49 protein-coding genes and 1 other annotated feature (1 of these 50 only partly in view) are annotated in these 40,964 nt (G+C 62.6%); of the genes, 30 read left to right on the top strand and 19 right to left on the bottom strand.

All coding sequences use genetic code 11. From position 1 onward, the window contains the following. Positions 1–85: 85 nt before the first annotated feature. Complete coding sequence (locus AAEU42_RS02680; RefSeq protein ID WP_342231981.1) at positions 86–304, bottom strand: hypothetical protein; 219 nt, start codon at positions 302–304, stop codon at positions 86–88. A gap of 72 nt (positions 305–376) precedes the next feature. After that, positions 377–1,291, bottom strand: a complete 915-nt coding sequence (metA, locus tag AAEU42_RS02675; RefSeq protein WP_342231980.1) for a homoserine O-acetyltransferase MetA — start codon at positions 1,289–1,291, stop codon at positions 377–379. A 736-nt stretch (positions 1,292–2,027) separates the two neighbouring features. Here metA and AAEU42_RS02670 point away from each other — a divergent pair. The 7 genes from AAEU42_RS02670 (at position 2,028) to AAEU42_RS02640 (ending at position 8,398) form a co-directional block, all read left to right on the top strand. Further along, on the top strand, positions 2,028–2,366 hold the full coding sequence (locus AAEU42_RS02670; RefSeq protein ID WP_342231979.1) for a DRTGG domain-containing protein: 339 nt from the start codon (positions 2,028–2,030) through the stop codon (positions 2,364–2,366). Beyond that, positions 2,363–3,076 (top strand): PHP domain-containing protein, encoded by a 714-nt coding sequence (locus AAEU42_RS02665; RefSeq protein WP_342231978.1) that lies wholly within the window; start codon positions 2,363–2,365, stop codon positions 3,074–3,076. The genes AAEU42_RS02670 and AAEU42_RS02665 overlap by 4 nt, the downstream gene beginning before the upstream one ends. Before the next feature lie 151 nt (positions 3,077–3,227). Next, on the top strand, positions 3,228–3,722 hold the full coding sequence (nuoE, locus tag AAEU42_RS02660; RefSeq protein WP_342231977.1) for an NADH-quinone oxidoreductase subunit NuoE: 495 nt from the start codon (positions 3,228–3,230) through the stop codon (positions 3,720–3,722). A 32-nt stretch (positions 3,723–3,754) separates the two neighbouring features. Beyond that, entirely contained in the window at positions 3,755–4,303 is a 549-nt protein-coding gene (locus AAEU42_RS02655; RefSeq protein ID WP_342231976.1) for an ATP-binding protein, read from the top strand. A 129-nt stretch (positions 4,304–4,432) separates the two neighbouring features. Further along, positions 4,433–4,801, top strand: a complete 369-nt coding sequence (locus AAEU42_RS02650; RefSeq protein WP_342231975.1) for a (2Fe-2S) ferredoxin domain-containing protein — start codon at positions 4,433–4,435, stop codon at positions 4,799–4,801. Between the two features lie 13 nt (positions 4,802–4,814). Further along, complete coding sequence (locus AAEU42_RS02645; protein WP_342231974.1) at positions 4,815–6,617, top strand: NADH-ubiquinone oxidoreductase-F iron-sulfur binding region domain-containing protein; 1,803 nt, start codon at positions 4,815–4,817, stop codon at positions 6,615–6,617. Positions 6,618–6,631: 14 nt separating this feature from the next. Further along, complete coding sequence (locus AAEU42_RS02640) at positions 6,632–8,398, top strand: NADH-dependent [FeFe] hydrogenase, group A6 (RefSeq protein WP_342231973.1); 1,767 nt, start codon at positions 6,632–6,634, stop codon at positions 8,396–8,398. Between the two features lie 102 nt (positions 8,399–8,500). Here the strand turns inward: AAEU42_RS02640 and AAEU42_RS02635 are convergent, their stop codons facing one another. Together AAEU42_RS02635 and AAEU42_RS02630 are read right to left on the bottom strand one after the other, a co-directional pair. Next, positions 8,501–8,929, bottom strand: a complete 429-nt coding sequence (locus AAEU42_RS02635) for a flavodoxin (protein WP_342231972.1) — start codon at positions 8,927–8,929, stop codon at positions 8,501–8,503. A 55-nt stretch (positions 8,930–8,984) separates the two neighbouring features. Further along, complete coding sequence (locus tag AAEU42_RS02630; protein WP_342231971.1) at positions 8,985–9,569, bottom strand: DUF3793 family protein; 585 nt, start codon at positions 9,567–9,569, stop codon at positions 8,985–8,987. Between the two features lie 352 nt (positions 9,570–9,921). Here AAEU42_RS02630 and fabZ point away from each other — a divergent pair, with 352 nt between their 5' ends. The 8 genes from fabZ to AAEU42_RS02590 all read left to right on the top strand — a co-directional run bounded on the left by fabZ (position 9,922) and on the right by AAEU42_RS02590 (position 16,947). After that, positions 9,922–10,644, top strand: a complete 723-nt coding sequence (gene fabZ / locus AAEU42_RS02625) for a 3-hydroxyacyl-ACP dehydratase FabZ (protein WP_342231970.1) — start codon at positions 9,922–9,924, stop codon at positions 10,642–10,644. Between the two features lie 69 nt (positions 10,645–10,713). Then, a complete protein-coding gene (locus AAEU42_RS02620) occupies positions 10,714–10,950 on the top strand; it encodes an acyl carrier protein (RefSeq protein WP_342231969.1) in 237 nt (78 codons plus the stop codon). A 5-nt stretch (positions 10,951–10,955) separates the two neighbouring features. After that, positions 10,956–11,609, top strand: coding sequence for an MBL fold metallo-hydrolase (locus tag AAEU42_RS02615; RefSeq protein ID WP_342231968.1), 654 nt, complete (start codon positions 10,956–10,958; stop codon positions 11,607–11,609). Next, a complete protein-coding gene (locus AAEU42_RS02610; RefSeq protein WP_342231967.1) occupies positions 11,599–12,669 on the top strand; it encodes a LuxE/PaaK family acyltransferase in 1,071 nt (356 codons plus the stop codon). Before AAEU42_RS02615 ends, AAEU42_RS02610 begins: the two co-directional genes overlap by 11 nt. Beyond that, entirely contained in the window at positions 12,659–13,846 is a 1,188-nt protein-coding gene (locus AAEU42_RS02605; protein WP_342231966.1) for an acyl-CoA reductase, read from the top strand. Before AAEU42_RS02610 ends, AAEU42_RS02605 begins: the two co-directional genes overlap by 11 nt. A 14-nt stretch (positions 13,847–13,860) precedes the next feature. Then, complete coding sequence (locus AAEU42_RS02600) at positions 13,861–15,291, top strand: AMP-binding protein (RefSeq protein ID WP_342231965.1); 1,431 nt, start codon at positions 13,861–13,863, stop codon at positions 15,289–15,291. Between the two features lie 12 nt (positions 15,292–15,303). Further along, positions 15,304–16,431 (top strand): iron-containing alcohol dehydrogenase, encoded by a 1,128-nt coding sequence (locus AAEU42_RS02595; RefSeq protein ID WP_342231964.1) that lies wholly within the window; start codon positions 15,304–15,306, stop codon positions 16,429–16,431. Positions 16,432–16,542: 111 nt separating this feature from the next. Further along, a complete protein-coding gene (locus tag AAEU42_RS02590) occupies positions 16,543–16,947 on the top strand; it encodes a NifB/NifX family molybdenum-iron cluster-binding protein (RefSeq protein ID WP_342231963.1) in 405 nt (134 codons plus the stop codon). A gap of 54 nt (positions 16,948–17,001) precedes the next feature. On the opposite strand, the gene AAEU42_RS02585 is transcribed toward AAEU42_RS02590, so the two are convergent. After that, positions 17,002–17,532, bottom strand: a complete 531-nt coding sequence (locus tag AAEU42_RS02585) for a hypothetical protein (RefSeq protein ID WP_342231962.1) — start codon at positions 17,530–17,532, stop codon at positions 17,002–17,004. Positions 17,533–17,772: 240 nt separating this feature from the next. Here AAEU42_RS02585 and AAEU42_RS02580 point away from each other — a divergent pair, with 240 nt between their 5' ends. From AAEU42_RS02580 to AAEU42_RS02570, 3 genes are read left to right on the top strand one after another with little or no spacing between them, the layout of a single operon-like run. Beyond that, positions 17,773–18,498 carry a LytR/AlgR family response regulator transcription factor gene (locus tag AAEU42_RS02580; RefSeq protein WP_342231961.1) on the top strand — a complete coding sequence of 242 codons (726 nt, stop codon included), beginning with the start codon at positions 17,773–17,775 and terminating at the stop codon, positions 18,496–18,498. Then, the gene (locus AAEU42_RS02575) at positions 18,495–19,367 is read left to right on the top strand and encodes a hypothetical protein (protein ID WP_342231960.1); all 873 of its coding nucleotides are present in this window, start codon (positions 18,495–18,497) and stop codon (positions 19,365–19,367) included. The genes AAEU42_RS02580 and AAEU42_RS02575 overlap by 4 nt, the downstream gene beginning before the upstream one ends. Further along, positions 19,357–20,691 carry an ATP-binding protein gene (locus tag AAEU42_RS02570; RefSeq protein ID WP_342231959.1) on the top strand — a complete coding sequence of 445 codons (1,335 nt, stop codon included), beginning with the start codon at positions 19,357–19,359 and terminating at the stop codon, positions 20,689–20,691. Before AAEU42_RS02575 ends, AAEU42_RS02570 begins: the two co-directional genes overlap by 11 nt. Positions 20,692–20,752: 61 nt before the next feature. Here AAEU42_RS02570 and AAEU42_RS02565 read toward each other — a convergent pair whose 3' ends face one another. From AAEU42_RS02565 to AAEU42_RS02540, 6 genes are all read right to left on the bottom strand, one after another. Continuing rightward, positions 20,753–21,094, bottom strand: a complete 342-nt coding sequence (locus tag AAEU42_RS02565; protein WP_342231958.1) for a DUF134 domain-containing protein — start codon at positions 21,092–21,094, stop codon at positions 20,753–20,755. A gap of 69 nt (positions 21,095–21,163) precedes the next feature. Further along, positions 21,164–21,607 (bottom strand): stage V sporulation protein AC, encoded by a 444-nt coding sequence (gene spoVAC / locus AAEU42_RS02560; RefSeq protein WP_342231957.1) that lies wholly within the window; start codon positions 21,605–21,607, stop codon positions 21,164–21,166. A 50-nt stretch (positions 21,608–21,657) separates the two neighbouring features. After that, complete coding sequence (locus tag AAEU42_RS02555) at positions 21,658–21,993, bottom strand: helix-turn-helix transcriptional regulator (protein WP_425288191.1); 336 nt, start codon at positions 21,991–21,993, stop codon at positions 21,658–21,660. 116 nt (positions 21,994–22,109) lie between these two features. After that, positions 22,110–22,616, bottom strand: coding sequence for a flavodoxin domain-containing protein (locus AAEU42_RS02550; protein WP_342231955.1), 507 nt, complete (start codon positions 22,614–22,616; stop codon positions 22,110–22,112). Next, positions 22,613–23,173, bottom strand: coding sequence for a TetR/AcrR family transcriptional regulator (locus AAEU42_RS02545; protein WP_342231954.1), 561 nt, complete (start codon positions 23,171–23,173; stop codon positions 22,613–22,615). Before AAEU42_RS02545 ends, AAEU42_RS02550 begins: the two co-directional genes overlap by 4 nt. A 117-nt stretch (positions 23,174–23,290) precedes the next feature. After that, positions 23,291–24,670 carry a TrpB-like pyridoxal phosphate-dependent enzyme gene (locus AAEU42_RS02540; protein WP_342231953.1) on the bottom strand — a complete coding sequence of 460 codons (1,380 nt, stop codon included), beginning with the start codon at positions 24,668–24,670 and terminating at the stop codon, positions 23,291–23,293. Between the two features lie 78 nt (positions 24,671–24,748). After that, positions 24,749–25,001: a binding site (T-box leader), on the bottom strand. 291 nt (positions 25,002–25,292) lie between these two features. Between AAEU42_RS02540 and AAEU42_RS02535 the strand changes: the two genes are divergently transcribed. Continuing rightward, positions 25,293–25,523: a DUF1653 domain-containing protein gene (locus AAEU42_RS02535; protein WP_342231952.1), complete on the top strand. Its 231-nt coding sequence runs from the start codon at positions 25,293–25,295 to the stop codon at positions 25,521–25,523. Positions 25,524–25,577: 54 nt separating this feature from the next. Here the strand turns inward: AAEU42_RS02535 and AAEU42_RS02530 are convergent, their stop codons facing one another. Then, positions 25,578–26,363 (bottom strand): hypothetical protein, encoded by a 786-nt coding sequence (locus AAEU42_RS02530; RefSeq protein WP_342231951.1) that lies wholly within the window; start codon positions 26,361–26,363, stop codon positions 25,578–25,580. Between the two features lie 176 nt (positions 26,364–26,539). On the opposite strand from AAEU42_RS02530, the gene AAEU42_RS02525 reads away from it, so the two are divergent. The 6 genes from AAEU42_RS02525 to AAEU42_RS02500 all read left to right on the top strand — a co-directional run bounded on the left by AAEU42_RS02525 (position 26,540) and on the right by AAEU42_RS02500 (position 31,634). Further along, entirely contained in the window at positions 26,540–27,772 is a 1,233-nt protein-coding gene (locus tag AAEU42_RS02525) for a polysaccharide deacetylase family protein (RefSeq protein ID WP_342231950.1), read from the top strand. 20 nt (positions 27,773–27,792) lie between these two features. After that, positions 27,793–28,188, top strand: coding sequence for a cytidine deaminase (gene cdd / locus AAEU42_RS02520; RefSeq protein ID WP_342231949.1), 396 nt, complete (start codon positions 27,793–27,795; stop codon positions 28,186–28,188). Positions 28,189–28,347: 159 nt separating this feature from the next. Then, positions 28,348–28,986, top strand: coding sequence for a TetR/AcrR family transcriptional regulator (locus tag AAEU42_RS02515; protein ID WP_342231948.1), 639 nt, complete (start codon positions 28,348–28,350; stop codon positions 28,984–28,986). 89 nt (positions 28,987–29,075) lie between these two features. After that, positions 29,076–30,311: an MFS transporter gene (locus tag AAEU42_RS02510; RefSeq protein ID WP_342231947.1), complete on the top strand. Its 1,236-nt coding sequence runs from the start codon at positions 29,076–29,078 to the stop codon at positions 30,309–30,311. 131 nt (positions 30,312–30,442) lie between these two features. Next, on the top strand, positions 30,443–30,802 hold the full coding sequence (locus tag AAEU42_RS02505; protein ID WP_342231946.1) for a demethoxyubiquinone hydroxylase family protein: 360 nt from the start codon (positions 30,443–30,445) through the stop codon (positions 30,800–30,802). A gap of 19 nt (positions 30,803–30,821) precedes the next feature. Next, entirely contained in the window at positions 30,822–31,634 is an 813-nt protein-coding gene (locus tag AAEU42_RS02500; protein WP_342231945.1) for a family 1 encapsulin nanocompartment shell protein, read from the top strand. Positions 31,635–31,692: 58 nt separating this feature from the next. Here AAEU42_RS02500 and AAEU42_RS02495 read toward each other — a convergent pair whose 3' ends face one another. Further along, complete coding sequence (locus AAEU42_RS02495; RefSeq protein WP_342231944.1) at positions 31,693–31,914, bottom strand: helix-turn-helix domain-containing protein; 222 nt, start codon at positions 31,912–31,914, stop codon at positions 31,693–31,695. A 103-nt stretch (positions 31,915–32,017) separates the two neighbouring features. Here AAEU42_RS02495 and AAEU42_RS02490 point away from each other — a divergent pair, with 103 nt between their 5' ends. Both AAEU42_RS02490 and AAEU42_RS02485 read left to right on the top strand, forming a co-directional pair. Then, positions 32,018–32,584 (top strand): GGDEF domain-containing protein, encoded by a 567-nt coding sequence (locus AAEU42_RS02490; RefSeq protein ID WP_342231943.1) that lies wholly within the window; start codon positions 32,018–32,020, stop codon positions 32,582–32,584. Positions 32,585–32,680: 96 nt separating this feature from the next. Continuing rightward, entirely contained in the window at positions 32,681–32,893 is a 213-nt protein-coding gene (locus AAEU42_RS02485; RefSeq protein WP_342231942.1) for a DUF378 domain-containing protein, read from the top strand. A 42-nt stretch (positions 32,894–32,935) separates the two neighbouring features. Here the strand turns inward: AAEU42_RS02485 and AAEU42_RS02480 are convergent, their stop codons facing one another. Then, entirely contained in the window at positions 32,936–33,940 is a 1,005-nt protein-coding gene (locus AAEU42_RS02480; RefSeq protein WP_342231941.1) for a YeiH family protein, read from the bottom strand. Positions 33,941–34,004: 64 nt separating this feature from the next. After that, complete coding sequence (locus tag AAEU42_RS02475; protein WP_342231940.1) at positions 34,005–35,390, bottom strand: MATE family efflux transporter; 1,386 nt, start codon at positions 35,388–35,390, stop codon at positions 34,005–34,007. A gap of 218 nt (positions 35,391–35,608) precedes the next feature. Between AAEU42_RS02475 and AAEU42_RS02470 the strand changes: the two genes are divergently transcribed. Further along, positions 35,609–36,454 (top strand): SLATT domain-containing protein, encoded by an 846-nt coding sequence (locus tag AAEU42_RS02470; protein WP_342231939.1) that lies wholly within the window; start codon positions 35,609–35,611, stop codon positions 36,452–36,454. A gap of 76 nt (positions 36,455–36,530) precedes the next feature. Here AAEU42_RS02470 and cysS read toward each other — a convergent pair whose 3' ends face one another. Next, positions 36,531–37,943 (bottom strand): cysteine--tRNA ligase, encoded by a 1,413-nt coding sequence (gene cysS / locus AAEU42_RS02465; RefSeq protein WP_342231990.1) that lies wholly within the window; start codon positions 37,941–37,943, stop codon positions 36,531–36,533. A 5-nt stretch (positions 37,944–37,948) separates the two neighbouring features. Then, positions 37,949–38,605 (bottom strand): serine O-acetyltransferase EpsC, encoded by a 657-nt coding sequence (epsC, locus tag AAEU42_RS02460; RefSeq protein ID WP_342231938.1) that lies wholly within the window; start codon positions 38,603–38,605, stop codon positions 37,949–37,951. 490 nt (positions 38,606–39,095) lie between these two features. Here epsC and AAEU42_RS02455 point away from each other — a divergent pair, with 490 nt between their 5' ends. Together AAEU42_RS02455 and AAEU42_RS02450 are read left to right on the top strand one after the other, a co-directional pair. Then, the gene (locus AAEU42_RS02455) at positions 39,096–39,545 is read left to right on the top strand and encodes a zinc ribbon domain-containing protein (RefSeq protein ID WP_342231937.1); all 450 of its coding nucleotides are present in this window, start codon (positions 39,096–39,098) and stop codon (positions 39,543–39,545) included. Next, positions 39,545–40,120: a hypothetical protein gene (locus tag AAEU42_RS02450; RefSeq protein ID WP_342231936.1), complete on the top strand. Its 576-nt coding sequence runs from the start codon at positions 39,545–39,547 to the stop codon at positions 40,118–40,120. Before AAEU42_RS02455 ends, AAEU42_RS02450 begins: the two co-directional genes overlap by 1 nt. A gap of 52 nt (positions 40,121–40,172) precedes the next feature. On the opposite strand, the gene pgsA is transcribed toward AAEU42_RS02450, so the two are convergent. Further along, positions 40,173–40,700: a CDP-diacylglycerol--glycerol-3-phosphate 3-phosphatidyltransferase gene (gene pgsA / locus AAEU42_RS02445; RefSeq protein WP_342231935.1), complete on the bottom strand. Its 528-nt coding sequence runs from the start codon at positions 40,698–40,700 to the stop codon at positions 40,173–40,175. 7 nt (positions 40,701–40,707) lie between these two features. Then, positions 40,708–40,964, bottom strand: the final stretch of a protein-coding gene (gene rimO / locus AAEU42_RS02440; protein ID WP_342231934.1) for a 30S ribosomal protein S12 methylthiotransferase RimO. 1,063 nt of this gene lie beyond the right edge of the window; 257 of the gene's 1,320 nt are visible here — the last part of the coding sequence; its start codon lies beyond the right edge, outside the window; its stop codon occupies positions 40,708–40,710.

The following is a 40,964-nucleotide window of genomic DNA, read 5'->3' as shown; positions in this document are numbered from 1 at the left end:
GCTCGTTTGCTTGCTGCGAACTTTTATATGTTACCATATCTCGCAGCCCTTGTCAAGAACTTTTTTCGTCTTTCTGAAATTTCTTTCAGAAACTCGAAGCTTTATTCTTTGACTTGCCAGACGCAACTTTGATAGGATACCATAGCCGGTCGACCTTGTCAAGAACTTTTTTCAAGTTTCTGAATTCTTTTTCAGGGTTCTTCGAGCAAATTCTGACTTGCTCAACAAGCGCTCGATTAATATACCAAACCCAGTCAGAAAAGTCAACACCTTTTTTCAAATTATCTGCCTTTTCCCATGCCATCCGGCGCCTGACCAAGAAAACCGTTCTTTCCTTATTTATAATGTATAGGGCCGCGGGTTTCCGGCACCTGCTTTATATCTGCTTCAAATCATAGGGGGTGGTCTGGTACACGTAGTAATTGAGGAAATTGGTGTAGAGCAGCTGCCCGGCGCTCCGCCAGCGGACCACAGGGGGCCGGGAGGGGTCGTCTCCGGGGAAATAGTGGGCGGGGACCGCGATCTCCAGCCCCTTGTCCACGTCCCGGCGGTATTCCCGGGCCAGGGTATCCGCGTCATATTCCGGATGTCCCATGATAAAGAACTGCCGGGAGTCCTCCGTCTTGACGGCGAATACCCCCGCCTCCTCCGAGTCGGCAACCAGCTCCAGCCCCGGCGCCGCCAGGACATCCTCCCGGCTGACCTCGGTATACCGGGAATGGGGGGCGTAGAATTTGTCGTCAAAGCCCCGGAACAGGGGCGAGGAGGGCTTGAGCACCCGGTGCTCAAAGACGCCGAAGAGCTTTTTCTCCAGCTTCCGCTTTTGGATGCCATGGTGGAAATAGAGCCCCGCCTGGGCCCCCCAGCAGATATGGAGGGTGGAATGGACGTGGCGGGTGGACCAGGCCATGATCTCCTGCAGTTCGTCCCAGTAGTCCACCTGGTCAAAATCCAGATCCTCCACCGGGGCCCCGGTGATGATGAGGCCGTCAAAGTTGCGGTCTTTGACCTGGTCGAAGGTGGTGTAGAAGGACTCCAAATGGTCCTCATCGGTGTGCTGGGACTGATAGCTGGCCGTCCGCAGAAGCTCCACCTGGATCTGGAGGGGGGTGTTGGACAGCTTGCGCAGCAGTTGGGTCTCGGTGACGATCTTGGTGGGCATCAGGTTGAGGATCAGCACATTCAGCGGGCGGATATCCTGGTGCATGGCCCGGTATTCGGTCATGACGAAGATGTTCTCCCCCTCCAAAACGGAGCGGGCGGGCAGGGAATCGGGAATACGGATCGGCATGGATCATACCTCCAGGCGTTTTTCGGTTCATTCAATGGATATCATTATAAAGGTTTTCCGGCCCCCGCGCAACCGCCAGGTCTTGTTTGAAGCCGGAGAAATCGCCGGATTATTTATATATAGAGGAAAGATCCGCCCCGACAGAACCGAAAAAGCCCACACAAACACCAACCCCCCGGCCATCCAACGTGACCGGGGGGTTACTGCTGAGTGGGTTCTACCAAATTGTTTTACCTTCACTTTCTACGGGATGTTTGCATCGCTGAAATCGGAGAACTGGGTCAAAATCCTCGCTTTGCAGTTACCTTGGAACTTACTTGAGCACTTCGGGTTTCCTTCGTCGACGATCCTTCGCTTCAGATGGGTTTGCCGGTGCTTGGCCTCACACTTGTGAGAAAGTTCGGACTCTGCTCTTGCCTGGAATTTGCCGGTTCTGATTTCGCTTTGCCGGGATACCTCTTGATTCCTAGGGATGGGTTTTGGACCTTCGCTGGGATATCACTTCGGTTTCCCTTTCCAGAAAGGGTTCTTTTGCTCAGGCTTCCTAGCCCATTGGATTCACCTCTTTCTTTCTGTCTGTATTGTACAATATGCTCCCGGTTTTGTCAATACCTTTTTATAACTTTCTTCTAAAAATTTTCTGCTTAGTGCCCCTCTTCCCTTTCGCCGAACCCCATGGTATAATGAGTCAATTCTTTGTTTTTTACCCTTTCCAAAGGAGAAAAGGAGGTCCCTTATGACCGTACAGGCGCTGATCGACACCCTCTCCCTCACCGTCTTTCACCTGGCCGACGGGGAGACCCCCGTCACCGGGGGCTATTGCGGGGACCTGCTGAGCTGGGTCATGGGCCGGGCGGGGGAAGGCTGCGTGTGGTTCACCATCATGTCCAACGCCAACGTGGCCGCGGTGGCCTCCCTGGCCGGCGTGGCCTGCGTCCTTCTGACCGAGGGGGTGGCGCCGGATGAGGATCTTTTGAAGAAGGCCCGGGCCCGGGGGGTCAATCTGCTGGGCTGCGGCATGGGGACCTATGAGGCCGCCGTTCTGGCCGCCAAGGCCCTGGAGGCCGGGGTATGAGGCTGGCCTTCGATCTCCACATGCACTCCTGCCTCTCCCCCTGCGGCGGGGCGGAGAATACCCCCGCCGACCTGGCGGCCATGTGCGCCCTGGCGGGGCTGGACGTGGTTGCCCTCACCGACCACAACACCGTGGGCAACTGCGCCTCCTTCTGCTCCGCCGCCGCCCGCCACGGCCTGCTGGCCCTCCCCGGCATGGAGCTGACCTGCCGGGAGGAGGTGCATGTGATCTGCCTCTTCCCCAACCTGGACCGAGCCGGAGCCTTCGGGGAATACGTGAGGAGGAAGCTGCCGCCCATCCCCAATGACGAGGCCCAGTTCGGCCCCCAGCTTCTCATGGACGACGGCGACACCGTCCTGGGGGAGGAGACCGCCTTCCTGGCCGGGGCCGCCGACATCGGGATTTATGACGCCGCCGCCCTTACCGCCTCTTACGGCGGGGTGGCCTATCCCGCCCACATCGACCGCCCCGCCTTCTCCCTGCTGGGGGGCCTGGGCCTCTGGGATCCCGCCATGAGGTTCCCACTGGCGGAGGTCACCCCCCGCTGTCCCCCGGAGCTGGCCCACCGGCCAGACCTGGCCGGGGTGAAGCTCATCGTGGACTGCGACGCCCACTACTTACACCAGATCCCCGACGCCCATCAATATATGGACCTCCCTGTGCGCACCCCCCAGGCCGTGTTGGACTGGCTCCGCCGGGGCGGAATTTGACGCCACTTCCCGTATCTTGGGAGGTGACGTCATTTTTTACGATGTTTGCCTTGGCTAACCTGTGTATGATAGGTTACTATGTACATATCTTTGCAACCCTTTTCCGGGTACCCGGCGGTGCCCACCACCAATAAGGAGGGAGACCCTACATATGCCCAATGTGAAAACCGCAGTCCCCTACCGGGGAACACCAGAGCAGGAAGAAAAGCTCCGGCAGGTCATCGACTCCCATAAGGGCCAGCCCGGCGCAACCATGCCCGTGCTCCAGGCCGCCCAGGAGATTTTCGGCTATCTCCCCGAGGAGGTCCAGATCATGATCGCCGAAGGGCTGGATATCCCGCTGAGCGAAGTCTACGGCGTGGTGTCCTTTTACACCCAGTTCAACCTGAATCCCAAGGGCCGCTATCAGATCTCCGTATGCCTGGGCACCGCCTGCTACGTCAAGGGCGCGGGGGACATCCTGGAGGCGGTGCAGCAAAAGCTGGGCATCGGCCCCGGAGGCATTACGAAGGACGGAAAATTCTCCCTGGACGCCTGCCGCTGTATCGGCGCCTGCGGCCTGGCCCCCGTCATGATGATCAACGAGGATGTCTACGGCCGCCTCACCCCCGCCCAGGTGGGCCCCATCCTTGATATGTATAAGTAATGAAAGAGCTGGCCCTCTATTTCCTGGACATCGTGAAAAATTCCACCGCCGCCGGCGCCGCCCGGGTGGGCATCACCCTCACCGAGGATGAGGGGCGCGTCCTCACCGCAGTCATCACCGACGACGGCCGGGGGATGTCCCCGGAATTTCTCGCCGCGGTGGCGGACCCCTTCACCACCACCCGGACCACCCGGAGCGTGGGGATGGGCATCCCCCTCTACCGCATGGCAGCGGAACTCACGGGCGGGTCCCTCTCCCTGGCCAGCGCCCTGGGCCGGGGCACCACGGTGACGGCGGTGTTCCATCTGGAGCACCTGGACTGCCCCCCCATGGGGGATCTGCCCGGGGCGGTGGCCCTCATGGTCCAGGGGAGTCCCGGCGTGGACTTCACCCTGACCCACACCACCCCCGCAGGGAGCTATACCTTTGATACCGCAGAGGTCCGGGAGCTGCTGGGGCCGGAGGTCCCTCTGGATTCCCCCGAGGTCTTTCTCTGGATCGGGGAATATCTGGCCGAGCAGGAAAAGAGCCTTTTGCCTTCTCCAAAGGCTTCCCCCGGGGGAAGCTGTCAGCAAAGCTGACCGATGAGGGAGAGCCCCTTCTGTCTCCGGGTTTCCGCCCGCCCCGCCGCTCCCCTCATCCGCCCCTTCGGGGCACCTTCCCCCAGGGGAAGGCTTTTATACCTCATATCTAGTAAGGAGTGAACCAATTTGAAGAGCCTGGAAGAACTGAAAGCCATCCGGGAAAAGATGAAGCAGCAGATGGACATCCGGGACCAGTCCAGCGACAACATCCGGGTGGTGGTCGGCATGGCCACCTGCGGCATCGCCGCCGGCGCCAAGCCCGTGCTGGCCGCTTTTCTCGAGGAGATCGACCACCGGGGCCTCCACAACGTCACCGTGGCCCAGACCGGCTGCATCGGCGTGTGCCGCTTGGAGCCCATCGTGGAGGTCTACGTCCCCGGCGAGGAAAAGGTCACCTACGTGAAAATGAAGCCCGATATGGTCCCCATCGTGGTGGGCGAGCACCTGGTCAATCACCGGGTGGTCACCGAGTACACCATCGGGGCCGCGGAATAAGGGGGGCAGGCGTATGAGCAGGATTCGTTCCCACATCATGGTGTGCTGCGGCACCGGCTGCACCTCCTCCGACAGCCCCAAGATCATCGACGCCTTTGAGGAGCAGCTCCAGAAGGCCAAGCTGGATAAGGAGGTCAAGGTGGTCCGCACCGGCTGCTTCGGCCTGTGCGCCATCGGCCCCATCGTCATGATCTTCCCCGAGGGTGCCTGTTACAGCCGGGTCACCCCCGAGGACGTGCCCGAAATCGTCCATGAGCATCTGGTGAAGGGGCGCATCGTCAAGCGCCTCCTCCACATGGAGGGGGACGGCGGCGACGCGGTCACCTCCCTGGCCGACACCCAGTTCTACCAGCACCAGCAGCGCATCGCGCTCCGGAACTGCGGCGTCATCGACCCCGAGTCCATCGACGAGTACATCGGCGCCGACGGCTATCTGGCCCTGGGCAATATCCTGGAGAACAAGGTGGACCCCCAGGCTGTGGTGGACGCCATCAAGGCCAGCGGCCTGCGGGGCCGGGGCGGCGCTGGCTTCCCCACGGGCACCAAGTGGCAGTTCACCAAGGACGCCATCAGTCCCGACGGCATCAAGTACGTCTGCTGCAACGCCGACGAGGGTGACCCCGGCGCCTTCATGGACCGCTCCGTGCTGGAGGGCGACCCCTTCTCCGTGCTGGAGGCCATGACCATCGCCGCCTACGCCGTGGGCGGCACCGACGGTTACATCTACGTCCGGGCCGAGTACCCCATCGCCGTCAAGCGGCTCCAAAAGGCCATCGAGGAGGCCCGGGACTACGGCCTGCTGGGCAAGAACATCCTGGGCTCCGACTTCTCCTTCGACATCGAGCTGCGGCTGGGGGCCGGCGCCTTCGTCTGCGGCGAGGAGACCGCCCTCATGACCTCCATCGAGGGCCACCGGGGTGAGCCCCGGCCCCGCCCCCCCTTCCCGGCGGTGAAGGGCCTCTTCCAGCGGCCCACCCTCCTCAATAACGTGGAGACCTACGCCAACATCACCTGGATCCTGAACCACGGCGCGGCGGAGTTCGCCGCCATCGGCACCGAGAAGTCCAAGGGCACCAAGGTCTTTGCCCTGGGCGGCAAGATCACCAACACCGGCCTCGTCGAGGTCCCCATGGGCACCACCCTGCGGACCATCGTGGAGGACATCGGCGGCGGCGTGCCCGGCGGCAAGAAGTTCAAGGCCGCCCAGACCGGCGGCCCCTCCGGCGGCTGCATCCCCGCCCAGCTCATCGACACCCCCATCGACTACGACTCCCTCACCGCCATCGGCTCCATGATGGGCTCCGGCGGCCTCATCGTCATGGACGAGGACAACTGCATGGTGGACATCGCCAAGTTCTTCCTCTCCTTTATCGTAGACGAGTCCTGCGGCAAGTGCGCCCCCTGCCGCATCGGCACCAAGCGGCTGTACGACCTCCTCTGCAAGATCACCGACGGCAACGGCACCATGGAGGATCTGGACACCATCGAGGAGCTGTGCTACCACCTCAAGGAGTCCGCCCTGTGCGCCCTGGGCCAGTCGGCCCCCAATCCGGTGCTGTCCACCCTCCAGTACTTCCGGGAGGAGTACATCTCCCACGTGGTGGACAAGAAATGCCCCGCCGGGGTGTGTAAGAACCTCATCCGCTACTACATCCAGCCCGATAAGTGCCGGGGCTGCTCCCTGTGCGCCCGCAACTGTCCGGCCAGCGCCATCACCGGCGCCCTCAAGGCTACCTATACCATCGATATGACCAAGTGCATCAAGTGCGGCGTGTGTATGTCCAACTGCCGCTTTGACGCCATCGTGAAAATGTAAGGGGGATGGAAGAAATGGAACAGAAAATGGTAAGCCTGACCATCGACCGCATCCCCGTCACCGTCCCCGAGGGGACCACCGTCCTGGAGGCGGCCCGGTCCGCCGGCATCAAGATCCCCACCCTGTGCTTCCTGAAGGACGTCAACGAGATCGGCGCCTGCCGGGTGTGCGTGGTGGAGGTGAAGGGGGCCCGGAGCCTGATGGCCTCCTGCGTCTACCCCGTCAGCGAGGGGATGGAGGTGCTGACCAACACCGCCAAGGTGCGCCACTCCCGTCAGCTCACCCTGGAGCTCATCTTGTCCAACCACCGCATGGACTGCCTCACCTGCGCCCGGAACGCCCATTGTGAGCTGCGGCAACTGGCCGCCGACCTGGGCATCGACGCCGTACGCTACGCCAACGACCAGCTGCCCCCCCAGGTGGAGGCCACCGCCCTGCACCTGGTGCGGGACAACTCCAAGTGCATCCTCTGCCGCCGCTGCACCGCCATGTGCCGGAAGGTCCAGGAGGTGGGGGTCATCGGGTGCAACGACCGGGGCTTCGCCACCCACGTGGGCTGCGCCTTCGACCGGGACCTGGCCGAGGTGGACTGCGTCTCCTGCGGCCAGTGCATCGTGGCCTGTCCCACCGGGGCCCTGGCCGAGCAGGACAGCACCGCTCAGGTGATGGCGGCCCTCCACGACCCCAACAAGCACGTGGTGGTGGGCCCCGCCCCCTCCGTCCGGGTCACCCTGGGCGAGTGCTTCGGCCTGCCCGTGGGCACCAACGTGGAGGGCAAGATGGTCACCGCCCTCAAGCGGCTGGGCTTCGACAAGGTCTTCGACGTGGACGCCGCCGCCGACTTTACCATCATGGAGGAGGGTACCGAATTCCTCCACCGGCTGGAGACGGGCGGCCCCCTCCCCCTCATCACTTCCTGCTCCCCCGGCTGGATTCGGTACTGTGAGCAGCACGCCCCCGACATGCTGGAGAACCTCTCCTCCTGCAAGTCCCCCCAGCAGATGTTCGGCTCCCTGGTGAAGAGCTATTATGCCCAGGAGGCAGGCATTGACCCCAAGGACATCTTCGTGGTGTCCGTCATGCCCTGCACCGCCAAAAAGTACGAGGTCAACCGGCCCGAGCAGCGGCTGGCCAACGGCTGCATGCCGGTAGACGTGTCCCTCACCACCCGGGAGCTGGCCCGGCTCATCACCCAGGCGGGCATGATGTTCGACCACCTGCCCGACGGGGAGTTCGATCCCCTGCTGGGGGTGTCCACCGGCGCCAGCGTCATCTTCGGCGCCACCGGCGGCGTAATGGAGGCCGCCCTGCGCACCGTGGTGGAGAAATTCACCGGCGGCGAGATGGCCCCCCTGGAGTTCACCGAGATCCGGGGCATGGAGGGGGTCAAGGAGGCCAGCTACCACCTGCCCGGCCGTGTGGTCCGGGTGTGCGCCGCCTCCGGGCTCTCCAACATCAAAAAGGTGCTGGACGGCATCCGGGACGGCTCCCTGCGCTACGACTTCGTGGAGTTCATGGCCTGCCCCGGCGGGTGCATCAACGGCGGCGGCCAGCCCCTCCACTCCTCCGACGTGCGCTCCTTCACCGATCTGGCCTCCCTCCGGGCCAAGGCCCTCTATGACCAGGACAAGGCCATGTCCCTGCGCAAGAGCCACGAAAACCCGGTGGTCAAGGAGATCTACACCTGCTTCCTGGGTGAGCCGGGAGGCCCCCGGGCCCACGACCTGCTCCACTGCACTTACGTGCCCCAGACCCGTTACCGTACGGACAATCAACTCTAAGAAACAGGAAGGGACAGACACTTTTCAGTGTCCGTCCCTTCCTGTTTTTGAAGCGCATCGTGATGTAGGATGATGAACGGTGAGTAACTGGGTGAATGGACCTTACTTGGCCAGCTCGGCCCCCAGGGCTTTGCAGGCGGCCAAGCCGTCAGCGTCTGGGGCCTCATAGCAGGCCAGGCCCTCGTCTCCGACCAGGTTTGCTCCATCGCTTTGGGCGCGCTCGTACCAGTCCCGCATCCACTGGCCGTCGGCCCAGGAGTAGGAGCCGAACAGAGCCACCTTCTTCCCGGAGAGCCTGCTCTCCAACGCGGTAAAAAAGGGATCGAACTCCCCCTCCTCCAGCTGTTCGGCGCCCATGGCGGGACAGCCCAGGGCCAGCGCGCCATATTCGGCGGCGGCATCGGGGGTAATCTCGGAGACCTGGAACAGGTCCACCTCGGCACCCGCTCCCCTGGCTCCCTCCGCCACCGCAGCGGCCATCTCCTCCGTATTGCCGGTGCCGGACCAGTAGATCACAGCGATCTTGCTCATGTGTTGTTTCTCCTTTCAGAATGTAATAACAGGTCGGAATATGCCGTTCTCAAATTCAGGCCGTTCTGGCCCGGGCCCCGCCGAAGAGCTGGCTCAGGGTAAAGCCCCGCTCCAGCCGGGCCCAGAGCTGGTCCCGGCACCGGCGGAACTGGGCGAACCGCCGTTTGGCCCCCTCCACGTCGTGGTACACTTTCCAGTCCCCCCTCAGCTTGCAGCGGGTACCGTCCACATCGGTGAGGAACCCCTCCACATCCTCCGGGGGATAGCCCAAAAACAGGCCGATCTCATGGGGAAAGCCCTCAGACTCCTCCAGACGGCGGATCAGGCACCGCAGCATCATGGGCAGCGATGCCCCCACCGGGTAGCCCGTGACCTTCAGGATCGCCCGGGCCCCGGGCTGGTCCAGGGCCCGGCGCAAAAGCGCCTCCCGGTAGACCAGCAGCAGCGCCCCGCGGGGGCAGCGGCACAGCACCAGGAACCTGGGCCCGTCCTCGCCCATCCGGGCGTTATACTGCCCGGCCAGGCGGGGCAGCTCCGGGAACTCTTCCGCCGAAAGGGACATCAAACAGGCGGGTTTCAGCCCCGCCAGCGCGGGAGCACAGTGCCACACCACCGTCTGCTCAAATCTCCGGGAATCCATTGGCCACCTCCAAATAGTTAGCTAAAGCTAACCTTTTTGTAAAAAGGAACGGGGCTTTGACAGTTCATAGTCTGCTTTCTCCCCGGTCCAATGGTTAGTTGTTGCTAACTTCAGTATAAAAGTACCACATCTCACCAAAGCTGTCAAGCTATTTTCTCGTCTTTTTTCTTCCGCGCCCCGGGATGGGCCTCCGAAAAACACCCCCGGAAAGGGCTGGACATCTGGCGGAGGGCATGATAAAATAGCCGCATAGCGGCTATTTTGCCTGATTTCAGATCTCCATCCAAGCGGCGCTTCGCATGGTTATTTGGAACAGGTATAAACTCTTTTAAGTATGGCAGGTGTTCAGAGAATGAGCGACAAGCCCCAGGTCGGTGTGCGCTACTGCGGCGGCTGCAATCCCCGGTATGACCGGGTCAAGCTGGTAAAACGGCTGGAGGCGGCCCTGCCGGAGATGGAATTTGTCCCCGCCGAGGACGGAGTGCCCTACGCCGCCGCCCTCATCGCCAACGGCTGCACCAACCGGTGCACCAACGTCTCCGGCCTGGCGGTCCCCGAGGCCCGGCAGGTGCCCCTGGCTGGGGACCTGGACTTCATCCCCGCCCAGGAAAAGCTCAAGGAACTGGTTTTCGGCGGGGAGGCCAAGAGCCTGACCCACGAGGAGGTGCTGACCGTCCTCCCCCACCGCTCCCCCATGCTCCTCATCGACACGGTCAGCCGCCTGGTCCCCGGCAGCGAGGCGGTGGCCTCCCTCTACATAGATCCCAAATGGGATATCTTTCAGGGCCACTTCCCCGGCCGGCCCGTGCTGCCCGGTGTCTATTCCCTGGAGGCCATGGCCCAGTGTGCCGACCTGATCGTTCTCTCCCTGGACCGCTACGCCGGGAAGGCCCCCCTCTTCGCCGGGGCGGAGAAGGTCTTTTTCCGCCGCCCCATCTCCCCTGGGGACACCGTGGAGCTCCACGCCAGTCTTTTGAGTGAACGCGCCGAATTCGGCATGGCCGTCTGCAAGGGCCGGGCCTTTGTGGAGGGCAGTTTGTGCGCCGAGGCCGAGGTCACCCTGGCCATGCGCTGATCCCGACCCATCCGGGAGGTTTTCCCTCCCTTTGGTATATTTAGAACAGAACTGAGGAGGAACACCCCAATGACCAATCTGGAGAAATACGACAAGCTCTTTATGGAAAGCTTCCGGGTGAAGGCCGAGGACCTGCCCACCATCACCTACCGGGGCATCCCCGCCTGGGACAGCGTGGGCCATATGGAATTCATGAGCGCCCTGGAGGAGATGTTCAAGATCAGCCTGTCCACCCTGGACGTGCTGGACTTTTCTTCCTACGAGAAGGGCAAGACCATCCTGGCCAAGTACGGCGTGGAGCTCTGATCCCCATGGACATCCTGCGCTGGACCGATCCCCTGGCCGAGGGCAACTGCTACGTCTGCGCCGAGGGGGACAGAGCGGTGGTCATCGACCCCTGTCATCCCCAAGGCCCCGCTTCTCTTCTGGAGGAGCGGGGTCTTGTCCCAGAGTGGATCCTGCTCACCCACGAGCACTGTGACCACATGCTGGGCCTGGAGACCCTGCGCCGCAAGTATCCCGACGCCCCCGTGCTCTGCTCCGGGGCCTGCGACGCCGGACTGCGGAACAAGCACCTCAACATGTCCGCCATGATGGAGGTCTACCTCACCTTCAAGGGCAAGCCCGGGGCCCACTATCCCCCCTTCGTCTGCGCCCCGGCGGACCAGACCTTTGAGGACGAATACACCATGACCTGGCAGGGGCACACCCTCCGGCTCACCCCCCTGCCCGGCCATACGCCGGGCAGTATTTGTATCCGCTGGGACGGGGACATCCTCTTCTCCGGCGACTACCTCATCCCCGGGGAGGCGGTCATCACCCGGCTCCCCGGCGGGGACACCGAGGCCTACGAGCGTCTGGCCAAGCCCTGGCTGGCCGCGCTGGAGCCCGGCCTTTGGATCTATCCCGGCCACAAGGACCCCTACATCCTGACCCAGGAGGTGAAAGATTTTTATGGACTATGACGCCCTGCTGGCCAAGGACCCCTTTGGCCTGGCCCGCTCGGAAAAACGGGCCCTTTTCTCCGAGGGGCTCACCGAACTCACTGCCCACCACCGCGCCCACTGCCCCCCCTACGCCGCCCTGCTGGACGTGCTGGGGACGCCGGAGGGGCCCCTCTCCCCCGAGGAGGTACCCTTCCTCCCCGTGTCCGCTTTCAAGGATCTGGAGCTGCGGAGCATCCCGGAGAAACAGATCTTCAAGACCGTCACCTCCTCCGGCACCACGGGGCAGCGGGTGTCCAAAATCTACCTGGACGCCGGCACCTCGGCCAACCAGCAGAAAACCCTGTTCCGCATCGTCTCCCAGCTGGTGGGCCCGGAGCGGCTCCCCCTGCTCATCATCGACTCCAAAAAGGTCCTCCGGGACCGGGCCATGTTCTCCGCCCGGGGGGCGGGCATCCTGGGCTTCTCCATCTTCGGCTCCCCCATGCGCTACGCCCTGAACGACGATATGGAGCTGGACGTGGAGGCGGTAGAGTCCTTCCTGGAGGAGTACAAGGGCCGGAAGATCCTCCTCTTCGGCTTTACCTTCATGATCTGGAAGCACTTCTGCCAAGCCCTGCGGGAAAAGGGCCTGCGTTTGGACTTTGGGGACAGCGTCCTGGTCCACGGCGGCGGCTGGAAAAAGCTCAGCAATGAGGCAGTCTCCCCCGCCGAGTTCAAGCAGGTCCTCCGGGACGTGGCGGGCATCTGGCGGGTGGTGGACTACTACGGTATGGCAGAGCAGACCGGCTGCGTCTATCTGGAGTGCCCCGAGGGCCACCTCCACGCCAGCTCCTACTCCGACATCCTCATCCGCCGCCCCGCCGACCACGGCGTCTGCGCCGTAGGGGAGCCGGGAGTCATCGAGGTTTTGTCCCTCCTTCCAAAGTCCTACCCCGGCCACGCCCTTCTCACCGAGGACATGGGCGTCCTGCTGGGGGAGGACGACTGCCCCTGCGGCTGGAAGGGCAAGTATTTCACCATCACGGGCCGGATCCCGAAAGCGGAAGTAAGGGGGTGCAGCGATACCTATGGCGGCTGATACGATTACGGTGCTGGCCGGAACGGCTTGCCCCAAAGCCGAGGCCTGGGGAGTCTTTGATCCCCGGGTCCTGGACTTTTTCGACCACTTCTCTTCCGCCTTCCGCTCCTCCCCCCTGGCTGGGGACACGGAGGCGGCCTCCTTTGCCTTTTGGTGCCGCCGCTCCCGGATGGAGGAGCTGAAAAAGCGGCACGAGGGGGCCCTTCGGGTGGGCCGGGGGCTTCTCTTCCACGTGCCCCCCGCCAACGTGCCCCTCCTCTTCGCCTACTCCCTGGCCGTGGGCATGCTCTCCGGCTGCGCCAACCTCCTGCGCATGTCCTCCCGGCTGGAGGAGCGGGGACGGCTGTTCTGCGCCCTTCTGGACCAGGTCCTCTCCCGCCCGGAGCACGCCGGGCTGAGGGCCCGCACCGGCCTTGTCTCCTATCCCCGGAAGGAGGAGGACCGCACCGCCGCCTACCTCATGGAGGCGGACGGCAAGGTGGTCTGGGGCGGGGACGCCACGGTGGAGGCCATGCGGAGGTTTCCCATGAAGCCCGGGGCGGTGGAGCTGGTCTTTCCCGACCGGTGGTCCCTGTGCCTCATGAGCGAGGCCCATGTGACCAACCTGTCCCAGGCCGATCTGGACCTGCTGGCCCACCGCTTCTATAACGACACCTACCTCATGGACCAGAACGCCTGCTCCAGCCCAAAGCTGGTGCTGTGGCGCAAGGACCTGCCCGACGGGGCCGCCGCCAGGGAGCGTTTCTGGGCGGCCCTGGAGCGGAAGGCGGCCCAGGCCTACGACCTCACCCCCTACAAGGCGGCCCGGAAGTACGAGGCCCTCTGCGAGCTGGCCATGACCCAGCCCGGCCTGGGCCCGGTCCGCCGGGCGGGGAACCTCCTCTACCGCCTGCCCCTGCAGTCGGACGGGGTGGACCTGGGCCGGTGCCATCTGGCCTTCGGCGCCTTCCTGGAGCGTGAGATCGACGCCCTGGAGGACATGGCCCCCTTCGTCACCCAGCGGACCCAGACCCTAACGGTGGCCGGCATCCCGCCCCGGGAGGCCGCCGGGGTCATCGCCCGCCTGGCCCTTCCCGGCGTGGACCGGGTGGTAAACGTGGGCCAGGCCATGGAATTTGACCTCACCTGGGACGGGAAGGACCTGATCACAGCCCTGTCCCGGGTCATCAACTGTTAACAGGAGGGATCCTTATGGCGCTCTTTACCGCCGAACCCGGCTGGGCCGGGCGTACCCTGTGCGTTTCCGACACCGGCCTCACCCTCACCTACGGCGACCTGGACGCCTTCGCCGGCCGCTTTGCCGCCGGGGCGGAGGGCCGGAGCCTGGGCTTCCTCCTGTGCGAGAACACCCCCGGCGTCCTGCTGGCCTACCTCTCCTGCCTCCGGCTGGGGGCGGTGCCCGTCCTCCTGGACGCCCACATTGACCCCGCCCTGCTGGCTGAACTGACGGCGGCTTACTCCCCCGCCTGGGTCTTTCTGCCCGGCGACGTTCCCCAGGAGAGCCGAGACAGCCTGGGCCCCACGGAGGGCGTGCTGGCCGAGTACGGCTGTGCCCTCCTGCGGCGGACCGGGGCGGTCTCCCCCGCTCTTCACCCTGATCTGGCTGTCCTCCTCACCACCTCCGGCTCCACCGGGAGCCCCAAACTGGTACGGCAGAGCCGGGCCAATATCGAGGCCAACGCCCGCTCCATCGCCGAATACCTGGAGCTCACCGACACCGAGCGGCCCATCACCACCCTGCCCATGAACTACACCTACGGCCTGTCCATCGTCCAGAGCCACGCCCTGGTGGGGGCCGCCATCCTCCTCACCACCCACGGCGTGCTGGAGGGGGACTTCTGGCGGTTCTTCCTGAAGGAGAGGGCCACCTCCCTGGCCGGGGTGCCCTACACCTATAAAATGTTCCACCGGCTGCGCCTCACCGGCATGGACCTGCCCTCCCTGCGGTACATGACCCAGGCCGGGGGCAAGCTCCCCGAGGAACTCCATCAGGTCTTTGCCCAGTGGTGCGCCGACACCGGCCGCCGGTTCTACGTCATGTACGGCCAGTGCGAGGCCACCGCCCGGATGGGCTATCTGCCCTATCAGAACGCTTTGAGCAAGGTGGGCAGCATGGGCATCCCCATCCCCGGCGGCTCCTTCCGCCTCACCGACGACAGCGGCGCCCCGGTCCCTGAGGGGGAGGTGGGAGAGCTCATCTACCACGGCCCCAACGTCACCATGGGCTACGCGGCCTGTGCCGCCGACCTGGCCCGGGGCGACGACTGGCAGGGGGTCCTCCACACCGGCGACATGGCCCGGCGTGACCCCGACGGCTACTATTACATCGTGGGCCGGAAAAAACGGTTCATCAAGCTCTTCGGCAACCGGGTGGGCCTGGACGAGTCGGAGCGGCTCCTCTCCGCCCGCTTCCCGGAGGCGGAGTTCGCCTGCACCGGGCGGGACGACCTTATGACCATCTTCACCGACAGCTCCGATCCGGAGCTGCCCCAGGCGGCCATCGACTACCTCTCCGGCGTGACCCACCTGGCCCGCTCGGGCTTCTCGGTGACGGCGGTGGACGCCATCCCCAAAAATGAGGCGGGCAAGACCCTCTACACCGCCCTGCCAACCAATCCCTGAGGAGGTACCCCTATGATCGGCTTTACCCATTATCTCCCCACTAAACTGCTCTTTGGAGAGGGGCAGCTCCGGCGGCTGGGCCGCCAGGCCCTCCCCGGCAAACGGGCCCTGGTGGTCACCTCCCCCGGCCAGGTCAAGCGGGGGGAGGCCCTGGCGGAGACCCTGGCCCAACTGGAAAAAGCGGGGGTGTCCGCCTCGGTCTTTGACGGCGTCTCCCCCAACCCCACCGCCGCCCAGGCCGCCCAGGCCGCCGAACAGTGCAGGGCGGAGGGATGCGGCTTTCTGGTGGGCCTGGGGGGCGGCAGCTCCATCGACACCGCCAAGGCCGCCGGGCTGCTGCGCGCCAACGGTGGGCAGTGGCGGGATTACGGCGACCGCAAGCCCTTCTCCCAGCCCGGCCTGCCCGTGGTGGCCATCCCCACCGCCGCCGGTTCCGGCGCCGAGGTGAGCCCCTGGGCCGTCATCACGGACGAGGAGAGCGGCCTCAAGGCCGGGCTGGGCCGCCTGGACGGCGCCCCCGTCCTGGCGGTGGTGGACCCCTCCCTCACCCGCTCCATGCCCCTGCGGCAGACCGCCTACCAGGGCTTTGACGCCCTCTTTCACGCCATTGAGACCGTCATCAACAAAAACAGCGACCCCATGAGCGAGATGTACGCCCTCAAGGCTGTGGAACTGCTGGCCCAGGGCCTCCCCGCCGTTCTGGAGGAGGGCTCCGACCTGGAGGCCCGTGCACAGGTCTCCCTGGGCGCGGTGCTGGCAGGGATGGGGATGCGCTCCTGCTCCGCCCACGCCCTGGAGCACGCCCTTTCGGGCCGCCACCCCTCCCTTCCCCACGGGGCGGGGCTCCTGGCCCTGGCCCTCCCCTACTACCAGCACTTCGCCGACCGCCACGCCTGTGACGGGGCCTTCGCCAAGCTGGACACCGCCCTCAACCGGGGCCACTTCCCCAAGGCCCTCTCCCGGCTCATGGATCAGTGCGGGATGGGGGAGATCAGGCTCAGCGAGTACGGCGTCACGCCGGAGGAGCTGCCCGCCCTGGCCGCCGAAGCCAAGGAAACCGCCCCCTATCTCTTCTTCAACGACCCCGCCCCCCTCACCGATGAGGAGGCCGTGGCCATCCTCCGGGCCGCTTACCGGTAACCGCTCCGGCCCCTCCCGGCAATATCACCGGGAGGGGCCGGAATTCGTTTTTATTATTGACATATGTCAATAATGGTGCTACCATAGAGCCAAATCAAAGGAGGCGCTTTCATGAAGATCGCGGTCACTTACGAGGACGGCCAGGTGTTCCAGCATTTCGGCCACTGCGGACAGTTTAAGATCTACGACGTGGCGGACAACAAGGTGGTCTCCGCCCAGGTCCATGACACCCAGGGCAGCGGCCACGGGGCCCTGGCCGGGTTCCTGGCGGAGCGCGGCGTGGACACTCTCATCTGCGGCGGCATCGGCGGCGGCGCCCGGGCCGCCCTGGCCCAGGCCGGCATTCAGCTCTACCCCGGTGTCTCCGCCCCGGCCGACGCCGCCGTGGAGGCTTTGCTCGCCGGCTCCCTCTCCTTCGACCCGGATACCGTATGCGCCCATCACCACGAGGGCGGCCACACCTGCGGCGATCACGGCTGTCACGAGGACAAGGCGGGCTGTTCCGGAAACCATTGAGCCGCTAAAAAGGGACGGACTGTCCATACAGTCCGTCCCTTTTTCGGCCGCTGTTCACACCTCGGAAGGCTCCGCGCCCATTTTTCCGCTCTTGCCCAGGCGGCCGTAGCGCAGGGTCCGCTCCGCCAAAGCCTGCCACCTGGCCGAAAAACTCAGCTTCATGCCGTTGGTCATCCAGATGTGGCCGTCCCGGATCACCTCGATGGCGTCCAGGCTCACCAGAACGGTGGCCCCGGTCCGCAGGAACCGGTCCATTTCCAGCAGCGGAGCCACATTCTTGGAGAAGGGGACCCGGGTGGTACAGCTGAGCAGCTGACTCCCGTCGTTCAGCCACAGGCGGAAGCGGTGCCCCTCGGCCCGGCACAACATGATGCTGTCCGCCTGGACGATCCGCACCCCTCCCTTGGTGTTGACGGTAAAGGTGTTTCTCTCCGATCCGGCCAAGGCCCGGAGGCGGCTTTCCAGCTCCGCCTCGTCCCGCGCCTTCTCCACCCTGACTTCCAGCCCGGGCGCCTTTTTCCGGCAGCGGGAAAGCACCGTCTGGATGTCCACTGTCGCCGGACATACGATCACAGTCACACCCATGACCTATCACCTGCTTTCCAGTCGATCTACTTTTATTTTACAGGAAAGCGGGGCCGAGCGGCCGATATCTTCCGTGCAGATACCGGTTATTTTTCGTGTAATTTTGAATTTTCTGGAAGGTCACAAATAATTTTTCCCTGTCTCACACAAATATTTGGAAACTCACATCTCTAAATTTACAAGCCCTGGCCCCCATGATACACTATCGACATATCCCGCGTAAAAAAGGAGCGCAGCCACATGAATATCGCACTCTGCGACGACAGTCCCATTGAACTCGAGGAGATCCGGGGATATCTGGAGGAATACCGGTGCCGGCGTCCCTTCCCCTCCCTCACCCTTTTCCCCTTTGAGCATGGCGAGGACCTTCTGCGGGCGGCGGAGCGGATCCCCTTCGACCTGTGCCTGCTGGATATCCTCATGCCCGGCCTCTCGGGGATCGAGACCGCCCGGATGCTGAAGTCCATCCGCCCCGCGGCGGCGGTGGTCTTTCTCACCAGCACCCCGGATTTCGCCCTGGACGCCTTTCAGGTCCGGGCAAAAAACTACCTGCTCAAGCCGGTCCAGGCCGATCCCCTCTACGCCGCGCTGGACGAGCTGCTGGCCGCTCCCCGTCCGTTTCCCGTGGAGCTGGCCGCCGAGGGCGGCGCATCGGTGGTGGTGGCCGTCGACCGGGTCCTCTACCTGGAGTGCACCGACCACCGGGTCTTTTACCATCTCACCGACGGGACCTGTATCCGCGGCCGGACCATCCGGGTCCCCTTTCTCTCCGCCGCCGCGCCTCTTCTGGAGAGCGGCCTCTTCCTCCAGCCCCACCGCTCCTATCTCATCAACGCCGAACATATCCTCCGGCTTACGGGCCAGTCCGTGATTTTGTCCGATGGGACGGAGATCGCCGTCTCCCAGCTTCGGAGGAGGGAATTCCGCCAGCAGTACATGGACTACCTGTCCGGTGACCGCCCTTGACGGCGGCGCTGGATCTTATGGCCTCCGCGCTCATCGGCGCCATGGCGGTGGCCTATATGTACGCCCTCAACGACCGCTGGCGTGTCTCCCTCCAGGCCCGGGTGGTGCTCTTTCTCCTGGCGGGCCCGGCCGCGCTCTGGTTTGGCCTGTCTCCCTTCATGCGGGCCCTGCCCGTCGTCGTCCGGGTCGCTTTGTACTGGCTCGTCCTTCTGCCCGTCTGCTGGTCCTTCAGTGCGGTGCGGGACGCCCGGTTCCTCTTTGTGGCCGCCACCAGCCTGCTCTTCACCTACCTGAGCACCACCGTGTGCAGCATGGCCTGCTTCTATCTTCCCATCCACCGCACCCTGCTGCGCCTTCTCCTCGACGGGGCCTTTCTGGCGTTTCATATCGGGGTCTTTCGCCCCGTCTTTCAGGAGGTTTACCACACCCTGAAGCGGGGCTGGCTGGTTTTTTCCCTCATGCCCATATGCCTGTGCAGTCTGTTCCTGTTCCTCCTGCTGACCCCGAACTACGACGCCCGCCGCGGCCTTCCTTATGTACAGGTCTTTACCTATCTGCTGGCCCTTCTGTCCCTGATCTTTTACTGGGCCTCCTTTTACTTTTTTCAAAAGCTGGGGCATTGGCAGGAGAGCGAGGTGGACAGCGCGGTCCTCACCGCCCAGGTGACCGCTCTGGCCCGGCCCCGGGAGGCCGACCTGGCCGCCGAGGAACAGCGGCGCATCCTGCGCCATGACCTGCGCCACTATCTGCACATCCTGTCCTCCTGCCTCCGTGCGGGAGACGGCCCCGCCGCCCTGCAAACCATGGAGGCGATCCGCGCCGGCCTGCGCTCCGCCGGGCTGGAGGAGGAGGTCCGCCATGGCCAGTGATTCTTTCTGGAGCTGTCTGTGCGCCATATCCACCATGCTGACCGGATGTCTTTTCGCCACCCTCCTGGTGGACGACTGGCGTTTTTCCAAGGAAAGGCTTCGGATCATGATCCCCGCCATCCTTCTCCTGACTGCCCTGGCCCAGGTCCTATGCTTCCGCTTCCTGGACCTGAACCGCGCCAACCTGGCCGTTACCTATCTCGACGTGGCCGTCCTCCTTCTGGCCCCGGCGCTGGTCCACTGGCGGAAGGGGCGGCTCCTCTTCTCCATGGCGGTTGCCTATTCCTTTACTTTCAGCACGGTATTCTTTTCCCATCTGCTTTTTCCCAGCTTCGGCCCGGAAAATCTGGCGGTCCGTCTCATTTCCCTGGCTGTGATGGCCCTCTTCCTGGCCCGGCGGTTCGGCCCCAGCCTGCGCCGCGCCTTTCAAATCGAGATCGGCGGATGGTACGGGCTGTCCCTGATCCCCCTGCTGTTCGCCTTTCTCTTTTTCACCCAGACCTCCGGCGTGTTCCGCTCGCCTGTGCTCCCCCCTCAGGATTCCCTGCAGCTCGACCAGCTCTTCCCCAGCATCCCGGAAGCCGCCGTCTACTGCGTCCTGCTGGTGCTCCCCCCATGCGCCTACATGGTCTTTTATCAGTTTTTCAACAGCCTTCTCCGGCACTACGCCGGTTTCCGGGAGCGGACCGTGCGCTCCGCCCAGCTGTCCGCCCTGAAGGCCCACCAGGACAAGGCCCAGCAGCAGCGCAGGCTGGATGAGCGGCTCCTCTCCCTCCTGCGCGCCCGCCTGGATGAGGTGGAGGCTCAGATCCGCCAAGCCGACCTCCCGGCGGCGCTGTCCCTCGCTGAGGAACTGGAGGCCCGGGCGGATACCGTACTGACGTCTTTCTCCCGCCAGCGGTATGCCGAGAATCCCATCCTGGACGCGGTGCTGGGGGAGTACGCCGCCTGGACCGCGGAGCACGGCGTGGCCCTCACCATCCGCTTTGACCTGCCCCAGCGGCCCCTATTAGACCCCGCCGCCCTGGCGGTGGTTCTCTCCAACGCGCTGGAAAACGCCGTGCGTGCCTGCCTGGACCAGGCGGAGGGGCGGCCCCGCTCCATCCGCCTTTTCACCCGGAACACGGCCGAGCAGTTTTTTCTTCAGGTCGAAAACACCTGTGACGGCCCCGTGGTCTTTGATCCCGCCACCGGCTTTCCCAAGGCCATGCGGGACGGGCACGGCTACGGCACTCGCAGCATCGCCGCCTTTGCCCGCCAAAACGGCGGTTCTCTGCGCTATGAGTGGCGGGACGGGGTGTTCCGGCTACAAATGCTCATTTAAAAAGACCGGCCCATTCCGAAGAATGGACCGGCCTTTTTCATTTATTTTCCACCTGCCGCCGTCAGTCCGCTTCCTCCCGGCGGCAGCAGCCCGTCCCCCGGCACTGCCTGCCCCGGGGGCAGACCTGGTAGGCCCCGCCGTCCACCCGCAGGCGCTTGCCCTCCACCAGGGCTGCGGCCAGCTTTTTCCGGGCGGAATCGTAGATGCCCTGGACCGTGGCCCGGCTGACGCCCATTCCGGCGGCGGCCTCCTCCTGGGACAGCCCCAGGTGGTCGATGAGGCGGACGGCCTCGTACTCGTCCACCCCCATCTCCACCTGGCCGGTGCAGGCCCCCTCGCCGGGTCCGAACTCCTGGAACTGAGGCAGGGCGCATACGCGCCTGCATTTGACCGGACGGGCCATCTTCCTCACCTGCCTGACTTGCGTTTTCTCCATTTTACAACTTTCCCGCCACAAGTCAAGCACAGGCGTTCACCCTACGCCCAACAGAATGAGGATAATGCCGTACACTACGCTGGCCGAGATGCCGAAAACCAGCACCGGCCCGGCGATGACGAACATCTTGGCCGCCACGCCCATTACAAGGCCCTCGCTCTTGAATTCCAGCGCCGGGGACACCACGGCGTTGGCAAAGCCGGTGATGGGCACCAGGGTGCCCGCTCCGGCGTGCTTGGCGATGTTGTCGAAAATCCCCAGGCCCGTGAGCAGGGCGGCCAGGAAGATAAGGGTCACGGACACCGCCGCCGCCGCGTCGTCCTTCTCCAGGTCAAAGTATTGGTAGAGATTCAAAAGCCCCTGGCCCAGCACACAGATCAGCCCGCCCACGCAGAAGGCCCAAGCGCAGTTTTTCCAGCAGGGAGAGGGCTTGGACTTGGCGTTGACATATTTTCCATAATCCTGATTGGTCATGTCCATGGTTCGCGCCTCCTTTTCCAGGATAGTTTGCCCCCGGGAGGAAAAATCATTCATCCCACCGTTTTCAGCAGTTCCTCAGCGGAGACGCCGAACAATTTCGCCAGCGCCAGCAGGTTGGACGTGCTGGGGTCGGAGTCGCCGCTCTCCCACTTGCTCACCGCCTGCCGGCTGACCCCGATGGCCTCCGCCACGAACTCCTGGGTCATCTTGCACCGGGTGCGGTGTTCCCTCAGTGTCTCCCCCAACGATTTTCGCACTTCGGACTTCTCCTCCCGCACCGTTTTTGATCGCAGATACTTGGTCAGCGCCCGGATCAGCTGGACCAGCAGCACTACAAAGCCGCCCAGCAGGGCCAGGGAAAACAGCCCGATTATGATCGTTGCCAATGACGTATCCATTTATGTTCCGCCTTTCCGATTTAGGATGACATCAGCTTACCAAACGGATCAGGGCGCGTCTATCAACTATCCCGCAAATTTCGGTTGCGTCTGGGTTGCGGGCTCTATTTTCCCCGCGCCCAAGCCTCCAACAGTGCCAAAGAAGCCCGGTCCGTTGCGTCAAAGGAGCAGCTGATCCCCCGATACGTCTCGCTGTCCGGCCCCTCCTTTTTCTTCACCATCGCGCACATCATTTTCATCATCATCTTGTCCAAAAAGCCCATATTCTCATAATCCAGGCCGCCCCTGAGATAGAAGCAGGGCAGGCCGACCCCCTCCAAGCTCCGCTCCAAGGTCGGACCCAGGCTGGGGTCATCGGCGGGACAGGCCCCCACGGCAAAGACCGCCACCCGCTTCCCCTCCAGTTCAGGCAGCTTCGCCTTCAGCCAATCAAGGCCCTTCAGCGCCCCGGCGTGGAGAAAATCACCATAGAGGACCGTGTCGAAGCCGGAGAGCTCCACCTTGTCCCTATCCTCGTACGCCGCCGCTTCGCAGCCCAGGTCCTCCGCCAGCCATTGGGCGTAGCGCTTGGTAAAGCCAGTCCTGCTGCGGTAAATCACTATGGCGTTCATTCCTGTTCCTCCCTCATCTGCCTCAAAAAAATTTCATAGGCCTCCTCCAGCCGCTCTGCGGCCTCTTCTCCCAAATCAGCCCCCGACGCCAGCAGGAACCCCAGGCCCATAGAGTAGAGAATCATGTGCAGGTGCAGGTTCTTGGCCTTCTCTTCCGAAAGGCCCGTGGTCTGGGCTAGGCCTGCGGCCGCCTCCGGGGATGCCTCCCGGCGGTACAGCTCCTCCATGGAGCCCACCTCCTCCTGGCGGCGGAGGAAAAAGATCCGATAGAGCCGCGGCTCTTCCCGGGCCAGCTCCAGGTAGGCCATGCCCGTGGAGCGAAAGGGGTCGGCGGGGTCCCGCCGGGCAGCCGCGTACTCCCGGACGAAGTCCGCCGTCCGCGCCTCCACCGCCCGGCACAGGCCCTCCATACTGCCGCAGTAGCTATAAATAGGCTGGACGGAACAGTTCAGCACCCTCGCCACATTCTTCACCAGCACCGCCTCCATTCCCTCCCGCCGGGCCAGTTGAAAGGCGGCCTCCACCACGGCCTCCCGGGTAACGCGCTGTTTCGGCATATCCTCATCTCCAATATATAAATAGTTTATATAAACTATTTATATATCATTTTTATTGCGTTGTCAAGAGAAAGAACCGGGTTCTCCCCATGGGGAGAACCCGGTTCTTTCCGTAATTCACTTGTTCTGGGGGATGTCGGGCAGGGAGTCGAAGCCCTTTTGGAGCTCCTCGTCCGTAGGGACATGGTCGGTCATCCTGCCGTCCAGATAGGCGGCGTAGGCCGTCATGTCAAAGTAGCCGGTGCCCGTGAGGCCGAAGAGGATGGTCTTGGCCTCCCCCGTCTCCTTACACCGCATGGCCTCGTCCATGGCCCCCTTGATGGCGTGGGCGGACTCGGGGGCGGGGAGGATGGTCTCCAGCTTGGCGAAGCGCACCGCCGCCTCAAAGACCTCGGTCTGCTTGTAGCTCACCGCCTCCATCTGGCCGTCGTGGTAGAGTTTGGAGAGGATGGGGCTCATGCCGTGGTAGCGAAGGCCCCCAGCGTGGTTGGCGGAGGGGATGAACCCGGCCCCCAGGGTGTACATCCGGGCCAGGGGGGTGACCTTGCCCGTGTCGCAGAAATCGTAGGCGTATCTCCCCCGGGTGAGGGAGGGGCAGGAGGCGGGTTCCACCGCCACGAACCGGGTGCCCGGCCGCTTCCCCGTCAGCTTATCCCGCATGAAGGGGGCGATGAGGCCGCCCAGGTTGGACCCGCCCCCGGCGCAGCCCACCACGATGTCGGGATACTCCCCCAGCTCGTTCATGGCTGTCTCGCACTCCAGGCCGATAATGGACTGGTGGAGAAGCACCTGGTTGAGGACGGAGCCCAGCACATAGCGGCTGTTTTGGGCGGAGACGGCGGACTCCACCGCCTCGGAGATGGCGCAGCCCAGACTGCCGGTGGTGTCCGGGTCCTCCGCCAAGATCTTTTGGCCCACCTGGGTGGTCATGGAGGGGGAAGGGGTCACCTTCCCCCCGAACACCCGCATCACGTCCTTGCGGAAGGGCTTTTGCTCATAGGAGCACTTGACCATGAACACATCCAGGTCCAGACCGAAGTAGGAGGCGGCCTCGCTCAACGCCGTGCCCCACTGGCCGGCGCCGGTCTCGGTGGTGAGCCGGGTGATGCCCTGGGCCTTTGCGTAATAGGCCTGGGCCACGGCGGAGTTCAGTTTGTGGGAGCCGGAGGTGTTGTTGCCCTCAAACTTGTAGTAGATTTTCGCCGGGGTGCCCAGGGCCTTCTCCAGGTTATAGGCCCGCACCAGGGGGGAGGGGCGGTACATCTTGTAGACCTCCCGGACGGCCTCGGGGATGTCCACGAACTCGGTCTTTCCGTCCATCTCCTGGTGGGCCAGCGCCTCGCAGAAGATGGGGTAGAGCTCCTCCTCCTTCAGGGGCCGGAGGGTGCCGGGGTTGAGCATGGGGTCGGGCTGCTCCTTCATGGCGGCGCGGAGGTTGTAATACTGCCGGGGGAGCTGCGCTTCGGTCAAATACAGGCGGTGGGGAATGGTTTTCATACGATGACTTCCTTTCTCAACGGCGGATGTACGTTGGGAAAAGGGCATGAAAAAAGCCCTCATCCCAAACAATTTCTGTTTTGGGACAAAGGCCAGGCCTCTGCGGTACCACCCAAATTGACGCCAAAGGCGCCCACTCTTTCCTCCCGCGTCCTATGAACGCGCGCTCTCCTGATAACGGGTAGAGTCCCCGTCTGGCTACTCAAGTTTCCTCTTTCGCCCTCGCCCTCAAAAGCCCATTCCCCGCACTGCCTTCTGCCGTGATCCCACCACCCACGGCTCTCTGAGAGAAAACGTCTGTCCGGGTACTCCACTTTATCATCGGTTTTCCGCTTTGAAGTTGGGCTTATTATAGGCGCGGGACAACCCCTGTGTCAAGACAAATTTGAGAAATTTAGAAAAAATATTTATTTCCTCTTTCTCATCTTTTCTCACATCTGTTCCTTCTTCTGCGGTATATGAACCGCAATACGCTTCATGTACTGAGTTTTACAAATATACCGCAACAACCCCTCACGCCTGTGGTATAATGACAAAAAGCAGACCATACATTTGAATTTCCCCAGCCGCATTACGCCAACATCCCGCGCCCGCGGTCCTGGGGAGGAACGGAGGAAAAAGGATGCGGGAGCTGAAACCCGGCGCCATTTACATCCACTTCAAGGGGAACCGCTACAAAGCCATCCTGATGGCCACCCACTCGGAAACAGGGGAAAAGTTCGTGGTCTATCAGGCCCTCTACGGCGACTTCGGCTACTATGTCCGCCCCTACGACATGTTCCTGTCTGAGGTGGACCATGAGAAATATCCCGAGGTGAAGCAGAAATACCGCTTTGAGCTGGCGGAGGAATAAGCTGCAAAAAAGCGCCCCGGCGGGATTTCCCGCCGGGGCGCTTTTCATTGACAATCACATCAGCTTTACAGTGTAATACACCGCCATGATAAGGACCCAGGCGGCCACCACGCCGAAGAGGATCATGGTGGGCACCGCCAGCACGGCGGCGATGAGGACCAGCAGGGTCACAATGGCCGTGACATAAAGCAGCGCGTAGTTGGCGTCCTTGGGCAGGACGCGCATCCGCTTCCCCTTGAGCTCCATAGCCCCGCTGCCGGCCTGAAGCCTGCGGCACACCAGAGCGCCGCCCACGGTGACCACCGCGGCCAGAGCCAGATAGAGGTACGCCGCATAGGCATAACTTCCTCCCAGCGCCCGGGAACACACCCAAATCCCCAGCAGTCCCACCACACACAGGCAGGCCACCAGGAAGAATTCCCGCTGGTAAAGATAGTAGATGAGCGCCAGCACGATGACCACCGGCACGCCGATATACATCAGCCGCAGGCCGGTGCTGCCCATGAACCAGGTGCAGAAACAGCTGACCGAGACGCCGGCCATAAAAATGGTCAGCAGACCGGGCAGGGCGCTGCCTCTGCTGTTTTTCCTGGCGGCGTTCCACCAAAGCCCCGCCGCCGCGGCACAGACCAAGGCGGCGACGGCCAGGATCTTGACCGCGGTCCCCAGGGCGACCCGCAGATCGATCTGTTCCACCGTATAGTGGCTATAATACCGGTTGAGCAGGAGTAAAAGGAACTCCAGCACCGAGCCTCCGGCGATCCAGCAGAGGACCCGGTTGAGGGCGGTCTCTTCCTGCTTGGCCTTGGCCTCCCTGAATTGCTTCGCGTTCTTGTCCATTTACACATCTCCTGTGGATGAAATCATTCTCGTTTATTTTAGCAGAAAACCTCTCTTTTTGCAACTAGAAAAAGCAGGCGGCCCATCGTCACGAAAATGTAAGCGTTTTGTTGTTGTTTTCCATGCCTGAGCATGTATAATAAGGGCAGAAATACAAAGGAGAAAGGAATGTCCCCATGAAGCATTTTACCACGAGGGCGGCTGCGCTGGCCCTCGCCCTTTTGTTTGCCTTCCCGCTGTCCGCCTGCGGCAAGAAGGGCCGCCCTTCCGCTGGGATCGACCCGGTGGAGACCCCCATGCCCACCCCCACGGCGGAACCCACCCCGGAGCCGGAGCCCACCACGCCCCCCGTCCCCCTGGTGGCCTGGCCCACCACGGCGGTGGTGGAGCACCTCTTTTTCCACCCCGTCATCGCCTATCCCAAGTGGGCCTTCCACGACTGCCCCTCCTCCCAGTCCCAGAAGGAAGGTCTGGACGACTGGATGGTGACGGTGGACGAGTACAATAAAATCCTTCAGAGCGTCTATGACAACGGCTATGTCCTTGTGAACATGAACGACGTCTGGTCGGAGTACACCACCGACAGCGGCCAGACCCGGATGCGCCGGAACACACTTATGGTCCCCGAGGGGAAAAAGCCTCTCGTCATCTCCTTTGACGACACCAACTACTACGAATACATGCTGGAGGAGGGCTTCACCTCCAAGCTGGTTTTGGGAGACGACGGCAACATCTGGGCCGAGTGCACCGACCCCTATACCGGCGAGACCTTCCTCACCCAAGACCTGGACGCCATCACTATTCTGGACAAATTTGTGGCCGAGCATCCCGACTTTTCCATGAATGGGGTAAAGGGCTGCCTCTCCCTTACCGGCTATCAGGGCATCCTGGGCTACCGCACCCAGACCAACACCGACGATACCTCCGCCGCCTTCGAGGCCAACCGGCAAAAGGAGATCGCCGCCGTCAAGCCCATCGTCCAGCGCCTCAAGGAGACCGGCTGGTACTTCGGCTCCCACACCTGGGGCCACGTCAACCTGTCCACCTGGTCCCTGGACAAGGTCAAGCGGGACACCCAGCGGTGGGCTGACGAGGTGGGCAGCCTGGTGGGCCCCACCCAAATTTTGTTCTACCCCCACGGCGCCCGGCCCGACGGGGACCACGACCAGGGGGAGCCGGGCCCCATGTTCCAGTACCTCCATAGCCAGGGCTTCCGCATCTTCGCCTCGGTGGGCATCAACTCCTACGAAAAGTGCAAGACCGAGATCTCCGCCGTCATCTGCGACCGGCTCCACCCCGACGGCACCACCCTGCGCAGCGGCAAGTCCCTGTCCCGGTACAGCCAGTTTTACGACGCGAAGGAGATCATAGATTTGGACGTGCGCCCCAATCTGGGCGTCACCTGGTAAATAGGAAAGGAGCCTGTCCTATGACCGACCGTGAATTGGCCGACCTGGCCTACGCCATGCTGGAAAAATCCTACGTCCCCTACTCCAAATTCCCCGTGGGGGCCGCCCTCCTCTGTGCCGACGGCACGGTGTTCACCGGCTGCAACGTGGAAAACGCCGCCTACGGCTCCACCATCTGCGCCGAGCGCACCGCCCTCGTGAAGGCGGTGAGCGAGGGCCACCGGGACGACTTCGTCCGCCTGGCGGTGGTGGGCGACTCCGCCGACTACTGCTGGCCCTGCGGGGCCTGCCGGCAGATGCTCTATGAATTCGCCCCGGAGCTGGAGCTCCTGGTGGGAAAAGGAGACCGGAGCTTCACGAAGCTGAAACTCTCCGACCTGCTCCCCCACGGATTCGGGCCCAAGAGCCTGGGATAAAGGGTCGAAAAAAACAGCCGCGCCGAGGGGCGCGGCTGTTTTTTTGCTCCGCGGCCCAGGCGGCGGGCTGGGAACCTTTCCATTTTCCCCTTGACAACGCCCCCGGTCTCTGGTATCTTTCATACATACCGACGGTATGTATGAAAGCGAGTTGATCCCATGGCCAGGAACAAATTTCCGGAGGAGACTGAGCGCAGGATCCTGGAGGTCTCCCGCAGGCTCTTCACCGAAAAGGGCTATGAGCACACCACCATCCAGGACATCGTGGACGCCTTGGGCATGAGCAAGGGCGCCATCTACCACCACTTCAAGAGCAAGGAAGACATCTACGACCGCATCTGCGACAGCTACTACGGCAAGCAGCCCTGGATGCGCCAACCCAACACCCTGCCGGGGGAAAACGCCCTGGAAAAGGCCCGCTACCTGTTCCGCTTCATGCTCTCCGACCCGGAAAAGCTCCAGTTGGACCGCCTGATCCCCAATACGGAGCGTCTGGACCCCCGGCTGCTGGAGATGACCCTGCGCTCCACCATTGCCGACGCCGCCCCCCTGCTGACCACGCTGATCGAGGCGGGCAACGCCGACGGCTCCCTCCACATCGACCAGCCCCGGCAGGTCTCCGAGTCCTTCATGGTGCTGATGAATCTGTGGGTCGGCAACTGCACCACCGATAAGGAGGATTTTCTGGCCAAACTCCGTTTCATGCGGCGCTTCTCCGACCAGATGGGCCTGCCTGTCATCGACGACGAGCTGTTCTCCATCGCCGAGCGGTATTTCGATTTTGTCATGCCCCAGTAGCGCCCCCTCCCGCCGCTCCCAGCGGAGCGGCTTTTCTTCCCGCTTTTACATACCAACCGTCGGTATCAATAAAATTGTGAGGTGTTTCTATGTCCGTCCAGCCCCTCTTCCACCGGGATTTCACTCTGATGGTCGTCGGTCAGATCATTTCCCTCTTCGGCAACGCTATCCTCCGCTTCGCCCTGTCCCTCTATGTGCTGGATCTGACCGGTTCCGCCGCCCTCTTCGGCGGGGTGCTGGCGGTGTCCATGATCCCCACCATCCTCCTCTCCCCGGTGGGGGGCGTGCTGGCGGACCGGCTCCCCCGCCACCGCATCATGTACGCCCTGGACTTCCTCACCGCCGCCCTGGTGGCCGGGTTCGGCCTGGTGGGGCGGACCGGCTCCACCCTCCCCCCCGCCCTCCTCATGCTGTGCCTGTCGGCCATCCAGGCCTGCTATCAGCCCGCCACCCAGTCGGCCGTCCCCCTTCTGGCCCCTCCGGAGGAGCTGACCCGGGCCAACGGGGTGGTCACCCAGGTCTATGCCCTCTCCAGCCTCCTGGGCCCCATCGCCGGAGGCTGGCTCTACGGCGTCTGGGGCATGGGGCCCATCTGCGCCGTCAGCGCGGGGTGCTTTTTCGCCTCGGCGGTGATGGAGTGCTTTCTCCATATCCCCTTCACCGCCCCCACGGACCAGGGCGGCATAAAGGTGGCTCTGGACGATCTGCGGCAGGCGGGGCAGTTCCTCTCCCGCTCCGGCCTCCTCCCCCTCCTGGCCGTGGTGGCCGGGGTCAACCTTTTTCTCTCCTCCTGCTACGTGGTGGGCCTGCCCTACCTGGTCAAGATCTACCTGGGCCTCTCCAGCCAGCTTTACAGCTATGTGGAGGCCGCCATGGGGCTGGGCACCATCCTGGGGGCCCTCCTCACCGGCATCCTGGGACAGCGGCTCTCCTTCGCCCGCTCGGCCCGCTGGCTGTTCCTCTCCGCCCTCTCCCTTTGCTTCATTGCCCTGTCCGTCCTCTCTCCCGCCGCCCCCCTGCTCTCCTGGGGCGTCATCCTCCTCTCCGCCCTCTTCGGCATGGCCTGCGCCGGGCTGTTCTCCGTCCTGGCCCAGACCTTCCTCCAGCGGGTCACCCCCACGCCCCTCCTGGGAAAAATGAGCGCCTTCGTCACCGCCGTCTCCACCTGCGCCATGCCCCTGGGCCAGGGCCTCTATGGGATCATGCTGGAATGGTTTTCCGCCGCCCCCTGGGTGGTCTTCTGCTTCGCCTTTGCCGCCTGCCTGCCCCTGGTGCTGCTGGCCAGCCGCCTGCTCCGCGCCGACCGGCAGCAGCTTCCGGCCTGAATTTTCCACTGTATCAATTTCCCAAGAAAAAAATTTATGATGAATATACTTGACTTTTCCTTAAAACACTAGTAATATGGAGTCATAAAAGAAATCATTCCTATTATTATTTATTTGAGGAGGTCCTATTTATGCCAGCTTTTGCCAACCCCTTCCAGGGAAACGTAGACCGTAAGATGTCCAACGCCGAGCTGATGCAAGCCCTGCGTCTTGACATCGCCGGAGAACTGGAGGCCATCTTCCTGTACGACGCCCACTATCTGGCCACCGACGACCCCGTGGCCAAAGCCGTCCTGGCCGACATCCGGGACGAGGAGAAGGTGCATATGGGCGAGCTTATCACCCTGATGCGCCACCTGGACCCCAAGGAGGCCGAGCTCTTCCTGGACGGTCAGAACGAGGTCACCGAGATGCTGGAGACCCTGGGGATCTCCGAGTCCCCCATCCTTCCCGCCGCCGGCCCCACCGTGGGCAGCCTGGTGGAAGAGTAAGAAAGGAGCAATGAAGCATATGGATTATCTGGCGAGAGAAAGCGCTCCCTTCTCCTCCGAGATCTGGGAGCGGATCGACAATGCCGTCATCGAAAACCTGAAGCGCCACCTGGTCTGCCGCCGCTTCCTGAGCCTCTACGGCCCTCTGGGCGCCGGCGCCGCCGTGGTCAGCGTGGACACCAACGACAAGAGCGAGGAATTTTCCAACGGCGTGGCCCGCATCACCGGCCGCAAGCTGGTGGAGCTGCCCCAGCTCTACGAGGACTTCACCCTTCTGTGGCGGGACATGGAGGCGGCCGAAAAAGAGGGCCGGCCCCTGGACCTGTCCGCCGCCGCCGCGGCCGCCCAGCGGATGGCCAAGCGGGAGGACGACCTGATCCTTTTCGGCAATAAGGAATTGGGGATGGAAGGCCTGCTGAACGCCAAGGGCTCCTTTAAGGTCAAGCGGGGCAACTGGAAAGAGGGGGAGGACGCCTACCGGGACGTGGCCCACGGGATCGCCCACCTGTCCTCCAGCAGCCTTCTGGGCCGCTATGCCCTGATCCTCAGCCCCGACGTCTATCTGGACCTCCAGCGCTTGGTGCCCAACGTGGGCCTTTTGGAGCTGGACCGCATCTCCAAGCTGGTGGACGGCCGGGTCTACGCCACCGGCGCCTTCGGCGCCAACAAGGCCGTGCTGGTCTGCGCCGAGAGCCAGTATATGGACCTGGCCGTGGGCGCCGACCTGGGCGTGGGCTATCTGGAGCTTAAGGACTTCAACCACGCCTTCCGCATCCTGGAGACCGCCGCTCTGCGCATCAAGGACCCCAACGCCATCGTGGTTTTCGAGTGATCGAAATAAAAAAGCGGGACGCGCTGAAGCGCGTCCCGCTTTTTTCGATCCACGGGAGCTACCGCTTTCTGGGATAGGGCTTCACTTCCTCGGTCCGGCCCAGCAGGTAATCCACGCTGGTGCCGTAAAAATCCGCCAGCTGTTCCCAGACGGCGGTGGGGACGTTCAGCCTGCCCAGCTCATAGTCGGAGTACGTGGTCTGGTGGATCCGCAGCATTTGGGCCAGGGCCCGCTGCGTCAAATCCCTGTCTTCCCGCAGGATCCGAATTCGCTCATACATCCTTATCACCTATAAATAGTATGCGATAAGGCATATACCCTTATTGACTTTTAAGGGAAATTCCCTTAAAATTAGCAAAAGAGCAAGAAAGGAGGCGGCGGCCATGGAGCCCCTGTCTATCGCGGTCCTTGGGCTCTCCCTCTGCCTCTGCGCCGCCTGCGTCCTGATGTTCCGGCAGAGGAAGCGGATCCGCCAGCTGGAGGAGCAGAGCGCCCGATACCACCACCTGCACCGCATGGCCTACACCGACTTTTTGACCGGCCTCTCCAACCGGGCCGCCTATGGAGAGGCCCTGTGCCATCTGTCCCCGGAGGACGGGCCGATGTGCTGTGTCATCCTGGACGTGGACCATCTGAAGCGCATCAACGACCAGAGCGGCCACCGGGCGGGGGATCTGGCCCTCCGGCAGGTGGCGGACACCCTTCGGAAAGCCTTCCCGGAGGAGGAGCACACCCTCTTCCGCATCGGCGGTGACGAGTTCGCCCTAGCTCTTCGTCTCACCCCGGCGGAGACCCAGTCCCGCATCGCCGCCTTCCAGGCCCACCTGCGGGAGGACTGCGACGACCTGTCGGTCTCCGTGGGCCACACCGTCCTGGGAGAGCCCGGCGCGGAGACGGCCCAGGCGGCCTTCGATTTGGCCGACCAGCGGATGTATCAAAACAAAAAATGACCGGAATGCAGTAAATTTCTCTGCCTCTTTGTATAAATCCCGCCTTCCTTGGCCATGCTAACCCCGGGAATCCATTTTTGAGGAGGTTCTTGGGACATGATCATGGACAAGATCGCCCTGATCCTCGCCATCATCGGCGGGCTGAACTGGGGCAGTATCGGTATTTTCGGCTTTGACGCCGTGGCCTTCCTGTTTGGCGGGGCCAACAGCGCCATGAGCCGGGTCATCTACACCCTGGTGGGCCTGGCCGCCATCTGGTGCATCTCCCTGCTGTTCCGGGAGAGAGACCCTGTGGAGGACCGGACCTGAAAAAAGAGAGCCGCTCTTGATTAAGAGCGGCTCTCTTTTCGTTTACCAAACGCCCATGACCCTCTGGACCCCCAGGCTGACGGCGGCGATGGCCACCCAGCAGCACAGGCCCATGAAGATGGGCTTTCCGCCGCTTCTCACCAGCTTGACAAGGTCGGTGTTCAGTCCGATGGCCCCCATGGCCATGACGATAAAAAATTTGCTGGCCTGCTTCAAAAAGGCCACCGCCCCCGCCGGGATGGGCAGCAGGGTGGTGATAACGGAGGCCGCCAGGAAGAAGAGCACGAACCAGGGGAATATCTTTTTCAGATCCACCCCGGCCCCTTCCTTCTCCTCCCGCCGGGTCCGGACCAGGGCCAGGACCAGCGTGATGGGGATGATGGCCAGGGTCCGGGTCATCTTGACGATGGCGGCGGTATCCAGGGTATTGCTGCCGTGGATGCCGTCCCAGGCCGCGGCGGCGGCGGTGACGGAGGAGGTGTCGTTGATGGCCGTGCCGGCGAAGAGGCCGAAGCCCTCGTTGGACAGCCCCAGCACCCCGCCCAGGGTGGGGAAGATCAGGGCGGCGATGACGTTGAAGAGGAAAATGACCGAGATGGCCTGAGCGATCTCCTCGTCGTCCGCCCCGATGACCGGGGCGGTGGCGGCGATGGCGGAGCCGCCGCAGATGGAGGAGCCCACTCCGATGAGGGTGGAGATGTTCTTATCCATCCGCATCAGCCGGTAGAGGAGGAAGGCCACCACCAGAGAGGTGGTGATGGTGGAAAGGATGATGGGAAGGGACTGTCCCCCCACCTTCAGCACACTGCTCAGGTCCATGCCGAAACCCAGCAGCACCACGGCCAGCTGGAGGATCTTCTTGGAGGTGAGGGTGATCCCTGCCTTGGCCCCCTTCTGGTCCTTCCAGAAAAGAGCGATCACCATGCCGATCAAAATGGCAAAGACCGGACCGCCCACCACCTGGAACCGCTGGCCCAAAAACCAGGCGGGCAGGGCGATGAGCAGGCAGATCAGGATGCCGGGGACATTCTTCTTCATCGTTTCCATAAAAGCCCTCTTTCTATCTCTCTTTTTTTGATGATCCGATGGTTCCTACACCCATTGATCCAATTTAAATGACCTGGTGGTTTTTCCACTTTCCCCGCAGGAAGCGGGTGAGAAAGACCCCGGCCCGGACGATCCAGTCAGCGAACATGGCCAGCCACACGCCCAGCAGCCCCAGATTCAGGCCCCAGGAGGCCCCCAGCAGATAGCTCATGCCGATGCGGCACACCCACATGGAGATCATGGAGACCAGCATGGTGAACTTGGCGTCCCCCGACGCCCGCAGGGCGTTGGGCAGGGCAAAGGACATGGGCCAGAAAATACAGGTAAAGACCGCGCAGTAGCGCAGCACCTCGATGGCCAGGGCGGCGGTGGCGGGGGTCAGGTTGAAGCAGGGGACCAGCACCGGGGACAGGAGGAAGAGCCCCAGGCTCAGCACGCCCATGGAGATGTACACCACCGCCATCAGCTTTTTAGTGTATCCCACCGCCTGCCTGTGGTCCCCCGCCCCCATGCACTGGCCCACCACCGTCACCATGGCAAGGCCCGTGCCCTGGCCCGGCACGTTTACCACACCGGCGATGGAGTTGGCGATGGCGTTGGCGGCCACGGCGGAACCCCGGAGGGCCAGGTCCACCCCCGCGTCAAAGGAGGTGATGAGCCCCAGCACCAGCAGCTTTCCGATCTGGAACATGCCGTTCTCGATGCCGTTGGGAATGCCGATGCCCAGGATGGCCTTCACCATGGGCCAGCGCAACTCCGGGTGGAAGAGCCGCTCGATGTACACCAGATGGGTGGGCCGAGTGATCATGAAGCCGATGATGGCCGCCGCCACGATACGGGAGACCAGGGTCCCGATCCCGGCTCCGGCGGCCCCCATGTTGAAGCCGTAAATCAAAATGGCGTTTATCGTGATATTCACGATGTTGACGATGAGGGAGTTGAACATGGACACCTTGGAGTTGCCCATGGAACGGAACAGGGCCGCCCCGGCGTTGTAGATGGCCATGAAGGGGAAGGCCGACGCCGTCAGCAGGAAGTAGACCAGGGCCGCGTCCATGATATCCTGAGAAATATTGCCGAAGACCAGCCGGAGGATGTGCTCCCGGAAGATCAGAGCCATGGCCATCAGGAGCACCCCGACGAAGAAGACCACGTACAAAAGCTGCTTGGCGGCGGAGCGGGCCTTCTCCACGTCCCGGCGCCCCAGATATTGGGACACCACTACCGCTCCGCCGGTGGAGAGGGCGGAAAAGATGTTGATGAGAAGGATGTTGATGTTGTCCACCAGGGACACGCCCGAGACCACCGCCTCGCCGGCCGTGGTCACCATCATGGTGTCGGCCATGCCCACGGTCATCAAGAGCAGCTGCTCGATGATGAGGGGGATCATCAGCCGCCGTAGGTCCTGATTGGTAAACATGGGATTTTTGATCTGGGTCGTGGCCTCCATGCAAACACCTCTCGCCTTTCATTTCATTCTCACTTCGTAAGGATTTATTGTAGCACGAAGGGTTTGCCTTGCAAATCGTGTTTTTACACAAACTTTACATCCGCCACCCATCCAAAGCGCACGGTTCCCTTTTATTAGACATCTTTTGATTAATTTCCCATTGATTCCCATTATATTTTCCACTATAATAAAATGAAGATGGTTAGGGAGGATTCGTTATGGATGTTCCGCAGTATGACCGCAACAAATACTACCGCATCATGGACCGGACGCAATCCAATTACGCCAACCAGCTCAAACGCCTTTCCCGGGCGGAAAAGCGTTCTGATTTCATTCTGATTTATTACAGCCTCGCAATCATCATCTACTCACTGTCCGTGAAATTCTACCCCGGTCTTTTCGACTCCACATGGACTACATACAGCAGTCTTATCTTGTCAGTGATCGTATTGATCTACTCCATCATCAACAGCAAAGCGGGCTATCCGGAACGTATCAGTAAAATTCAGACCTCCCTCAATGAGATCAAGCGCCTAAAACGGGACGTGGGCTCCCTCCCAAAAGCCACGCAAATATGCGGCGTAAACGCGGACTGCAAAAACGCCACCACCAGCGGTATGGCGCCCCCCTGCTCCTGCGAGAGCTATCAATTAGACTCCGCGGCACCCTGTACCCTGAGCGAAGCCTGTAACTCCCTGAAGGCGCTTAAAAAGGAATATGACGAGCTGTCAAAAAACACGGAGATCCGGGACGACCTGGATTTCTATTACACCATCGTTCAGCTCTGTAAAAAGTACCACTTAAACCCATACACCGGGGCACCGACCACACCCCGGAAAGAAGCGGACGGCGGCGTGGACCTCACCAAGGATGAGGAAGAGGAGATCGAGACCATCATCGGCGAAATCCAAGGCTATATCTCCGAAAACAACCCCAAGGCGCAGTTTCTACACATGCTCTTTTTAAAGATATGGCACATGGCCCTCTATCTTGCCCCCATCCTTATCTTCGCGCTGGGAATCTTTTTAAAGTTCAGGCCCTTATCCACGTTTTTCTCTCCGTAATAAAAACAAAAAGCCCGGCCCTTTCTGAGAAAGAGCCGGGCTTTTTGCTTTTTGCTTCGTCTGCCTGAAACCGGGCTCACACCCGTTTCCAGGTGGTCCCCTCCTTGGTGTCGATGAGCTCGATACCCTGGGCCTTCAGCTCATCCCGGATGCGGTCGGCCTCGGCCCAGTTCTTGGCGGCCTTGGCCTCAGCCCGCTGGGCGATGAGGGCCTCGACGGCAGCGGCGTCCTCCCCGGCGGGGGCGGCGTCCTTCTCCGCCAGGGCGGCGGCGTGCTCCAGCAGCTTCAGCCCCAGCACCTCGTCAAAGCTGGCAATGAGCTCCCGCTTGTCGGCGTCGGAGACATCGGCCTTCAGCACGTCGTAGAGGGCGGTGACGGCCAGGGAGGTGTTCAGGTCGTTGTCCAGGGCGTCCTGGAACTGCTGGCGCAGAGGCTCCTGGGCGGCGGCGTCCGCCGGGCCGTCCTCACCCAGGGCGGCGATGCGGCGCACCAGCTTGTCGTAGGCGGCGGCGGCGTTGTCCAGGTTCTCCCAGGAGAAGGTCAGCGCCTTGCGGTAGTGGGACTGGAGGCAGAAGAGGCGGTAGACCAGGGGGTCATAGCCCTTCTCCTCCAGAAGGGAGACGGTGAGGAACTCCCCCTTGGACTTGGACATCTTGCCCCCGGCGGTGTTCAGGTGATGAACGTGGAACCAGTGGGAGCACCAGGGGTGCTCCAGATAGGACTCGGACTGGGCGATTTCGTTGGTGTGGTGGGGGAAGGCGTTGTCGATGCCGCCGCAGTGGAGGTCCAGGTACTCCCCGCAGAACTTCATGGAGATGCAGGAGCACTCGATGTGCCAGCCGGGATAGCCCACCCCCCAGGGGGAATCCCACTTCAATGCCTGGTCCTCGAACTTGGACTTTGTGAACCACAGGACAAAGTCGTTTTTGTTGCGCTTGTTCTCGTCCTCCTCCACGCCCTCCCGGACGCCCACTTCCAGGGCCTCCACGTCGTGGTCGTTAAAGACATAGTACTGCCCCAGCTTGGAGGTGTCAAAATAGACGTTGCCCCCGGCCAGGTAGGCATAGCCGGTGTCGATGAGCTTGGTAATGACCTGGATATACTCGGGGATCATCCCGGTGGCGGGCTGGACCACGTCGGGGGTCTTGATGTTCAGCTTGGCGCAGTCGTCGAAAAAGGCGTCGGTGTAGTACTGGGCGATCTCCAGCACCGTCTTGTGCTCCCGCTTGGCCCCCTTCACCATCTTGTCCTCGCCGGTGTCGGCGTCGGAGGAGAGGTGGCCCACGTCGGTGATGTTCATCACCCGCAGGACGTCGTACCCCTCCCAGCGCAGGGCCTTCTCCAGCACGTCCTCCATGATATAGGAGCGCAGGTTGCCGATGTGGGCGAAATGGTAGACGGTGGGGCCGCAGGTGTACATGCTCACCTTGCCCGGCTCGTGGGTCTTGAAGTCCTCTTTTTCATGGGACAGGGAATTGTACAGTTTCATGGTATTCATGATACTCTCTCCTTCGCAAGATGTTTTTCCATCTCTTGTTCCAAAAAGTCCAGCCGGGACTGCAAGGCCTGCAGCTCCTTCTGAACGGGATCTGTGACACTGATCTGGTCCACCCGCTCCACAAAGTCGGTCTTTTCCCCGGCGATGCGCACCACCCGGGCGGGGACGCCCACCGCCGTGGCGTTGGCCGGGATCTCGGACAGGACCACCGCGTTGGCGGCGATGCGGGAGTTGTCTCCCACCCGGAAGGGGCCCAGGACCTTGGCTCCGCAGGCGATCATCACGTGGTTGCCGATGGTGGGGTGGCGCTTGCCCTGGTCCTTCCCCGTCCCTCCCAGGGTGACCCCGTGGTAGAGGAGCACGTCGTCGCCGATCTCCGCGGTCTCCCCGATGACGATGCCCATACCGTGGTCGATGACCAGCCGGCGGCCGATGACGGCGCCGGGGTGGATCTCGATCCCGGTGATGTGCCGGGCCAGCTGGGAGTTGAGCCGGGCGAGAAAGCGCAGATGGTGCTTCCACATCCAGTGGCTCACCCGGTGGAAAAGCACGGCGTGGACGCCGGGGTAGAGCAAAAAGATCTCCAAACGGCTCCGGGCGGCGGGATCCCGGGCCTGGTAGGCGGACAGCAGTTCAGTCAAGCGGTTGGACATAGGGGGGCCTCCTTCAGTCAATGGCCGGCCCCCTTACAGCGGAGGTCAGGCCGGATTTCGGTTTAAAATGGGGCGGCAACAGTGACAGGGACACTTCATCCTGGTTTCCTCCTTTTTCCGTCCGACGAAAAACGCCTCTCATGCCCCACGGGGCATGAGAGGCGACTCACATCGCGGTTCCACTCTCTTGTTTCACTCAAAGGCCGGTAACGGGGCCGAACCGTGGGGCATTACCCCCCGCGCTCCCGGACGCACTTCACGGCAGGCTTTCCGCAGGACCGCTTTCAGCCGGTGACGGTCCCTCTCTATCCGGGGTTGCCAAGCACGCTACTCTTTCCGTTCTTCGCGCTCATTTCCTTGTCATAGTATATTATCACGTTGCCGCTTGGGTGTCAAGGCCCGGCCTGTCTCCCCCGCCGCTCTGGGGCCATTGTCAGTTATTTCGGCGTGTGATATAATGAATTTACTGAATAAAAAGGAGGCCGGAACCATGGCGCTCATCACCTGTCCCGAATGCGGCCGCGAGATCTCCGATCAGGCCGCCGCGTGTCCCCACTGCGGCTATCCCATCGGCTCCCCGCAAAAGAAAAGCTACTCCGTAGTCCTGGTAGACAACGGCACCATGACCGATCTCCAGGAACTCATCGACCTCTACCATCTCTCCAAGGAGGAAGCCAGCGCCGCCATGACGGCGGTGACGGACCACCACCCGGCCACCCTGGTCTCCGGCCTTCCTCTGACCGAGGCGGAGGCTCTGCCTCAGAAGATGAGCAATCCCGCCCTGGTCCGTGTGGTGCCCGACGAGGAAGCGGAGGACAAGGAGGCTCTCCGCCGGGCCCCCGTCCCGGAAAGCGGCAAGCACGGCATGTCCTTCGGCGCCACGGTGGGGGCGGTCATTCTGGGCGTCATCGCGGCCATCCTCATCCTGTCCTTCCTGTGATGGCCCGCCGCAGCCGCTTCTATTTTCTTTTGATCCTGGCCGCCTCGGCCCTGGGCGCCCTCAATCAGTTTTTTCTCAAGCCCCTCCTGGGCGGGACCTTCCCCTTTTTGGCCTGGTATGCCAACGACGTGCTGGCGGGCTTTCTCATCCTGGCCTTGACCCAGCTTTTGCTATCCCTGGGCACTCTGCCCCGGCTCGCCCTCGCCCCCTCCCTCCTTCTGGTCCTGCTGGCCGGGGCGGCCTGGGAGCTGCTCCCCCTGCTCTGGAAACCCACCGGCGTCGCCGACCCATGGGACATCCCGGCCTATCTGGCCGGAGGCGTTTTCTGCAGCCTGCTCTCCCGGGCTGAGGCAAAATATGTTCAGAATGGTTCCCCCTCCTTGGGGCAAACTGGCCTCAAAGGAGGGAACGCCATGGATCCCAAACACAAGCGCCCCGGCCAGGACCGGCCTGCCCAAGGACTGACCGACGCGGAAAAACCCATTCCGGCGGATATCTATCCCGTCCTGGACACCGATCTGGCCCGTGACAATCTGGAAAACGACCTCCCTGCGGCAGACCTGGAAGACCTGTGAGGTCCCGTGGGACAAAAAAAGCGGACGGCTTTTGCCGTCCGCTTTTTCACGCTCAGATCTGGTCCATGGGGATCACATCTTTGTTTTTGACAAAATACTCGATGCCGGAGTACACCGTAGTGACCACGATCACCGCCACACAGACAGTGTTCACCCATCCGGGCAGAGGGAGGAACATGAGGCACAGGCCCACCATGGTGGAAGCGGTCTTTACCTTCCCCGACCAGCCGGCGGCGATGACCCGTCCGTGCTCCACAGCGATGAGCCGCATGCCGGAGACGGCGAACTCCCGGAAAATGACCACGGCCACCGCCCAGGCGGGCATCTGCCCGCTCTGGACGAACCACAGCATGGCCGTCACCACCAAAACCTTGTCGGCCAGGGGGTCCATGAACTTGCCGAAGTCGGTGACCTGGTTATAGTGCCGGGCGATGTAGCCGTCGGCCAGATCAGTGAGACTGGCCACGACAAAGATGGCCAGGGCCGCATACTGGCTCCCGGAAAAGCCCCAATAGAGGACCACCAGGAACAAGGGGATCATGAACACCCGCAGCAGGGTGAGCTTGTTGGCGGTATTCATCCTCTTTTCACTCCTCGATCTCGCCCGACAGGTCCCCGTCTATGGTCCCGGTCATGCGGACATTGACGAACTGCCCGGCGGGCACCTCCCCGGCGGCGGTGAACCACACCCTGCCGTCCACCTCCACCGAGTCGGCATAGGTCCGGCCGGCGTAGCAGCCCATCTCGGGGTCGAAGCCCTCCGAGAGGACCTCCATCACCGTCCCCAGGCGGCTTTCGTTATAGGCGTCCAGCACCCGGGACTGGAGGTCCACCAGCCGTTCCA

Origin of the sequence: Pseudoflavonifractor phocaeensis, assembly GCF_038439875.1 — a bacterium.
In the GTDB taxonomy this organism is placed as follows: domain Bacteria; phylum Bacillota; class Clostridia; order Oscillospirales; family Oscillospiraceae; genus Vermiculatibacterium.
Note: the sequence above shows the minus strand (reverse complement) of the source record. Positions and strands in the feature narration are given on the sequence as shown.

Bases quoted from the DNA above. Each gene is read 5' to 3' on its own strand.
- AAEU42_RS02680 (WP_342231981.1), bottom strand. From the start codon at position 304: ATGGCATGGGAAAAGGCAGATAATTTGAAAAAAGGTGTTGACTTTTCT.
- metA (WP_342231980.1), bottom strand. From the start codon at position 1,291: ATGCCGATCCGTATTCCCGATTCCCTGCCCGCCCGCTCCGTTTTGGAG.
- AAEU42_RS02670 (WP_342231979.1), top strand. From the start codon at position 2,028: ATGACCGTACAGGCGCTGATCGACACCCTCTCCCTCACCGTCTTTCAC.
- AAEU42_RS02665 (WP_342231978.1), top strand. From the start codon at position 2,363: ATGAGGCTGGCCTTCGATCTCCACATGCACTCCTGCCTCTCCCCCTGC.
- nuoE (WP_342231977.1), top strand. From the start codon at position 3,228: ATGCCCAATGTGAAAACCGCAGTCCCCTACCGGGGAACACCAGAGCAG.
- AAEU42_RS02645 (WP_342231974.1), top strand. From the start codon at position 4,815: ATGAGCAGGATTCGTTCCCACATCATGGTGTGCTGCGGCACCGGCTGC.
- AAEU42_RS02640 (WP_342231973.1), top strand. From the start codon at position 6,632: ATGGAACAGAAAATGGTAAGCCTGACCATCGACCGCATCCCCGTCACC.
- AAEU42_RS02635 (WP_342231972.1), bottom strand. From the start codon at position 8,929: ATGAGCAAGATCGCTGTGATCTACTGGTCCGGCACCGGCAATACGGAG.
- AAEU42_RS02630 (WP_342231971.1), bottom strand. From the start codon at position 9,569: ATGGATTCCCGGAGATTTGAGCAGACGGTGGTGTGGCACTGTGCTCCC.
- fabZ (WP_342231970.1), top strand. From the start codon at position 9,922: ATGAGCGACAAGCCCCAGGTCGGTGTGCGCTACTGCGGCGGCTGCAAT.
- AAEU42_RS02620 (WP_342231969.1), top strand. From the start codon at position 10,714: ATGACCAATCTGGAGAAATACGACAAGCTCTTTATGGAAAGCTTCCGG.
- AAEU42_RS02615 (WP_342231968.1), top strand. From the start codon at position 10,956: ATGGACATCCTGCGCTGGACCGATCCCCTGGCCGAGGGCAACTGCTAC.
- AAEU42_RS02610 (WP_342231967.1), top strand. From the start codon at position 11,599: ATGGACTATGACGCCCTGCTGGCCAAGGACCCCTTTGGCCTGGCCCGC.
- AAEU42_RS02605 (WP_342231966.1), top strand. From the start codon at position 12,659: ATGGCGGCTGATACGATTACGGTGCTGGCCGGAACGGCTTGCCCCAAA.
- AAEU42_RS02600 (WP_342231965.1), top strand. From the start codon at position 13,861: ATGGCGCTCTTTACCGCCGAACCCGGCTGGGCCGGGCGTACCCTGTGC.
- AAEU42_RS02595 (WP_342231964.1), top strand. From the start codon at position 15,304: ATGATCGGCTTTACCCATTATCTCCCCACTAAACTGCTCTTTGGAGAG.
- AAEU42_RS02590 (WP_342231963.1), top strand. From the start codon at position 16,543: ATGAAGATCGCGGTCACTTACGAGGACGGCCAGGTGTTCCAGCATTTC.
- AAEU42_RS02585 (WP_342231962.1), bottom strand. From the start codon at position 17,532: ATGGGTGTGACTGTGATCGTATGTCCGGCGACAGTGGACATCCAGACG.
- AAEU42_RS02580 (WP_342231961.1), top strand. From the start codon at position 17,773: ATGAATATCGCACTCTGCGACGACAGTCCCATTGAACTCGAGGAGATC.
- AAEU42_RS02570 (WP_342231959.1), top strand. From the start codon at position 19,357: ATGGCCAGTGATTCTTTCTGGAGCTGTCTGTGCGCCATATCCACCATG.
- AAEU42_RS02565 (WP_342231958.1), bottom strand. From the start codon at position 21,094: ATGGCCCGTCCGGTCAAATGCAGGCGCGTATGCGCCCTGCCTCAGTTC.
- spoVAC (WP_342231957.1), bottom strand. From the start codon at position 21,607: ATGGACATGACCAATCAGGATTATGGAAAATATGTCAACGCCAAGTCC.
- AAEU42_RS02550 (WP_342231955.1), bottom strand. From the start codon at position 22,616: ATGAACGCCATAGTGATTTACCGCAGCAGGACTGGCTTTACCAAGCGC.
- AAEU42_RS02545 (WP_342231954.1), bottom strand. From the start codon at position 23,173: ATGCCGAAACAGCGCGTTACCCGGGAGGCCGTGGTGGAGGCCGCCTTT.
- AAEU42_RS02540 (WP_342231953.1), bottom strand. From the start codon at position 24,670: ATGAAAACCATTCCCCACCGCCTGTATTTGACCGAAGCGCAGCTCCCC.
- AAEU42_RS02535 (WP_342231952.1), top strand. From the start codon at position 25,293: ATGCGGGAGCTGAAACCCGGCGCCATTTACATCCACTTCAAGGGGAAC.
- AAEU42_RS02530 (WP_342231951.1), bottom strand. From the start codon at position 26,363: ATGGACAAGAACGCGAAGCAATTCAGGGAGGCCAAGGCCAAGCAGGAA.
- AAEU42_RS02525 (WP_342231950.1), top strand. From the start codon at position 26,540: ATGAAGCATTTTACCACGAGGGCGGCTGCGCTGGCCCTCGCCCTTTTG.
- cdd (WP_342231949.1), top strand. From the start codon at position 27,793: ATGACCGACCGTGAATTGGCCGACCTGGCCTACGCCATGCTGGAAAAA.
- AAEU42_RS02515 (WP_342231948.1), top strand. From the start codon at position 28,348: ATGGCCAGGAACAAATTTCCGGAGGAGACTGAGCGCAGGATCCTGGAG.
- AAEU42_RS02510 (WP_342231947.1), top strand. From the start codon at position 29,076: ATGTCCGTCCAGCCCCTCTTCCACCGGGATTTCACTCTGATGGTCGTC.
- AAEU42_RS02505 (WP_342231946.1), top strand. From the start codon at position 30,443: ATGCCAGCTTTTGCCAACCCCTTCCAGGGAAACGTAGACCGTAAGATG.
- AAEU42_RS02500 (WP_342231945.1), top strand. From the start codon at position 30,822: ATGGATTATCTGGCGAGAGAAAGCGCTCCCTTCTCCTCCGAGATCTGG.
- AAEU42_RS02495 (WP_342231944.1), bottom strand. From the start codon at position 31,914: ATGTATGAGCGAATTCGGATCCTGCGGGAAGACAGGGATTTGACGCAG.
- AAEU42_RS02490 (WP_342231943.1), top strand. From the start codon at position 32,018: ATGGAGCCCCTGTCTATCGCGGTCCTTGGGCTCTCCCTCTGCCTCTGC.
- AAEU42_RS02485 (WP_342231942.1), top strand. From the start codon at position 32,681: ATGATCATGGACAAGATCGCCCTGATCCTCGCCATCATCGGCGGGCTG.
- AAEU42_RS02480 (WP_342231941.1), bottom strand. From the start codon at position 33,940: ATGGAAACGATGAAGAAGAATGTCCCCGGCATCCTGATCTGCCTGCTC.
- AAEU42_RS02475 (WP_342231940.1), bottom strand. From the start codon at position 35,390: ATGGAGGCCACGACCCAGATCAAAAATCCCATGTTTACCAATCAGGAC.
- AAEU42_RS02470 (WP_342231939.1), top strand. From the start codon at position 35,609: ATGGATGTTCCGCAGTATGACCGCAACAAATACTACCGCATCATGGAC.
- cysS (WP_342231990.1), bottom strand. From the start codon at position 37,943: ATGAAACTGTACAATTCCCTGTCCCATGAAAAAGAGGACTTCAAGACC.
- epsC (WP_342231938.1), bottom strand. From the start codon at position 38,605: ATGTCCAACCGCTTGACTGAACTGCTGTCCGCCTACCAGGCCCGGGAT.
- AAEU42_RS02455 (WP_342231937.1), top strand. From the start codon at position 39,096: ATGGCGCTCATCACCTGTCCCGAATGCGGCCGCGAGATCTCCGATCAG.
- AAEU42_RS02450 (WP_342231936.1), top strand. From the start codon at position 39,545: ATGGCCCGCCGCAGCCGCTTCTATTTTCTTTTGATCCTGGCCGCCTCG.
- pgsA (WP_342231935.1), bottom strand. From the start codon at position 40,700: ATGAATACCGCCAACAAGCTCACCCTGCTGCGGGTGTTCATGATCCCC.